At 66.6% G+C, this 54,138-nt stretch carries 60 protein-coding genes (1 of these 60 cut by a window edge); 32 read left to right on the top strand and 28 right to left on the bottom strand.

Going from position 1 to position 54,138, the window contains the following annotated elements; translation table 11 throughout:
* The 7 genes from ACK4FB_RS02055 to ACK4FB_RS02025 all read left to right on the top strand — a co-directional run.
* On the top strand, positions 1 to 99 hold the final stretch of the coding sequence (locus tag ACK4FB_RS02055; RefSeq protein ID WP_409747335.1) for an exodeoxyribonuclease VII small subunit. 168 nt of this gene lie to the left of the window's left edge; 99 of the gene's 267 nt are visible here — the last part of the coding sequence; the start codon falls outside the window, past its left edge; its stop codon occupies positions 97 to 99.
* Positions 99 to 452, top strand: a complete 354-nt coding sequence (locus ACK4FB_RS02050; RefSeq protein ID WP_409747333.1) for a tRNA-binding protein — start codon at positions 99 to 101, stop codon at positions 450 to 452. The genes ACK4FB_RS02055 and ACK4FB_RS02050 overlap by 1 nt, the downstream gene beginning before the upstream one ends.
* Before the next feature lie 44 nt (positions 453 to 496).
* Entirely contained in the window at positions 497 to 1,372 is an 876-nt protein-coding gene (locus ACK4FB_RS02045) for a polyprenyl synthetase family protein (RefSeq protein ID WP_409747645.1), read from the top strand.
* A gap of 101 nt (positions 1,373 to 1,473) precedes the next feature.
* Entirely contained in the window at positions 1,474 to 2,088 is a 615-nt protein-coding gene (locus ACK4FB_RS02040; protein WP_409747331.1) for a superoxide dismutase, read from the top strand.
* A gap of 133 nt (positions 2,089 to 2,221) precedes the next feature.
* On the top strand, positions 2,222 to 3,772 hold the full coding sequence (locus tag ACK4FB_RS02035; RefSeq protein WP_409747329.1) for an alpha-N-arabinofuranosidase: 1,551 nt from the start codon (positions 2,222 to 2,224) through the stop codon (positions 3,770 to 3,772).
* Positions 3,773 to 3,921: 149 nt separating this feature from the next.
* Positions 3,922 to 4,539, top strand: a complete 618-nt coding sequence (gene rpsD, locus ACK4FB_RS02030) for a 30S ribosomal protein S4 (protein ID WP_409688348.1) — start codon at positions 3,922 to 3,924, stop codon at positions 4,537 to 4,539.
* Between the two features lie 117 nt (positions 4,540 to 4,656).
* Positions 4,657 to 5,061 (top strand): hypothetical protein, encoded by a 405-nt coding sequence (locus ACK4FB_RS02025; RefSeq protein ID WP_409747327.1) that lies wholly within the window; start codon positions 4,657 to 4,659, stop codon positions 5,059 to 5,061.
* On the opposite strand, the gene ispH is transcribed toward ACK4FB_RS02025, so the two are convergent.
* Complete coding sequence (ispH, locus tag ACK4FB_RS02020; RefSeq protein ID WP_409747325.1) at positions 5,058 to 6,026, bottom strand: 4-hydroxy-3-methylbut-2-enyl diphosphate reductase; 969 nt, start codon at positions 6,024 to 6,026, stop codon at positions 5,058 to 5,060. The genes ACK4FB_RS02025 and ispH overlap by 4 nt on opposite strands.
* Positions 6,027 to 6,175: 149 nt before the next feature.
* Here ispH and ACK4FB_RS02015 point away from each other — a divergent pair, with 149 nt between their 5' ends.
* From ACK4FB_RS02015 to ACK4FB_RS02000, 4 genes are read left to right on the top strand one after another with little or no spacing between them, the layout of a single operon-like run.
* Complete coding sequence (locus ACK4FB_RS02015) at positions 6,176 to 6,826, top strand: Tat pathway signal sequence domain protein (protein ID WP_409747323.1); 651 nt, start codon at positions 6,176 to 6,178, stop codon at positions 6,824 to 6,826.
* Complete coding sequence (gene argS, locus ACK4FB_RS02010) at positions 6,823 to 8,586, top strand: arginine--tRNA ligase (protein WP_409747322.1); 1,764 nt, start codon at positions 6,823 to 6,825, stop codon at positions 8,584 to 8,586. The genes ACK4FB_RS02015 and argS overlap by 4 nt, the downstream gene beginning before the upstream one ends.
* A gap of 33 nt (positions 8,587 to 8,619) precedes the next feature.
* Positions 8,620 to 9,633 (top strand): adenosine deaminase, encoded by a 1,014-nt coding sequence (locus ACK4FB_RS02005; protein ID WP_409747320.1) that lies wholly within the window; start codon positions 8,620 to 8,622, stop codon positions 9,631 to 9,633.
* Positions 9,633 to 10,811: a vWA domain-containing protein gene (locus ACK4FB_RS02000; protein WP_409747318.1), complete on the top strand. Its 1,179-nt coding sequence runs from the start codon at positions 9,633 to 9,635 to the stop codon at positions 10,809 to 10,811. Before ACK4FB_RS02005 ends, ACK4FB_RS02000 begins: the two co-directional genes overlap by 1 nt.
* A gap of 66 nt (positions 10,812 to 10,877) precedes the next feature.
* On the opposite strand, the gene ACK4FB_RS01995 is transcribed toward ACK4FB_RS02000, so the two are convergent.
* The 5 genes from ACK4FB_RS01995 to ACK4FB_RS01975 form a co-directional block, all read right to left on the bottom strand.
* On the bottom strand, positions 10,878 to 11,051 hold the full coding sequence (locus tag ACK4FB_RS01995) for a CsbD family protein (protein ID WP_409747317.1): 174 nt from the start codon (positions 11,049 to 11,051) through the stop codon (positions 10,878 to 10,880).
* A gap of 92 nt (positions 11,052 to 11,143) precedes the next feature.
* Positions 11,144 to 11,587 (bottom strand): NUDIX domain-containing protein, encoded by a 444-nt coding sequence (locus ACK4FB_RS01990; protein ID WP_409747316.1) that lies wholly within the window; start codon positions 11,585 to 11,587, stop codon positions 11,144 to 11,146.
* A gap of 8 nt (positions 11,588 to 11,595) precedes the next feature.
* A complete protein-coding gene (locus tag ACK4FB_RS01985) occupies positions 11,596 to 12,636 on the bottom strand; it encodes a sensor histidine kinase (protein ID WP_409747315.1) in 1,041 nt (346 codons plus the stop codon).
* Positions 12,636 to 13,058: a response regulator gene (locus ACK4FB_RS01980; RefSeq protein ID WP_409747314.1), complete on the bottom strand. Its 423-nt coding sequence runs from the start codon at positions 13,056 to 13,058 to the stop codon at positions 12,636 to 12,638. The genes ACK4FB_RS01985 and ACK4FB_RS01980 overlap by 1 nt, the downstream gene beginning before the upstream one ends.
* Entirely contained in the window at positions 13,055 to 14,506 is a 1,452-nt protein-coding gene (locus tag ACK4FB_RS01975) for a sensor histidine kinase (RefSeq protein ID WP_409747313.1), read from the bottom strand. The genes ACK4FB_RS01980 and ACK4FB_RS01975 overlap by 4 nt, the downstream gene beginning before the upstream one ends.
* Before the next feature lie 186 nt (positions 14,507 to 14,692).
* Between ACK4FB_RS01975 and ACK4FB_RS01970 the strand changes: the two genes are divergently transcribed.
* Positions 14,693 to 15,397: a hypothetical protein gene (locus tag ACK4FB_RS01970; protein WP_409747312.1), complete on the top strand. Its 705-nt coding sequence runs from the start codon at positions 14,693 to 14,695 to the stop codon at positions 15,395 to 15,397.
* Here the strand turns inward: ACK4FB_RS01970 and ACK4FB_RS01965 are convergent.
* Together ACK4FB_RS01965 and ACK4FB_RS01960 are read right to left on the bottom strand one after the other, a co-directional pair.
* The gene (locus ACK4FB_RS01965) at positions 15,385 to 16,032 is read right to left on the bottom strand and encodes a DUF4126 domain-containing protein (RefSeq protein ID WP_409747311.1); all 648 of its coding nucleotides are present in this window, start codon (positions 16,030 to 16,032) and stop codon (positions 15,385 to 15,387) included. The genes ACK4FB_RS01970 and ACK4FB_RS01965 overlap by 13 nt on opposite strands.
* A gap of 53 nt (positions 16,033 to 16,085) precedes the next feature.
* The gene (locus tag ACK4FB_RS01960; protein ID WP_409747310.1) at positions 16,086 to 16,379 is read right to left on the bottom strand and encodes a GNAT family N-acetyltransferase; all 294 of its coding nucleotides are present in this window, start codon (positions 16,377 to 16,379) and stop codon (positions 16,086 to 16,088) included.
* A gap of 91 nt (positions 16,380 to 16,470) precedes the next feature.
* Between ACK4FB_RS01960 and ACK4FB_RS01955 the strand changes: the two genes are divergently transcribed.
* Positions 16,471 to 17,073, top strand: a complete 603-nt coding sequence (locus tag ACK4FB_RS01955) for a DUF3617 family protein (RefSeq protein ID WP_409747309.1) — start codon at positions 16,471 to 16,473, stop codon at positions 17,071 to 17,073.
* Positions 17,074 to 17,076: 3 nt separating this feature from the next.
* Here ACK4FB_RS01955 and ACK4FB_RS01950 read toward each other — a convergent pair whose 3' ends face one another.
* The 4 genes from ACK4FB_RS01950 to ACK4FB_RS01935 form a co-directional block, all read right to left on the bottom strand.
* Positions 17,077 to 17,472 (bottom strand): hypothetical protein, encoded by a 396-nt coding sequence (locus ACK4FB_RS01950; protein WP_409747307.1) that lies wholly within the window; start codon positions 17,470 to 17,472, stop codon positions 17,077 to 17,079.
* Between the two features lie 23 nt (positions 17,473 to 17,495).
* A complete protein-coding gene (locus ACK4FB_RS01945; protein WP_409747305.1) occupies positions 17,496 to 18,032 on the bottom strand; it encodes a DUF4870 family protein in 537 nt (178 codons plus the stop codon).
* A 69-nt stretch (positions 18,033 to 18,101) separates the two neighbouring features.
* Entirely contained in the window at positions 18,102 to 18,491 is a 390-nt protein-coding gene (folB, locus tag ACK4FB_RS01940; RefSeq protein ID WP_409747303.1) for a dihydroneopterin aldolase, read from the bottom strand.
* 11 nt (positions 18,492 to 18,502) lie between these two features.
* A complete protein-coding gene (locus ACK4FB_RS01935) occupies positions 18,503 to 19,261 on the bottom strand; it encodes an SDR family oxidoreductase (protein WP_409747301.1) in 759 nt (252 codons plus the stop codon).
* On the opposite strand from ACK4FB_RS01935, the gene ACK4FB_RS01930 reads away from it, so the two are divergent.
* Genes ACK4FB_RS01930 through pgsA form a run of 7 tightly spaced genes read left to right on the top strand, consistent with a single transcriptional unit; the run spans position 19,251 to position 24,379 of the window.
* Positions 19,251 to 19,409, top strand: a complete 159-nt coding sequence (locus ACK4FB_RS01930) for a hypothetical protein (protein WP_409747299.1) — start codon at positions 19,251 to 19,253, stop codon at positions 19,407 to 19,409. The two genes, ACK4FB_RS01935 and ACK4FB_RS01930, sit on opposite strands and share 11 nt — an antisense overlap.
* A gap of 7 nt (positions 19,410 to 19,416) precedes the next feature.
* Positions 19,417 to 19,890, top strand: coding sequence for an NUDIX domain-containing protein (locus tag ACK4FB_RS01925; protein ID WP_409747297.1), 474 nt, complete (start codon positions 19,417 to 19,419; stop codon positions 19,888 to 19,890).
* A 10-nt stretch (positions 19,891 to 19,900) separates the two neighbouring features.
* Positions 19,901 to 20,347, top strand: a complete 447-nt coding sequence (locus ACK4FB_RS01920; protein WP_409747295.1) for a DMT family transporter — start codon at positions 19,901 to 19,903, stop codon at positions 20,345 to 20,347.
* Between the two features lie 31 nt (positions 20,348 to 20,378).
* Positions 20,379 to 22,268: an excinuclease ABC subunit UvrC gene (gene uvrC / locus ACK4FB_RS01915; RefSeq protein ID WP_409747643.1), complete on the top strand. Its 1,890-nt coding sequence runs from the start codon at positions 20,379 to 20,381 to the stop codon at positions 22,266 to 22,268.
* Positions 22,269 to 22,278: 10 nt separating this feature from the next.
* A complete protein-coding gene (locus ACK4FB_RS01910; protein WP_409747293.1) occupies positions 22,279 to 22,911 on the top strand; it encodes a carbonic anhydrase in 633 nt (210 codons plus the stop codon).
* Positions 22,908 to 23,741 carry a glycosyltransferase family 2 protein gene (locus ACK4FB_RS01905; RefSeq protein WP_409747291.1) on the top strand — a complete coding sequence of 278 codons (834 nt, stop codon included), beginning with the start codon at positions 22,908 to 22,910 and terminating at the stop codon, positions 23,739 to 23,741. Before ACK4FB_RS01910 ends, ACK4FB_RS01905 begins: the two co-directional genes overlap by 4 nt.
* Before the next feature lie 2 nt (positions 23,742 to 23,743).
* The gene (gene pgsA / locus ACK4FB_RS01900; protein ID WP_409747289.1) at positions 23,744 to 24,379 is read left to right on the top strand and encodes a CDP-diacylglycerol--glycerol-3-phosphate 3-phosphatidyltransferase; all 636 of its coding nucleotides are present in this window, start codon (positions 23,744 to 23,746) and stop codon (positions 24,377 to 24,379) included.
* A gap of 4 nt (positions 24,380 to 24,383) precedes the next feature.
* Here the strand turns inward: pgsA and ACK4FB_RS01895 are convergent, their stop codons facing one another.
* Complete coding sequence (locus ACK4FB_RS01895) at positions 24,384 to 26,450, bottom strand: S46 family peptidase (RefSeq protein ID WP_409747287.1); 2,067 nt, start codon at positions 26,448 to 26,450, stop codon at positions 24,384 to 24,386.
* Between the two features lie 199 nt (positions 26,451 to 26,649).
* On the bottom strand, positions 26,650 to 28,725 hold the full coding sequence (locus ACK4FB_RS01890; RefSeq protein WP_409747285.1) for a S46 family peptidase: 2,076 nt from the start codon (positions 28,723 to 28,725) through the stop codon (positions 26,650 to 26,652).
* A 199-nt stretch (positions 28,726 to 28,924) separates the two neighbouring features.
* Here ACK4FB_RS01890 and ACK4FB_RS01885 point away from each other — a divergent pair, with 199 nt between their 5' ends.
* Genes ACK4FB_RS01885 through ACK4FB_RS01875 form a run of 3 tightly spaced genes read left to right on the top strand, consistent with a single transcriptional unit; the run spans position 28,925 to position 31,898 of the window.
* On the top strand, positions 28,925 to 30,097 hold the full coding sequence (locus ACK4FB_RS01885) for an ABC transporter permease (protein WP_409747283.1): 1,173 nt from the start codon (positions 28,925 to 28,927) through the stop codon (positions 30,095 to 30,097).
* A gap of 2 nt (positions 30,098 to 30,099) precedes the next feature.
* Positions 30,100 to 30,855 carry an ABC transporter ATP-binding protein gene (locus ACK4FB_RS01880; RefSeq protein WP_409747281.1) on the top strand — a complete coding sequence of 252 codons (756 nt, stop codon included), beginning with the start codon at positions 30,100 to 30,102 and terminating at the stop codon, positions 30,853 to 30,855.
* A 26-nt stretch (positions 30,856 to 30,881) separates the two neighbouring features.
* Complete coding sequence (locus ACK4FB_RS01875) at positions 30,882 to 31,898, top strand: HlyD family secretion protein (protein ID WP_409747641.1); 1,017 nt, start codon at positions 30,882 to 30,884, stop codon at positions 31,896 to 31,898.
* 6 nt (positions 31,899 to 31,904) lie between these two features.
* Here the strand turns inward: ACK4FB_RS01875 and ACK4FB_RS01870 are convergent, their stop codons facing one another.
* From ACK4FB_RS01870 to ACK4FB_RS01860, 3 genes are all read right to left on the bottom strand, one after another.
* A complete protein-coding gene (locus ACK4FB_RS01870; RefSeq protein WP_409747279.1) occupies positions 31,905 to 32,708 on the bottom strand; it encodes a crotonase/enoyl-CoA hydratase family protein in 804 nt (267 codons plus the stop codon).
* A gap of 66 nt (positions 32,709 to 32,774) precedes the next feature.
* Positions 32,775 to 33,077: a hypothetical protein gene (locus ACK4FB_RS01865; protein WP_409747277.1), complete on the bottom strand. Its 303-nt coding sequence runs from the start codon at positions 33,075 to 33,077 to the stop codon at positions 32,775 to 32,777.
* A 62-nt stretch (positions 33,078 to 33,139) separates the two neighbouring features.
* Positions 33,140 to 33,313 carry a hypothetical protein gene (locus ACK4FB_RS01860; RefSeq protein WP_409747275.1) on the bottom strand — a complete coding sequence of 58 codons (174 nt, stop codon included), beginning with the start codon at positions 33,311 to 33,313 and terminating at the stop codon, positions 33,140 to 33,142.
* An 88-nt stretch (positions 33,314 to 33,401) separates the two neighbouring features.
* Here ACK4FB_RS01860 and ACK4FB_RS01855 point away from each other — a divergent pair, with 88 nt between their 5' ends.
* Positions 33,402 to 33,626 (top strand): DUF1289 domain-containing protein, encoded by a 225-nt coding sequence (locus ACK4FB_RS01855; RefSeq protein ID WP_409747273.1) that lies wholly within the window; start codon positions 33,402 to 33,404, stop codon positions 33,624 to 33,626.
* 56 nt (positions 33,627 to 33,682) lie between these two features.
* Positions 33,683 to 34,207 (top strand): TIGR02281 family clan AA aspartic protease, encoded by a 525-nt coding sequence (locus ACK4FB_RS01850; RefSeq protein WP_409747271.1) that lies wholly within the window; start codon positions 33,683 to 33,685, stop codon positions 34,205 to 34,207.
* On the opposite strand, the gene ACK4FB_RS01845 is transcribed toward ACK4FB_RS01850, so the two are convergent.
* Both ACK4FB_RS01845 and dusA read right to left on the bottom strand, forming a co-directional pair.
* On the bottom strand, positions 34,204 to 35,028 hold the full coding sequence (locus ACK4FB_RS01845) for a sulfite exporter TauE/SafE family protein (protein ID WP_409747269.1): 825 nt from the start codon (positions 35,026 to 35,028) through the stop codon (positions 34,204 to 34,206). The genes ACK4FB_RS01850 and ACK4FB_RS01845 overlap by 4 nt on opposite strands.
* The gene (dusA, locus tag ACK4FB_RS01840) at positions 35,025 to 36,053 is read right to left on the bottom strand and encodes a tRNA dihydrouridine(20/20a) synthase DusA (RefSeq protein WP_409747267.1); all 1,029 of its coding nucleotides are present in this window, start codon (positions 36,051 to 36,053) and stop codon (positions 35,025 to 35,027) included. Before dusA ends, ACK4FB_RS01845 begins: the two co-directional genes overlap by 4 nt.
* A gap of 242 nt (positions 36,054 to 36,295) precedes the next feature.
* On the opposite strand from dusA, the gene ACK4FB_RS01835 reads away from it, so the two are divergent.
* The gene (locus ACK4FB_RS01835; protein WP_409747265.1) at positions 36,296 to 36,898 is read left to right on the top strand and encodes a DUF4168 domain-containing protein; all 603 of its coding nucleotides are present in this window, start codon (positions 36,296 to 36,298) and stop codon (positions 36,896 to 36,898) included.
* Positions 36,899 to 36,960: 62 nt separating this feature from the next.
* Here ACK4FB_RS01835 and ACK4FB_RS01830 read toward each other — a convergent pair whose 3' ends face one another.
* Complete coding sequence (locus tag ACK4FB_RS01830; RefSeq protein ID WP_409747263.1) at positions 36,961 to 38,820, bottom strand: monovalent cation:proton antiporter-2 (CPA2) family protein; 1,860 nt, start codon at positions 38,818 to 38,820, stop codon at positions 36,961 to 36,963.
* Between the two features lie 39 nt (positions 38,821 to 38,859).
* On the opposite strand from ACK4FB_RS01830, the gene ACK4FB_RS01825 reads away from it, so the two are divergent.
* A complete protein-coding gene (locus tag ACK4FB_RS01825; protein ID WP_409747261.1) occupies positions 38,860 to 40,794 on the top strand; it encodes a vWA domain-containing protein in 1,935 nt (644 codons plus the stop codon).
* Here the strand turns inward: ACK4FB_RS01825 and ACK4FB_RS01820 are convergent.
* Together ACK4FB_RS01820 and ACK4FB_RS01815 are read right to left on the bottom strand one after the other, a co-directional pair.
* Complete coding sequence (locus ACK4FB_RS01820; protein WP_409747259.1) at positions 40,791 to 41,216, bottom strand: DUF805 domain-containing protein; 426 nt, start codon at positions 41,214 to 41,216, stop codon at positions 40,791 to 40,793. The genes ACK4FB_RS01825 and ACK4FB_RS01820 overlap by 4 nt on opposite strands.
* On the bottom strand, positions 41,216 to 43,210 hold the full coding sequence (locus ACK4FB_RS01815; RefSeq protein ID WP_409747257.1) for an acetyl-CoA carboxylase biotin carboxylase subunit: 1,995 nt from the start codon (positions 43,208 to 43,210) through the stop codon (positions 41,216 to 41,218). Before ACK4FB_RS01815 ends, ACK4FB_RS01820 begins: the two co-directional genes overlap by 1 nt.
* A gap of 167 nt (positions 43,211 to 43,377) precedes the next feature.
* Between ACK4FB_RS01815 and ACK4FB_RS01810 the strand changes: the two genes are divergently transcribed.
* From ACK4FB_RS01810 to pgeF, 4 genes are all read left to right on the top strand, one after another.
* Positions 43,378 to 44,859, top strand: a complete 1,482-nt coding sequence (locus ACK4FB_RS01810) for a hypothetical protein (protein ID WP_409747255.1) — start codon at positions 43,378 to 43,380, stop codon at positions 44,857 to 44,859.
* Between the two features lie 91 nt (positions 44,860 to 44,950).
* Positions 44,951 to 45,823, top strand: coding sequence for a prolipoprotein diacylglyceryl transferase (lgt, locus tag ACK4FB_RS01805; RefSeq protein ID WP_409747253.1), 873 nt, complete (start codon positions 44,951 to 44,953; stop codon positions 45,821 to 45,823).
* A gap of 4 nt (positions 45,824 to 45,827) precedes the next feature.
* A complete protein-coding gene (locus ACK4FB_RS01800) occupies positions 45,828 to 46,901 on the top strand; it encodes a class I SAM-dependent methyltransferase (protein WP_409747252.1) in 1,074 nt (357 codons plus the stop codon).
* 1 nt (position 46,902) lies between these two features.
* Positions 46,903 to 47,673 (top strand): peptidoglycan editing factor PgeF, encoded by a 771-nt coding sequence (pgeF, locus tag ACK4FB_RS01795; RefSeq protein ID WP_409747250.1) that lies wholly within the window; start codon positions 46,903 to 46,905, stop codon positions 47,671 to 47,673.
* A 3-nt stretch (positions 47,674 to 47,676) separates the two neighbouring features.
* Here pgeF and ACK4FB_RS01790 read toward each other — a convergent pair whose 3' ends face one another.
* The gene (locus tag ACK4FB_RS01790) at positions 47,677 to 49,299 is read right to left on the bottom strand and encodes an AbgT family transporter (protein WP_409747247.1); all 1,623 of its coding nucleotides are present in this window, start codon (positions 49,297 to 49,299) and stop codon (positions 47,677 to 47,679) included.
* 185 nt (positions 49,300 to 49,484) lie between these two features.
* Between ACK4FB_RS01790 and ACK4FB_RS01785 the strand changes: the two genes are divergently transcribed.
* Positions 49,485 to 50,768 (top strand): mechanosensitive ion channel family protein, encoded by a 1,284-nt coding sequence (locus tag ACK4FB_RS01785; RefSeq protein ID WP_409747245.1) that lies wholly within the window; start codon positions 49,485 to 49,487, stop codon positions 50,766 to 50,768.
* Here the strand turns inward: ACK4FB_RS01785 and ACK4FB_RS01780 are convergent.
* The 5 genes from ACK4FB_RS01780 to ACK4FB_RS01760 all read right to left on the bottom strand — a co-directional run bounded on the left by ACK4FB_RS01780 (position 50,741) and on the right by ACK4FB_RS01760 (position 54,085).
* Entirely contained in the window at positions 50,741 to 50,989 is a 249-nt protein-coding gene (locus ACK4FB_RS01780; protein ID WP_409747242.1) for a DUF3297 family protein, read from the bottom strand. The two genes, ACK4FB_RS01785 and ACK4FB_RS01780, sit on opposite strands and share 28 nt — an antisense overlap.
* Before the next feature lie 69 nt (positions 50,990 to 51,058).
* Positions 51,059 to 51,910, bottom strand: coding sequence for a MotE family protein (locus ACK4FB_RS01775; RefSeq protein WP_409747239.1), 852 nt, complete (start codon positions 51,908 to 51,910; stop codon positions 51,059 to 51,061).
* A gap of 19 nt (positions 51,911 to 51,929) precedes the next feature.
* Positions 51,930 to 52,424 carry a DUF6468 domain-containing protein gene (locus tag ACK4FB_RS01770; RefSeq protein WP_409747236.1) on the bottom strand — a complete coding sequence of 165 codons (495 nt, stop codon included), beginning with the start codon at positions 52,422 to 52,424 and terminating at the stop codon, positions 51,930 to 51,932.
* The gene (fliM, locus tag ACK4FB_RS01765) at positions 52,421 to 53,464 is read right to left on the bottom strand and encodes a flagellar motor switch protein FliM (RefSeq protein WP_409747233.1); all 1,044 of its coding nucleotides are present in this window, start codon (positions 53,462 to 53,464) and stop codon (positions 52,421 to 52,423) included. The genes ACK4FB_RS01770 and fliM overlap by 4 nt, the downstream gene beginning before the upstream one ends.
* A 3-nt stretch (positions 53,465 to 53,467) precedes the next feature.
* A complete protein-coding gene (locus ACK4FB_RS01760; RefSeq protein ID WP_409747230.1) occupies positions 53,468 to 54,085 on the bottom strand; it encodes a flagellar basal body-associated FliL family protein in 618 nt (205 codons plus the stop codon).
* Between the last annotated feature and the right edge of the window lie 53 nt (positions 54,086 to 54,138).

Below are 54,138 nucleotides of genomic sequence, written 5' to 3'. Positions count from 1 at the left end.
TGCGAGGCGCGCCTGAAGGCCGCCCAGCTCCGGGTCGAGAAGATCGTGGTCGGCGCCGACGGCCAGGCCAGGGGCGTCGAACCCGCCGAGTTTTCGTGATGAGCGGCCCGGCGGCCGACCAGATCGCCTTCGACGACTTCATGAAGGTGGACGTGCGCGTCGGCCAGGTCATCAAGGCCGAACCCTTCCCCGAGGCGCGCAAGCCCGCCTATCGCCTGACCATTGATTTCGGCCCCGACATAGGGGTCAAACGCTCTTCGGCCCAGATCACCAAACACTATGCGCTGGACGAACTGCACGGCCGCAAGGTCGCCGCCGTGGTCAATTTCCCGCCCCGCCAGATCGGGCCGATGATGTCCGAGGTCCTGACCCTGGGCTTTCCCGACGCCGACGGCGAGGTGGTGCTGGTGGGCGTGGACCGCGAGGTTCCGGTGGGGGGGCGTCTGTTTTGAGCCGCTCCGATCCCTATCCCGCCGCCAATTCGCCGGAACAGGCCATGGCCGACCGCGTGGCTGAAGTGGCCGATCTGGTCACCGTGGCGCTGGACGAATTGTTGCCTCGTGCGGACGGTCCCGAGGCGCGCCTGACAGAGGCCATGCGCTACGCCGCCCTGGGCCCCGGCAAGCGGTTGCGGCCATTCTTCGCCCTGGAGGCGGCGCGGCTGTTCGACATCGAGGAGCGTCCGGTGTTGCGCGCCGCCTGCGCGCTGGAGTGCGTTCACGCCTATTCCCTGATCCACGATGACCTGCCGTGCATGGACGACGACGACATGCGCCGGGGACGCCCTACCCTGCACCGGGCCTATGACGAGGCCACCGCCGTACTGGCCGGCGATGCGCTGCAGACCGCGGCCTTCGACATCATCCTGGACGAGGACACCCACGACGATCCGGGCGTGCGCTGCGAACTGGCCCTGCGACTGTCCTTCGCATCGGGCGCAAGGGGCATGGCCGGCGGCCAGATGATCGACCTGATGGGTGTGCGGGACGACCTGGGCGGCGTGGCGCGCATGCAACGGCTCAAGACCGGAGCCCTGATCACGTACGCCTTCGAGATTCCCCTGATCATCGCCCATGCGCGGGAAGAGCACCGGGGCGCCCTGCTCGCTTTCGCCCACGACCTGGGCCTGGCCTATCAGATCGTGGACGACCTGCTGGATGCCGAGGGGGACGAGGATCTGCTGGGCAAGGCGGCCGGGGGCAAGGACGCGGCGAAGGGCAAGACCAATTTCGTGACCCTGCTGGGCGTCGACGCCGCGCGCGAGCGGGTCACCCACTTGGCCCAGCAGGCGCGGGACCATCTGGCCCCCTTCGGTCCGGACGCCGAGATGCTGAAGGCCAGCGTCGATCACGTCCTGCACCGTCGAAGCTGAGCCGTAATCCCAGAATTCCGGCCCGCATGGCTTGGGTCCGGCATCGCTGCACCTACATGAAGCGTTGAGACCGAACGATCGCCGACAAAAGGAGACACCCCATGGCCTTCACCCTCCCCGACCTGCCCTACGCCTATGACGCGCTGGAGCCGGCGATCGACAAGGAGACGATGACCTTCCACCACGACAAGCACCACAAGACCTATGTGGACAAGCTGAACGAGGCCGTGGACGCGGACTCCAGCCTGCAGGGCAAGTCGCTGGAAGAGCTGTTCGCCGGCATCTCCAAGGCTCCCAAGGCCGTGCGCAACAACGGCGGCGGTCACTGGAACCACAGCCTGTTCTGGGAACTGCTGGCCCCGCAGGGTGAAACCGGCGCGCCCTCGGCGGAGCTGAAGGCCCAGATCGACAAGGACCTGGGCGGCATGGACAAGTTCCAGGAAGCCTTCAACGCCGCCGGCGCCGGTCAGTTCGGCTCGGGCTGGGCCTGGCTGATCTGGCAGGACGGAAAGCTGAAGGTCACCTCGACCCCCAACCAGGACAACCCCCTGATGGACGTGGCCGACGAGCGCGGCGCGGTCGTCCTGGGCGCCGACGTCTGGGAGCACGCCTACTACCTGAAGTACCAAAACCGCCGTCCGGACTACCTCAAGGCTTTCTGGACTGTGGTGAACTGGAACAAGGTCAACGACCTGTTCGCGAAGGCCGCTGCGTAACCCGAACCGCATCTGCAGTCGAAGGGGCCGGGTTCACACCCGGCCCCTTTTTGATTCATCAACCGCGTTTGCGCATCTGGAATGTTAGCGTTACCGTTCTTCTGGAGAGTCCGAAGGACCGAGGGAGGACGAGATGAGACTGCTGCGCTTGCTGGCCGGAGTCGCTCTTGCAGGGTTTCTGACGGCCGGCGCCGCGACGGCCCAACCCCGAACGGTCACCGGAACGCTAGACCTGGACAGCCCCGGCGCGGCGATCCAGCCGGAGGTGTACGGCCACTTCATGGAGCAGCTGGGCAGCGGCATCACCGGCGGGATCTGGGTGGGTCCGGACTCCGACATTCCGAACACGCGCGGCTTCCGCAACGATGTGGTCGCCGCCTTGCGGGCGCTGGAGGTTCCGGTCGTGCGCTGGCCGGGCGGTTGCTACGCCGACATCTATGACTGGCGCGGCGGCATCGGGCCACGCGGCGAGCGGCCGGTCACCCTGAACCGCTGGTGGGGCGGCACCGAGGAGGACAACGCCTTCGGCACCCACGAGTTCTTCGACTTCGCCGAACTGATCGGGGCGAAGACCTATCTCAGCATCAATGTGGGCACCGGCACGCCCCAGCAGGCGGCGGACTGGATCGAATACGTCACCTCGGACAGCCAGTCTTCGCTGGCCCGCGAGCGGCGGGCCAATGGGCGGGAGCAACCCTGGCGTCTGGACTACATCGGCGTCGGCAATGAGCCGTGGGGCTGCGGCGGACGCATGCGCGCGGCCTACTACACGGATCTTCTGCGGCACTATGTGGGCTTCATCGCGCCCTTCGGGCAGGAATCCGTCATGATCGCGGCGGGCCCCAGCGGCGATGATTATGACTGGACCCGCACCCTGATGCGGGACGGCATGACCAATTTCGACCAGCTGTCGGTTCATAACTACACCCTGCCCACGGGCGACTGGTCGGCCAAGGGCGCCGCCACCGGCTTTCCGGTGGAGGAATGGGTCTCCACCTTCGACAACGCCTACCGCATCGAGAGCATCATCACGGGGCATTCGGCGGTCATGGACGAGTACGACCCCGACGGCACGATCGGCATCGCGGTGGACGAATGGGGCACGTGGTACGACCCCACCCCCGGTTCGCCTGATGGACATCTCCAGCAACAGAACAGCCTGCGCGACGCCCTGGTGGCCGCCGCCCATTTCAACATCTTCCATCGTCACGCCGGGCGGGTGCGCATGAGCAATATCGCCCAGATGGTGAATGTGCTGCAGGCCCTGATCCTGACCGACGGTCCGGAGATGGTGCTGACGCCCACCTATCACGCCTTCATGCTCTACAAGCCGTTCCAGAACGCCGAGGTGTTGCGGTTGACGCTGGACGACGGGGACAGGGGCGACCGGCCCATGGTGGACGCGACGGCCGCGCGGAGCGCGGACGGCCGTGTGCATCTGGCGCTGATTAATCTGGACCTCGCCGCCGGGGCGGCCATAGGACTGGAGATGGACGGCGCCGCCCGCATCGTGGAGGCTCGTATCCTGACCGCCCGGGTCATGGACGCCCACAACACCTTTGCTGACCCCGACAGGGTCGTGCCCCTGCCCTTCGACGGCGCACGCCTTTCGGACGGGCGGCTGGCGGTCGAACTGCCCGCCCATTCGCTGGTCGTGATCACTCTGGAGCCTTCCTCGCCTTGACGTTTGGGCCCGGCCCCGTCATAAGCGCCGCCTTCACGTCCCGCCCGCAAGGCCGGGGTGTGTTCCATGACGGACGATGCGTGGACCGCCGTTGAGATCGCATTCCCATTCGGGGGGATGCCGGGCCGCATCAATATAGAGAGTGACATATGTCCAAGCGCCACAGCGCCAAGTACAAGATCGACCGCGCCATGGGTGAAAACCTGTGGGGTCGCGCCAAGTCTCCGGTCAACAAGCGGTCCTACGGTCCCGGCCAGCATGGCCAGCGCCGCAAGAACAAGGTTTCTGACTTCGGCATCCAGCTGAAGGCCAAGCAGAAGCTGAAGGGCTACTACGGCAACATCACCGAAAAGCAGTTCGCCAAGACCTATGACGAGGCCGCCCGCCGCAAGGGCAACACCTCGGAAAACCTGATCGGCCTGCTGGAATCGCGCCTGGACGCCATCGTTTACCGCGCCAAGTTCGTGCCCACCGTCTGGGCCGCGCGCCAGTTCGTCAGCCACGGCCACGTGACCGTGAACGGCAAGAAGGTCGACATCGCCTCTTACCGCGTGAAGGCCGGCGATGTGGTCGAGGTCAAGGAAAAGTCCCGCTCCATGGCGCTGGTGCTGGAAGCCCAGCAGTCGTCCGAGCGCGACGTGCCCGACTATCTGGAACTGGGCGACCGCGGCTTCTCGGCCCGCTATGTGCGCGTTCCCGAGCTGGCCGACGTGCCCTACGCCGTGAAGATGGAGCCGAACCTGGTGGTCGAGTTCTACTCGTCCTAAGGCTCTGCCGGACGCGCTTGAGCGACCGGTTGTGAACAACAAGGCCCCGGAGCGATCCGGGGCCTTTCGCATTTGGCCCAATCAGGCGATCATGGGCCACGCCAAGGGGAGAGCGCCTTGCTCCGCACCATCGCCGCCACTGTGACCGTCTGCATGCTGGCAGGCGGCTGTGCGATGATTGACCGCGTCCTGCCGGGACGCGGCGATGCGGCGCCGGACCGGCCAATCATGGTGAGCACCGAAGGGATGCCGGGAGTGCTGGAGCCCATCCACGCCGCAGCCATCATCGCGGACCACGCCGTGTTCCGCGTCACCTCCGGCGGCTGCACCGATCGCGACGATATCCAGCCGATCATCACCCTGGTGGATGACGAAGCGGTGGTGACCCTGCGGCGGATGCATGACGACTATTGCCAGGCCTATGCGGAAGACGGCCTGGAGCTGATCTGGACGTTCGAGGAACTGGGTCTGGCTCCCGGCCAGCGCGTGCGGATCAATAATCCCTACCTGGACTCGCTTTAGGCGGTCAGGGCGCGGGGCAGTTTGAAGGTGACGGTTTCGCGGGCGCCGTCATCCTCACGCAGGGTCACGTCAAAACGCCCGGAAAGCGCCGAGATCAACCCCTGAATGAGCTCCTCCGGGGCCGAGGCGCCGGCGGTTACGCCGACCGTTTGCACATCCTCGAACCAGGCCCAGTCAATGCGGGAGGCGTCGTCCACAAGCCGGGCGTCCCGGGCGCCAGCGCGCAGGGCGACCTCCACCAGCCGCACCGAATTGGAGGAATTGGCCGAGCCCACCACCAGAACCAGATCCGATCCCTCCGCCAGACGCTTCACGGCTTCCTGACGGTTGGTCGTGGCGTAGCAGATGTCCTCCTTGTGAGGATCGGGCAGGCCCGCAAACCGGGTCTTGAGCGTCCGCACGATCTCGGCCGTGTCATCGAGGGAGAGGGTCGTCTGTGTCACATAGGCCAGGTCGGCGTCATTGGGCGGCACGAAGTCCCGGGCGTCCTCAACCGTCTCCACGAGACTGATAGCGCCATGGGGCAGCTGACCCATGGTGCCGACCACCTCCGGGTGACCCGCATGGCCGATAAGGATGATGTGACGACCCGCGGCGTGATGACGCTCCGCTTCCACGTGCACCTTGGAGACCAGAGGACATGTGGCGTCCAGGAAGAACATGTCCCGTGATCGCGCCGCCTGCGGCACCGCTTTCGGCACGCCATGGGCCGAGAACACGACCGGCCGGTCGTCAGGACACTCATCCAGTTCCTTGACGAAGACAGCGCCCAGGGCGCGCAGGCGCTCAACAACGTGACGATTGTGGACGATCTCGTGGCGCACATAGACCGGGGCCCCATACTTTTCGATCGCGCGCTCCACGATCTGGATGGCCCGATCAACCCCCGCGCAGAACCCGCGCGGAGTGGCCAGACGCACGCTCAGCGGACGACGATCGATGGACGAGGCAGTGACAGCGGTCATGGCGTGTAACTAGGCGTTCGCGTCGCCGGGCGCCAGCGCGACCGCGCGCTCGCGTTGCGGCGCCTCGCTTTAGCCGCTATCAGCGATGAATCCTTGCCGCCTGTTCTGATCGGCGGGCTCCCTGACTGGTCGCTTTCCGGAAATTCTCCATGCGTCGTTTTTCCTATGCCCTGATCGCCGCAGCCGCTGCGGTTGTGGCCTTCCCCGTCGACAGTTCGGCGCAGACCCGACCCGGGCAGGAATCGGGCCAGGGCGAAGCTCGACGGCAGGACGACGGATGGAACGTGCCGCGCCTGCGCCTGAACCAGCGAGCGAACGCGGGGCCCTGTCCGTTCGTGAAAATCTTGTACGACGCCGCACGCTATGTGGAGATGCCCTTCGAACAGCCGGGGACGAACAATGTCGGCTATACTGGCGAAATCCAGGGTGTGACGGCGAATTGCTCCTATCGCGACAATGACCCGATCACCGTCAACATGAACATCCTGTTCGAGCTGGGCCGCGGCCCCCAGGCGACGAACGACAACCGCACCTATCGCTACTGGATCGCGGTGACGGACCGGAACACCGCGGTCCTGAACAAGGAATATTTCGATCTACCGGTTAATTTCCGGGGCCAGCAGCGCGCCACTGTGGAAGAAGAAATTCGGGGCGTGGTGATTCCTCGCGCGGAAATCACCACCAGCGGCTCCAATTTTGAAATTCTCATCGGCTTCGAGGTCACGCCCGAGATGGCCGAGTTCAACCGCACCGGGAGCCGCTTCCGCATCAACGCCGGCACGGCATCCGCCCAGCAATGACCGACCTCAAGTCTGTTCTAGGCGAAGCGGTCGGGGCCGCCTTCGCCGCCGAAGGCGTGGACGCGGCGCTGGCGCGGGTCACGGCCTCGGATCGCCCCGATCTGGCCGATTTTCAATCCAACGGCGCGCTCGCCGCTGCAAAAGCGCTGAAGGCCAACCCGCGTGAACTGGCCGCCCGGGTCGCCGAACGGCTGACCGCAGACCCCCGGCTGGAGTCCGTCGAGGTGGCCGGGCCGGGCTTCATCAATCTGAAAGTGGCGGGCGCGACCCTGGCCGAGCGGGCCGAGGCGGTGGCGGGTGATGCGGACCGGGCGGGCGCGAGCGGCGTGGATGCGGCGCGCAAGGTCATCATCGACTACGCCGGCCCGAACGTGGCCAAGCCCATGCACGTGGGCCACCTGCGCTCGTCCATCATCGGCGAGAGCCTGAAGCGGCTGTTCCGCTTCCGGGGCGACGTGGTGTGGGGCGACGCCCATTTCGGCGACTGGGGCTTCCAGATGGGCCTGCTCATCGTGGCCTGCGCCGACGAGGGACTGGCGGACGCTTTCATGGTCGAGGGCGACGGCCCCTTCCCCGCCTACAGCCCGGTGTCGCTGGAGGATCTGGAACGCCTGTATCCGCTGGCCGCCGGCAAGGCCAAGGAAGACGAGGCGTTCCGCGACCGCGCGCGGAAAGCCACCGCCGAACTGCAATCCGGCCGGGCCGGCTACCGCGCCCTGTGGGCCCATTTCGTCGCCGTCAGCCGCTCGGCGCTGGAGCGTGAGTTCTCGGCCCTGGGCGTGGATTTCGACCTGTGGCAGGGCGAGTCCGACGCCGACGCCTTCGTGCCCGGCATGGTGGCGGACCTCGAAAAGCAGGGCCTGCTGATCGCGGATCAGGGCGCGCGCATCGTGCGTGTGGCGAAGGAAGGCGACAAGCGCGAGCTGCCGCCCTTGCTGGTCGTGTCGTCCGAAGGCTCGGCCATGTACGGCACCACCGATCTGGCGACCATCGTGGGGCGGCGCGAAGACCCCGGCTTCGACCTGATCCTCTATGTGGTGGACCAGCGTCAGGCCGACCATTTCGAGCAGGTGTTCCGGGCGGCCTGTCTGGCCGGATACGCAAACCAAGGCGCGCTGGAGCATCTGGGCTTCGGCACCATGAACGGGCCGGACGGCAAGCCGTTCAAGACCCGCGCGGGCGGCGTGCTGAAGCTGCACGACCTGATCACCATGGCTGTCGACAAGGCGCGCGAGCGCCTGAAGGAGGCCGAACTGGGCGCCGATCTGCCCGAAGCCGAGTTCGAGGACATCGCTCGCAAGGTGGCGGTGGCGGCGCTGAAATTCGCCGACCTGTCGAACAACCGCACCACCAGCTACGTCTTCGACCTCGACCGCTTCATGAGCTTCGAAGGCAAGACCGGGCCGTACCTGCTGTATCAGGCCGTGCGCATCAAATCCCTGCTGCGCAAGGCGGCCGATCAGGGCGCGACGGCGAGCGCCATCGCGGTGTCCGAGCCGGCCGAGCGTGATCTGGTTCTGACGCTGGACGCCTTCGATCAGGCCGCCGCCGACGCCTATGACAAGCGCAGCCCGCACCTGATCGCCGAGCACGCCTATCGCCTCGCCCAGTCGTTCTCGAAATTCTACGCCGCCTGCCCCGTGCTGGCCGCGCCGGACGAAACGACCCGCGCCTCGCGCCTGGCCCTGGCGGCCGCCGCCCTTCGTCAGCTCGAGATCGCGCTGGACCTGCTGGGCATTGCGACGCCGGAGCGGATGTAGGCACAATCCCCGCGACGTATCAGAGGATCGATCATGTCGCTGACGCCCTTCATCGCCGACCTGCCCAAGGCCGAACTGCACCTGCATATCGAGGGCAGTCTGGAGCCCGAACAGATGTTCGCGTTCGCCCGGCGCAACCGGGTCGCGCTGCCGTTCGCCTCGGTGGAGGAGATCAAGGCGGCCTATGATTTCTCGAACCTGCAGGACTTCCTCGACATCTATTACGCCGGGGCCGACGTCCTGCGCACCGAGGACGACTTCCGGGAGATGGCGCTGGCCTATTTCCGGCGCGCGGCGGCGGACAGCGTCCGGCACGCGGAAATCTTCTTCGATCCCCAGACCCACACCGACCGGGGCATCCCCTTTCAGGTGGTCGCCGACGGGCTGCTCGCGGGCATGGATCAGGCGGAGCGCGACCTGGGCGTCACCTCGAAACTGATCCTGTGCTTCCTGCGCCATCTGGACGAGAACGCGGCCTTCGCCACCCTGAAGGCCGCCGAGCCCTGGCTGGACCGGATCGAGGGCGTGGGGCTGGACTCGTCCGAAGTCGGCCATCCGCCGTCCAAGTTCGAGCGGGTGTTCACCGCCGCCGGGGCCATGGGGCTGAAGCGGGTGGCTCACGCGGGCGAGGAAGGCCCGCCGGAATACGTCTGGGAGGCGCTGGACCTGCTGAAGATCGACCGCATGGACCACGGCAACCGGTCGCTGGAGGATCCGGCCCTGATCCGTCGACTGGCGGCCGAAGGCATGACCCTGACCGTGTGCCCCCTGTCGAACCACAAGCTGTGCGTCATCGACGACCTGACCAAGCATCCCGTGCCCGAGATGCTGAGGCAAGGTCTGCACGTGACCCTGAACTCGGACGATCCGGCCTATTTCGGCGGGTATGTGAACAGGAACTATGAGGCCATGGCCGAGCATGCGGGCGTGACCCGCGAGCAGCTGATCCAGATCGCGAAGAACAGCTTCGAGGGCTCGTTCCTGGCCGACGAGGACAAGGCCCGCCACATCGCCGAGGTGGACGCCTACGCGGCGAAGGCGGCCTGATGCTGCTGCCCTTCTTCACCGCCCTGCGCGAGGCGCGCGTGCCCGTGTCCCTGAAGGAATGGCTGCACCTGATGCAGGCCATGGACGCGGGCGTGGCGGACGGCAAGGTGGAGGACTTCTACCATCTGTCGCGCGCGGTGCTGGTGAAGGACGAGAAGCACTACGACCGCTTCGATCAGGTGTTCGGCAAGGTGTTCAAGGGCGTGGAGACGGTCGGGGCCGGCGACGAGATCACCGCCGATATCCCGGCGGACTGGCTCAAGCTGCTGAACGAGAAATACCTGACCGACGAGGAGAAGGCCCAGATCGAGGCCTTGGGCGGCTTCGACGCGCTGATGGAGACGCTGAAGCAGCGGCTGGAGGAGCAGACTGAACGGCACGAAGGTGGCAACCGCTGGATCGGCACGGGCGGGACCAGCCCCTTCGGCCACGGGGGCTACAATCCCGAGGGCGTGCGCATCGGCGGCGAGGGACGTCAGGGCCGGGCGGTGAAGGTCTGGGAGAAACGCGAGTACAAAAACCTGGACGACACGGTCGAGCTGGGCACCCGCAACATCAAGGTGGCCCTGCGCCGCCTGCGGCGGTTCGCTCGAGAGGGTGCGCCGGACGAACTGGACATGGACGCCACCATCGACGGCACAGCACGTCAAGGCTGGCTGGACATCCACATGCGGCCCGAGCGTCGCAACACCATGAAGGTGCTGCTGTTCCTCGACGTGGGCGGCTCGATGGATGCCCACGTGAAGCTGTGCGAGGAGCTTTTCTCGGCGGCGAAGACCGAGTTCCGGAATTTGGAGTTCTTTTACTTCCACAACTGCCTCTACGAAGGCGTGTGGAAGGATAACCGGCGGCGGCAGTCGGAACAGACCGCCACATGGGACCTGCTGAACAAGTATCCCGGCGATTGGCGTGCTGTGTTCGTGGGGGACGCCACCATGAGCCCCTATGAGGTCACCGTCCCCGGCGGATCAGTTGAGCACTGGAATGAAGAGGCCGGCGCAGTCTGGCTGCAGCGGGCGCGTCAGCAATGGGAGAAGTCCGTCTGGCTGAACCCCGTGCCTGAGCGGTTCTGGGGTTATACTCCGTCTGTCAGCCTGATCCGCGAGGTTATGGGAGAGCGTATGTTCCCTCTGACCCTGGACGGCCTGGAGCGCGCCATGCGGACACTGGCGCGCTAAACCGCACACCAGCCAAGCGAAAGGGCGCGAACGAACATCCGCGCCCTCACTTTAAACAAGCCTGAATTAGTCCTTCAGGCTGTCCTTGATGCCGCCGACGGCGTTCTGAACCTTGCCTTCGGCCTGCTTGCCCTTGCCTTCGGCCTGCAGTTTCTGGTCGCCGGTCATTTTGCCGACGCCTTCCTTGATCTTTCCTTCAGCCTGCTTGGCGGAGCCTTCGACGCGATCATTGTCAGCCATGCTGTATTCCTTCGATTGACGTCTGCCGTTTCGGCGACGCTTCGAGTAGGAAACAGGCAAGACGGCCGGAATGTTCCGTCACGCTTTCGGGATCAGCGCTGACGCAACCACACCGCGACAGCCCATGCGTGGGCTTCGTGGCGCAACTCGGTCAACGCCCGATGAGGATCCAGCCAGTGAAGTTCGTGGTCCTCCTCGACCTTGGCGGCAGGGTCTTCGCGTTCCATATCCGCAGTCCAGAAACCCGCCAGATTGTTTACGGCCCGGCCGTCGGATTTCAGGAAATACTGCCCCGCCTCACACAGACGATCGCTCGCCCGCACGGTCAGGCCGGTCTCCTCCAGAAATTCGCGAACCAACGCCTGCTTTTCGGTTTCGTCGCCGTCGATGGCGCCGCCGGGGAGATCGTAATAACTCCCCTCCCCGCGATCAACGCGCACACAGGCGAGCAGACCGTCGCGAAACACGAGGCCGAAGGCGGTGGGGCGGTCTTCATAGCTGTGGCCGGGTTCCGGCTGGCCGAATTGCAGGTTCATGGCGCGCCCTAGAGGTCGAAGACCATACGCGCCCGCACCCCGGTGTGTTCCGGATCGATCTCAAGGCTGGACTTCAGGCCATGGGCCATGGCCGAAATAATCTTGCCTCCCAAGCCTGTGCCCTTCGGTTTCCCATCGCCCATGCCGGGGCCGTCATCCTCGACGGTGAGCATGGCGCGCGTGTCGCCTTGCCGCTCCAGAAGTACCCGGATGTCGCCCCCGCCGCCCGGCGAATAGGCGTATTTCACAGCGTTGGTGACAAGCTCGGTCACCACCACGCCCAGCGATACGGCCTGATCCGTATCCACACGCATGGGATCAGCCTTCAGGGTGATGCACGGCGCGCCCTCCTCCGGGCAAAGGGACTGGACCAGTTCGTCCACGAGCCCTTCCAGATACTCGTCCAGCGCCACGCTGGCCATGTCGGCCGACGTATAGAGACGCCGGTGGACCTGGGCCACGGCCTCAATGCGAACCTGGGCGTCCTGAAGGGCCAGACGGCCCGCATCGTTCTTCATCTGGCGCAGTTGCAGGGAGATAAAGCTGGACACCAGTTGCAGGCTGTTGCCCACTCGATGATTGACTTCGCGAAGCATGGCCTCGGCCCGATCACGGGCCAGCCGAACCTCTTCCTGGGCTTCTTCGTTGGCCCGGCTGAGACGACGGCGTTCCAGGGCGTCTTCCAACGCGGCCCGCAGCAAAGCGGTGAAGTCCTCGGACACGTCCTTGATCACGTAGTCGGCCGCGCCGGCCCGCAGGGCCGCCACGGCGATGCGCCCATCCTGGGCGCCGGTCACATAGACAACCGGTGGTGCGGCGGGCACGGCCAGGATGTCCGGCAAAACGTCCAGCCCGTCCCGCGTGGGCATGTAGTGATCCAGGGCGATGACGTCGAAGGCGGCCTCGCGCAACCGTTCAAGACCGGCGTCCCCATCCAGGGCGCAGGTCACCTCATAGCCGTGGCGGGCGAGTTCCTTCTCGACCAGCCGGGAAAGCCCCCGGTCGTCGTCGATATAGAGCAGCCGAACTCCGTTCCCGGCCGCGCTCATCAGATCTCGGGCGCCTGCATCACCGACAGAAACAGACCAAGCTGGCGGATGGCGCCCGCGAAGGCCTCATAGTCCACCGGCTTGGTGATGTAGACGTTGCAGCCTAGGTCGTAGCAACGCTGGATCTCGACCTTGTCGTCGGTGGTGGTCAGAACAACCACCGGCGCGCGCTTCAGGCGTTCGTCCGCCTTGATCCTGGCCAGGATATCCGTGCCCTGCATGTCAGGCAGATTAAGGTCCAGCAGCACCAGCATGGGGCCGTTGGCCTTCACCTCTTCGCTGAACAGATAGTCGAGGGCTGAAGATCCGTCGGCGAAATGCTTGATCTCGTTGGAGATATTGGCGCGCCGGATGTTTTTTTCAATCAGCTTGGCGTGGCCATGGTCGTCCTCGACCATGACGATGGTTACGGCTGCACTCATACTGTCTCTCCCGCCCCTGCGATCAGACGTTTCGGAAATTTCAGACGGAAAGTCGAGCCTTTTCCAAGCTCTGACTCAATATCGATCGTTCCACCCAGGCGGCGCGCGCTATTGCGTACGAAAGCCAGCCCCAGCCCTTCTCCAGTCCGGTCCTGGCGGCCGGATCGACGGAACAGTTCGAAGATGCGTTCGTGGTCCCGATCGGAGATGCCCCGACCATTGTCCACGATCTCGTACTCGACCCACCCGCCCAGCACATCGCGGCCGCGCACCTCGATGCGCCCCGGGCGGCCGGCTTCCAGATACTTGACCGCGTTGTCGATCAGATTGCCGAAGATCTGTTCCATGGACAGCCGATCGCTCTCCACCTCCGGCAGGTCCTGAACGATAATCTCTGCGTCGGCCTCCTCCGTCTGGTGGCGTACGCTGTCGGCGATCTGCTGGGCCATGGCTGTCATGTCCAGAGGTTCGGGAACGAGCGCTCGGCGCCCTTCCCGCGACAACTTCAGGATGGCGTTGATGAGACGGTCCATCTTGGCGGTGGACGCGCGGATAAAGCCGATGGCCTCAGGCACGTCCTCCGTTACGGCCTGGACCGCGTCCTGCTCGATAGGATCAGGATCTTCGGAGCGTATACGCTCCATGTGAGCGGACAGCGCCTTGCCCGCCTGCTCCAGTTCCGAGGTGTAGCCCATGACGTTGACGAGCGGCGCGCGCAGATCGTGACTGACGATATAGGCGAAGCGCTGAATCTCTTCGTTCGCACGGGTCAGGTCGGCGGTGCGGTCGGCCACAGTGGTTTCCAGTCCGCGATTCAGCTCGTCGAGACTGTCGCGGGCCGACTGCACCTCGCCCACATATCGGCGGATCAGCATCATGCTGATAACAGCCAGGGCGATGATGAGAAGGGCCGAGATGACGTTCACGCCGATCGCCGCCCAGGTGGCGTTGCGCGCCGCGCGGTTGCTCGCCTCTACCCGGGCCTCCTCGAAGCGGTCGATGGCTGAGACCTGCTCTCGCATCTCATCCATCAGGGCCTTGCCCTCGCCGCGGCGCAGAATCTGAACAGCCTCCCCGATCCGGCCCTGTCGGGCCAGAAGGATGGTCTCCTCCATGACCTCCAGCCTCTGACGCTTCAGCGCCCGCAAGGCGTCGACCCGCTCGGTCTCCTGAGCGGTGAACGCAAGCTCTGACAATCGTTCACCTGCTGCAGGAAGCTGCGCCTGCGCCGCGTCGTGAATAGCCAGAAAGTCGCCGCGACCCGTCAGGAGAAAGCCGCGCTGCCCGGTCTCGGCGTCCACCATCAGCAGCATGAACTCGCGCGCGGCCAACTGCATCTGCTGGCTGCGTTCGGACGCTTCGGTATGATCGGTGATGCGCTGCATCATGACGAAGGTGGCGATATTGATCACCAGCAACAGCAAAATGGCCAAGGTGAGAAGGCCCACGATGGTCCGGCTTATGGTCGGGGTCCTCAGGAACAGCCGAAGGCCCTGAATTGTCGAACGGAAATCTGGCGCCATGAGATGCAGCTTTAGCGTTCGTTCAGCCCCTGTCCAGTGCGTCACAGAACCATGGGGTGACGTAGCCTCCCACCTTGGTTAACGTGGCGAAGCTTTGGGGGAGCGTGTGCAATGGTATGGTGGTGGTGGATCCTTCCCGGCGCGGCGGCGCTGACCGGGGGGCTGTTGTTGCTTTCAGGATTGGGAGCCCTCTTTCGGGGCCGTTTCCTGGGCGCGTTCGGGGGCGTCTTTTTCGGCGGCGGGTTCCTCGCCGCTGGCGTCGCCGCAATCCTTCTTGGGCTGAATGTCCAGAGCTACGCTCGCCTGACGTACGAGCGGCCAGTCGCAACCATTACGCTAAGCCAGATTGAGCCTCAGTTCTTCGAAGCGACCCTGACGCAGCCGGAAACACCCGCCGCGGCGGTCTCCAGCGCCGTCTATCCGGTTCATGGCGATGAATGGCGTATTGAGGCCCATGTCCTGCGCTGGAAACCATGGGCCAACATTCTCGGTCTTGACGCCCAGTATCGTCTGGACCGTTTGTCAGGCCGCTATCAGGACACCCGGCAGGAGCTGACGGCCGTGCGTAGCGTGCACGACCTGCGCGGCGGGGATGTCGCGTCCGAGCGGCGCTGGACTCTTGATGTCTGGGAGGTGTCCCGGCGCTACCGGGATTATGTGGACGCCGTGGACACCCTGTATGGCTCAGCCGCCTACATGCCCATGGCCGACGGAGCCCGTTATGAGGTGTGGATCACGCAATCGGGGCTTATCGCCCGCCCCGTCAATGAACAGGCCCGCGAGGCTTCGGCCGGAGGCTGGATTCAGGCGGACTGAAGACCGGGTCGCCGCCGGAGTCGATGAGCGGTGCGACCGACGATGAGGGCCAGAACGACGAGGAACACCGGGACCAGCACCGGCGCCAGCAGGGCAAGAAGCGCGGTGAAGAAGGCCAGCACGTCCTCGAACAGCGACAATACGGGATTGCCCAGCCCTGCCGTCATGGCGGTCGACGCCAGCCTCAGCCCGCCTTGCGCAGCATTGAAGGCCAGGGCCGTGGGCGCGCCAATGATGATCCCCGCCACGGCGGCCAGCAGAGGATCCACGCCCACAAACAGCGACCCGGCGGCCAGCGCGGCCGCGAGGGGGCGCACCACCAGGCCGAGGCCGCTGAGCGCGTTATCCACGACCGGAATCTTGTCGCCGGTGAACTCGACCGCCGCCGCCACGCCCAGCGCCGCGAGCGCCGCGTCAGAATACAGCCACTGCATCTGTTCGCTCAATTCAACGCCGAACCATCCGAACCGTGCTGCAAGCCCAAGCATGAGCAATGGAAGAAATGTTCGCAGACCCGTCGATGCGGCGAGGCCCAGTCCCAGCAAGGACGGCACGATCCATATGGCGAAAGGCCGCCCCCACCCCTGGACCGCCATCGTCATACCGCCGAGTGTGTCCAGGACTTGCTCGATCATGCTCCGCCCTCCCCACCTTCAGCAGAGCGCCGGGAGCGGATCGGCGTCAAGGCTCAGAGATCGCTGATCACGTCAGCCGCTTCGGGATGGCGACGGAACCAGGCGACAGCGTAGGCGCAGCGCGGGATCAGCTTGAGGTCGTGGGTGCGGGCATGATCCGCCAGACGCTTCATGAAGTCACCCGCCGCTCCCGAGCCGCGCAACTGCGGCTCGGCCTCCACATGCAGGATGACCCGCCGGTCGCCCTCTCGGGCGTAGTCAGCCCAGACGCGTCGCAGTTCGCCCTCTTCGTCTGTGAAGCCCTGCTCGAAGCGGTTCTCGGCTGCGACGTCGCGGAAATCAGTCATGGGCGGCTCCTCATCAGGCTATAGTGAATCAATCGTGTCGGGGCGGCGACGTTCCCGCCCACATCTGACGATCGCGTGTGGAGGGCCAGTCATGGGCGCAAAAGTGAAACTCGGCCTGGTTCTGGGCGTAGCCGTTCTGGTCGTCTCGGCATGCGCGCGCGAGGAACCCGCCGTATCGGAGCCGGCAGGCGGCGAGCCGGCCGATGCGCCCGAAGCGGCCGAAGGCGCGCGCCATACACAGCCTGTCCTGCGTGACGGACTCTGGGTCATGGCCAGCGAGACGGACGGCATGCGCTCGGCCATGCGCATGTGCGTGGACGCCGACGTCCAGCAGCGCATGAGCATCCTGGGCAGTCAGATGTCCGGCGGCGCCTGCGAGGAATCCACCGTGACGCCGCGGCCCGGCGGCGGCTGGGCCGTGCGCTCGGTGTGCGACATGGGCTCTGGCGGACGGGTCGTCAGCGAAGGCGTGACCACGGGCGACCTGAACAACGCCTATCGCACCGAGACGACCTCGACCACCACCGGCGCTGCGGTGCCGCATATGAACCGCAGCGTGACCCAGGTGGTGGAGGGTGAACACCGGGGCGACTGCCCCGACGGCATGCAGCCGGGGGACCTGGAAGCCCCCGGCGGCATTCGCTTCAATATGCTGGAAATGGCCGAGATGGCGGGCCGCTCAGGCGCACCCTAGCCCTTACGGCGTGCGCCCCTGAACCACCCCGATCAGACCCAGCACGCTCTTCACGGTGAACCAGATGAACAGCACCAGCATGGCGATGCCGGCCGCGATCAGGAACGGAATGCCTATCAGGATCAGGGACAGCACCCCGGACACGATCATCACGATGGTCAGGACAATGAACCAGACGATCACAGACCAGAACAGGCGGATCTGATCGTCGAAATGGGCCCGGACCCAGCCGCTGGACGATCCGCGCATGGCGTAGGCCACCACCACTCCGACCACGGCCAGCAGGTTGGCGCTGGGGATGGCCAGCAAATACAGCAGCCAGACCACGCCAGCGGCGGCGCGGCCTTCCTCGGCGTCGGCTGAACCATAACGGGCGTTATTGGGCGGCAGATCGGTCATGGCGCGCTCCTTCGAACTGGGACCTAGAAGAACCAGGTCCGGGGATTGGATATAGGCTGGGCGTTCTTCAGGCGCCACAGACCCGCAGCGCCGCGCGCGATGGTCCAGACCGCCAGAAGGAACAGCACGAAGATGCCAAGGTTCACCACGATCAGGATCAGGCCCACCAGAGCTGCGATAGCCGCGGTCCACAGGGTGCGCTGCTGATAGACGTAGTGGCTGAGCAGGAAGGGCGAGGCGTTCACCGTGCGCCCCGTCACCGCCAGCAGGCCCACAATGGCCGAAAAGCCCAGGGTGGGCACCGCGAACAGGATCAGGGCGTAGATGGTCAGGGCCCAGGTCAGCCGGTCCCTCGGCTCCTCGTCCAGCGCCCGGCGGCGCTCGGCGCGGGACACGAACATCGGCGCAGGTTCGGACTCGGCCGCGACCACGGGTTCGGGCTCGGGCACAGGCTCGGGCGCGCGCTCCACCGCCCGTCCCTCCACGGACCGGGGCGAGCAGAAACCGATCTGATCGTCGAAATCGTCCTCGGGGGTCCTGGGGTCGCCCGGTTCGGCCATGGTGCTCCTCGATGCGCCCTTGCGCGCTTGTCCAGACAATGGCGGCGCCCGCCGCCCGTGACAACGGGCTTACCGCCGCCAGACCACTTCGCAACCCGGAGCCGCCGCCCCGGCCAGAGCGCCCGGCTTCTCCACCCGTACGTGTACGGCCCGCACCCGCGAATCCTCGAGACACGACAGGGCCAGCCGGTCGGCGAAGGTCTCCACCAGACCCACATGACCCGACGCCACGATGGCCCGCGCGGCCTCGGCCACCGTTTCATAGTTCACCGTGTCCGACAGATCGTCCACGTCTCCGGCCCCCAGCTCCAGAGACACATCGATCGTCAGGGTTTGCAGACGCCCCTGTTCGTGGTCGTGCACGCCGATGCCTGCCTGGACCTCGAGACCGCGCACGAACACGGTCAGCGCCTCGCGCCGTGGCTCGGGCGCCTGGAAGGGCAAAGGGCCGGGGGCCAAGGACAAAACGCCTACTCCACGATATCGGGGGTCAGCCAGGCCAGGTGCTGGCCGCCGTCCACGGCGATCATCTGGCCCGTGACCAGGGACGCGTCAACGAGATAGAGCACCGCCCGCGCCACCTCGGCCGGATCGCCGGGGCGCCGCAGCAGGGTGTTGGCCGCCTCGTCCGCGAATTCTTCGGGCGTCTGGTGGATGGACGGCAGGGTCGGGCCGGGACCGACGCCATTGACGCGAATGCGCGGCGCGAGGGCCTGGGCCAGGGTCCGCGTCGCCCACCACAGGCCCGCGCGCGAAAGGCTGTAGGAGAAGAAGCGTGGATCGGGCTTTCGCACCCGCTGATCCAGCAGATTGACGATGCACGAGCCGTCCGGGGCCCCGGCGGCGAATTCCTCCGCCAGCACGATGGGCGCGCGCAGATTGGTTTCGATGTGCCGGTCCCAGCTGTCGCGGCTCAACCCGCCCACCCGGTCGTCCTCGAAGACCGAGGCGTTGTTGACCAACACGGTCACGGGCCCGAGCGCCGCCGCGGCGTCCGGGATCAGTCGGCGGGCGGCGGCCTCGTCGGTCAGATCGGCCTGAAGCGCGACCGCGCGGCGGCCCAGCGCCTCGATCTCGCGCACCGTGTCGGCGGCGTCCGCTTCGGAATTGTTGTGGTGGATGGCGACGTCGAACCCGGCCCGCGCCAGCTCAAGGCCGATGGCCCGGCCGATGCGGCGTGCAGCGCCGGTGACCAGCGCCGCGCCGCGGGAGGCGCCCGTGTCAGTCAATCCGGCCGAACTCGAACCAGTTGAAGGCAGCGAGGACGATGGCGAGACCCAGAATGGCGGCGACGACGACCATGGAAAAGCTCCTGAAACGATGCGCACCGCATATCGTGCGCCGTCCGATGGTTCAAGCGGCGCAGATGGTTTATGAGCGGCGCATGACCACCTGGCGCCGTTATGTCGAACCCTTCACCCGGCCGGTGTTCTTCGCGGTGTCGCGGCTGACGCGCGGCATGACGCTGGGCGTGCGGGTGGTGGCGCGGGATCGGGCGGGGCGGATCATGCTGGTGCGGCACACCTATCTGGACGGCTGGTGGCTGCCCGGCGGCGGGGTGGACCGGGGCGAGACGGTTCAGGACGCGGCGGTGCGGGAACTGCGCGAGGAGACCGGCCTGATCGCCACGGCCCCCCCGCGCCTGCTGTCGGTGCATTCCAACCACCGGTTCTTTCCCAATGACCATGTTCTGGTGTTCGCCGTGGACGCCTTCAAGGCGGGCGAGCGGACATCGCACGGGGAAATCTCTGAAACCGCATGGTTCGCGCCGGACGCCCTGCCGGACGGTGTGACGGCCGCGACGCAGCGACGGCTGGATGAAATCTTCACAGGCGCCCCGCCCGATCCGTTATGGTAGAAGCCCGGCCATGAATCCCACCGTCATCGCCATTATCGCCGTCATCATCGGCGGCGCCCTGACCGCCCTGCAGGGGCCTACCAACGCCCGGCTGGCCGGCGCGGTGGCCTCGCCCGTCAACGCGGCCCTGATCTCGTTCGCCATCGGGACCGTGGCCCTTTTGGCGCTGGCGGCGGTGCTGCAGACCAAGCCGGACATGGCCGCGACCCGCGCCCTGCCCCCAGCAGCCTGGCTCGGCGGGCTTTACGGCGCAGTGTTCGTGGTCGCCTCGGCCTATGCGGTGCCGCGGCTGGGCGTGGCGACCACCATCGTGCTGATGGTGGCGGGCCAGATGATGCTGAGCCTTATCCTGGACCATTTCGGCTTTATGGGCGTGCCGAAGCAGCCCATCACCCTGACCCGTCTGGCGGGGGTGGCCATGCTGATCGGCGGGGTCCTGCTGGTCAGGAAGGGCTGAGCCGCTTCGCCGGGAGGCGCGGGGCGCCTATATTGGCCCTGTGACCGAATCCCCGCCCATCGAAACGCCCCCGGAAACCTCGCTGGCCGCCGCCGCGCTGATCCGTGACGAGGCCCGCCGCGCTCCGGACAAACCCGGCGTCTATCGCATGTATGGCGAGGACGGGACGTGTCTGTACGTGGGCAAGGCGCGGTCCCTCAAGAAGCGCGTCATGCAGTACGCGCAGGGGCGGTTCCACACCCAGCGCATCGCCCTGATGGTGTCCCTGACCCGATCCATGGAGATGGTGGTGACGGCCTCGGAGACCGAGGCCCTGCTGCTGGAATCCAACTTCATCAAGAAGCTGAAGCCGCGCTTCAATGTTGTGCTGCGGGACGACAAGTCGTTCGCCGAGCTGATGATCCGCCGCGACCACCGGGCGCCCCAGGTCCGCAAGCACCGGGGCGCGCACACCATCCCCGGCGACTATTTCGGGCCCTTCGCCTCCACCTGGGCGGTGAACCGGACCCTGAACACCCTGCAAAAGGCGTTCCTGCTGCGCTCGTGTTCAGACAGCGTGTACGAAAGCCGCACGCGCCCGTGCATGCTGCACCAGATCAAGCGGTGCTCGGCGCCCTGCACCGGGCTAATCAGCCTGGAGGACTATGGCGAGCTGGTCATCGCGGCGGAGCAGTTCCTGCGCGGCAAGTCTCGGGAGGTGATCAGTCGGCTGTCCGGCGAGATGCAGGCGGCCTCGGACGATCTGGATTTCGAGCGCGCGGCGCGGGTGCGGGACCGCATCCGGGCGCTGTCGGCCATCACCATGGAGCAGTCGATCAACGCCGAAACGGTGGAGGAGGCCGATGTCTTCGCCCTGTTCTCGGACGGGGGGCAGGCATGCATCCAGGCCTTTTTCTTCCGCGCAGGCCAGAACTGGGGCGGGAGGGCCTATTTCCCGCGCATCGACCGCAGCGACAGCGATCCGGAGATCCTCGGCGCGTTCCTGGGGCAGTTCTATGAGGACAAGCCGGTTCCGCGCCTGATCCTGACCAACGTCTCGCCGCACGAGATCGAGCTGCTGGCCGAGGCCTTCTCCATGAAGGCGGAGCGCCGGGTGGAGATCGCCATTCCGCGCCGGGGCGAGAAGGCCGATCTGGTCCGCCACGCCCTGACCAACGCCCGCGAGGCGCTGGGCCGCAAGCTGGCGGAGAACTCGGCCCAGACGAAGATCCTGGACGAGGTCTGCGAGGCGTTCGGACTGGAGGCGCGACCCGAGCGGATCGAGGTCTATGACAACGCCCACATCCAGGGCTCGAACGCTGTGGGCGGGATGATCGTGGCCGGTCCCGACGGCTTCCGGAAGAACCAGTACCGCAAGTTCAACATCCGCGACGAGGAGCTCAGCCCCGGCGACGACTACGGCATGATGCGCGAGGTGATGCGCCGCCGCTTCGGTCGTCTGGTCAAGGAAGAGGAAGCCGGCGAGCCGGTAGAGCGGCCCGATCTGCTGCTGATCGACGGCGGCGCGGGACAACTGGCCGAGGTCATGGCCGTGCTGGCCGATCTGGGGGTCGACGACATCCCCGTGGTCGGCGTGGCCAAGGGGCCGGACCGGGACGCGGGCATGGAGAAGTTCTTCATGCCCGGCAAGGCGCCCTTCATGCTGCCGCTAAAGTCCCCGGCCCTGTATTATCTGCAGCGCCTGCGCGACGAGGCCCACCGCTTCGCCAACGGGGCCCATGCCAAGCGCCGGTCCATGGACATCAAGCGCAATCCTCTGGACGAGATCGAGGGGGTGGGGCCGAGGCGCAAGAAGGCGCTGCTGCACGCCTTTGGCTCGGCCCGGGGAGTGTCGCGGGCCTCGGTAAGCGATCTGGAAAAGGTGGACGGCATCAGCCGCGCCCTCGCGGAGCGTATTCACGACAACTTCCGAAAGGCCTAGAAGGGACGTCATGACCGACGAATCCGACACCCTTCTTTCCGGCTATCGCCGCTTCCGCGCCAACACCTGGCCTGAAAAACGGGCCCGTTTCGAGGAACTGGCCTCCAAGGGCCAGACTCCGCAAACGCTGGTGGTGGCCTGTTCCGACAGCCGGGCCGACCCGGCCTCGATATTCGACACGGCGCCGGGCGAACTGTTTGTAGTGCGCAACGTGGCCAATATCGTTCCGCCTTATGGACCCGACGGCAAGCTGCACGGGGTTTCGGCCGCGCTGGAGTTCGGCGTGCGGGTGCTCAAGGTGAAGCGCATCGTGGTCATGGGTCATGCCCTGTGCGGCGGGGTCTGGGCCATGATCAACGGGGCGCCCGAGGGATGCGAGGACTTTGTCCGCCCTTGGGTGGCCCAGGCCGAGCCGGTGGTGAAGACCGCCATCAAGGGCGTGGAGGAAGAGCGCCGCCAGACCGTGGGCGAACACGCCGTGGTGCGGCTGTCCATCGACAATCTGCGCACCTTCCCGTGGATCGCCGAGCGTGAGGCGTCCGGAGATCTGGAACTGGTCGGTCTGCATTTCGGCATCGCCAACGGCGTGCTGTGGCGCATGCAGGCCAACGGGGTGTTCGACGCCCTGGAACCTGAAGCTTGAGCGAGCGCCTTCCGCTTTCAGCGTTCATCATCTGCCTGAACGAGGACGGGACCATTGAGGCGTGCATCCGGTCGCTGGACCAGTGCGCCGAGATCGTCATCGTTGACTCCGGCTCCACCGACGCCACGCCGGAAGTGGTGGCCCGGCTGGCGGCGGAGGGTTTCCCGATCCGTTTCATGCATCAGGACTGGCTGGGTTTCGCCCGCCAGAAGCAGTTCGCCCTGGAGCAGGCGACGCAACCCTGGCTACTCAGCATCGACGCCGACGAACGACTGGACCAGGACCTGCGCGCCGCCCTGCCCGGCCTTGTGGCCGCTCCGGACGACGTGGTCGGCTGGCGCGTGCGGCGGCGCCCCTGGCTGATCGGCTACGGCTATACGCCAAGGGGCGTGGGCGACGGCGCCAACCTGCGGCTGTTCCGCCGCGGGAAGGCGGTGTTCGACATCCGCAAGACCGTGCATGAGGGCCTGATACCCGATGGAGAGGTGCGCGTGGCCAGGCGCGGCGCCCTGCTGCACTATCGCCCGCTGACCGTGGGCGAGGTGGTGGTCAAGGAAGAGGGCTACGCCACCCTCAAGGCCGGCATGCGGGCAGCGGGAAAGAAGCGCTTCACGCCCTGGCGCATGCTGCTGAACCCGCCGATCTATTTCCTGCGCGTGATGTACGGACGAAAGCTGTATCGTGCGGGCTGGGCGGGGGTCATCTTCGCCATGCAAGCGGCCATCTACTCATTTCTGACCGAGGCCAAGACGTGGGAGGCCGAAGCGATGAAGCGTCATCCGTCGGCGGACCACGACCCGGACGCCGTCTCGCGCGTTCAGGAATCCTGACAATGCTCCAGAGAATCCCCATGACCTCGCCGCTGCGCAACATCCCCAATATCCTGACCGGCGCCCGGCTGGCGGCGGGGGTGGTCATGTTCCTGATTCTGGCGGGGGCGACGGCGACGCCGATCCTTTCCGCCTATCTGAGCCCGGACGACCAGTTCGCCCTTTACCGCGCAGCCTTCTTCATCTTCGTGATCGCCGCTTCCACCGACTGGGTGGACGGGTTCCTGGCGCGGCGCTGGAAGGTGGAAAGCCGCTGGGGCGCCATCCTGGACCCCATCGCCGACAAGATCCTGGTGACCGGCGCCATTCTCGGCTTGCTGACCTCGGGCTCCCTGACCCAGATCGCCATTCCCTGCGGCCTGATCTTGTTCCGCGAGTTCGCCGTCTCGGCCCTGCGCGAGACGCTCGCCGGCGAGGTCAAGCTGCCGGTCACGACCTTGGCCAAGTGGAAGACGACGCTGCAGCTGTTCTCGCTGGGCCTGCAGCTTCTGGCTCTCAACTGGGGAGTGTTCGGATGGGAGCTGCAACTGCTGCCCACATTCCAGACCTTCGCTGACGTCATGCTCTGGATCGCAGCCTTTGTCACCATCTGGACCGGCTGGCAGTATTTCAAGGAAGCCGGGCGGCAGATGAACTGAGGGTCTATTCGACCCCCAGCTCCGTCAGCAGACGGTCCATGCCATAGATGTTGCGCAAAGCCTCGGTCACGGCCTGGGTCGTGACGATGACGCTGCGGTTGACGTTGATGTCATAGCCGTAAGCGTTGCGCTGGGTCAGGACGGTGGAGTCGAAATTGGCCCCGATGATCTCGCCCCGGGCATTGATGGCTGGCGAGCCTGACGAACCGCCAATGGTGTCGGTGGAGACCGACATGTTCATCACCGCATCCATGTCGATGCGCTCACGGGCGGCGGCGATGCGCGGCGTGATGACGAAGGGATCGGCGCCGGTGGCCCGGTCGAACAGGCCGGCGAAGGTGGTCAGGGGCTCCACGGTCCGACCCTCGTAGGTCCAACCCTCCACCTTGCCGAAGCTGAGGCGAAGCGTGCCGGTGGCGTCGGGATAGACGTCGTCGCCGTAGACCGCGAAGCGTGCGGCGGCCAATGCCTCGCTGGCCCGGACGGTCGGGGCCTCGACCTCGGCCTCCCACTGTTCGCGCACGGGGCGGTTGATGGGCTGCATGGCCAGGGCGAAGCGGATCATGGGATCGTCGCTGGCCTCGATGGCCGCGAGCCCGCCTTCCCACAGGGCGCGGCGCACGGCGGGGTCGCCCAGAGTCGAATCGGACGACAGCCGCTCGGCCATGCCTTCGGGGGATTCGTCACCCAGCAGGGCGCGCACCCGGGGATCGTCCACGGTCAGGATCTCGCGGGTCTTGGACAGCCACCAGCTGAGCTGGACCTCGTCCAGAGCCGGATAGACCGGCAGGTCCGCGAACAGGCGCTGCTGCACCAGCGGCAGGCGGCTGTCGGCGAACTCGGGCAGGCGTTCCCCCGACGGCTTGCCGCGCTCCTGCGCGGCGCGGACCAGGGTCTGGGCGAAGCCGAACAGGCGCGAACCGCCCCCGGCGCGCCCTTCAAGCAGGCTGTAGGCTGGATAGAGACGTGCCTGCACCGGCTGGATCTCCGCCAGCGTCGACCACGGGTCGCCCGCCTGGGCCGCCAGGGCTGGATCGGCGACGACGCGGGCGCGGAACTCCTCTTCCGCCGCCTGACGACGGCCCATGAATTCGCCGTCAATCAGGGCCCGCATGCGGCCCATGCCGCGCTTGTAGGTGTTCTCCACCCCGGACAGGGCGGAGGAGGCGATGAAGCGGTTCTCGTCGCTTTCCTCCGAGAACCGGATCAGACGGCCGCGCAGTTCGGACCCGATCAACTGATCCAGCGGCAGAACCACGTCGCGAACGGTGGCCAGTTGGTCCTGGGTCAACAGGCGCTGGGTCGCCCCCGGCGTGCCCGAGACGAAAACCGCCTCGCCCGGCGTCGGCGCATCGGCGTTCCAGGTGAAGTGGGTTTCGGTCGCCACCGGCCGGTCGCTCTCGTAGAGGCGCAGGAAGGCCGCATCCAGCGCGAAGCGTGGGAAGCTGAAATTGTCCAGGTCGCCGCCGAAGGACGAGGCGCGCTCTTCCGGCGCGAAGGCCAGGCGCACGTCCGGGTATTTGCGGAAGGTGTAGAGCTTGAACTGTCCGCCGCGATACAGGCTGACCACCTGACAGCGCAGGTCGCCCTGGCCCTCGCAAGCCTCGGTCTCGATGGCGGCGGATTCGGCGTCGCGGGCGCGGGTGAAGGCCGAGCCGTCCAGACCGGCGCCCGCCGCCTGCATCCGTTCCGTCACGTCGGAGATGTCGATCAGCACCTCGGCCTGCATGCCGGGGCAGCGGCGCTCTTCCTCGCGGGTCGCCGGGGTGAAGCCGGTTTCGGCGTACTGCACCTCGGGCGTGGAGATGTTCTGGACGCAGGACGAGACACAGTGGTTGTTGGTCATCACCAGCCCCTCGCCCGAGACGATGCCCGCCGAACAGCCCGTCGTCAGCCGCACCGAGGACAGACGGGCATGGTCCAGCCACGCCTGGTCGATGTCGGTCCCCAGCGCCGCATTGGCGCGCTGGATCGGGAAGTTGTCATAGGTCCACATGCCCTCCTCGGCTGAGGCCGAAGACGCGGCGGCCAAAGCGAGGACGGCGGCGGAAGCGGTCAGGAACAGACGCATGAGTGATCTCCGACATGGGTCTCCTCCCCGTCGACAGGATGGGGAGGTGGGGCGGCGCACATAAGCGCCGGGACGGAGGGGGCGGCGCGAGCCGTCAGTGATTGGCGTCTCATGAAGATAAAACCGAGACGCCCCCTCCACCACCCGGCTGCGCCGGGCAGTCCCTCCCCATGCCAATGCATGGGGAGGAGGTATGGGCTTACTCCACGCCCAGTTCCTCCAGAAGGTGCGGCAGACGGTAGACCGTGCGCAGCGCCTCTGTCACGGCGGCGGTGGAGACCGACACGGTGCGGTTCAGCTCTCCATCATAGCCGAAGGCGCCGCCCAGCGAGTGGATGTTGCCGTCGAAAGCCGTGCCGATCACCTCGCCGGCGGCGTTGATGACGGGAGAACCCGAGTTCCCGCCGATGATGTCGTTGGTTGAGACGAAATCATAGACGGTCTGCTTGTTGACCCTGCCCTCGGCCTCGGCCCAGCGCGGCGCCAGATTGTAGGGCTCGGCGCCGGTGGCGCGCTCGTACAGCCCGCCGATGTAGGTCATGGGCGGAACGTCGACGCCGCGATAGCTCCAGCCCTGAACCGCGCCGTAGCTTAGGCGCAGGCTGAAGGTGGCGTCAGGGTACTGGCTGTCGCCGTAAACGGCGAAGCGGGCCTGGGCGATACGCTCGGCGGCCTGGCCGGTGGGGGCGGACACGCGCTGCTCCCACTGAGCGCGAGGCTCGCGGCCCAGCCCTTCGGTGCGCAGAACGAACTGGATCAACGGGTCGCTGGACGCCTGGACGGCCTCAAGCCCGCCGTCCAGCAGGGCGGTGTGGGCCGCCAGATCGGTCAGGGTCGTGCCGGTAGCCAGCCGCTCGGTCGGAACTTCCGGGATTTTGTCCCCCAGCAGGAGGCGGACCGAAGGGTTGTCCGTGGTCAGATACTCGCGGGTCTTGGACAGCCAGAATGACAGCAGCACCCGATCCAGTTCGGGGGACACAGGCGTCTCGTCCGCCAGGCGGCGGCGCAGATTGGTCAGGGCCGTCTCGGATGCATACTCGGGCAGCCGCTGACCAGCCGGACGGGCCCGTTCCTGGGCCGAACGCACGATGGCGCGGGCGTAGCTGTACAGGGTCGAGCCGCCGCCCGCCGCCGATTCCAGTTGGCGATAGGGCAGATACAGCTCTTCCACATTGGACTGCACGGCCTCCAACTCGGTCCACGGGTCGCCGATGCGCTGGGCCAGGGCCGGATCCGCGGCGACGGCAGCCCGCAGCTGGGCCTCCTGCTCGCGCTTGGTCGCCATGAAGCTGGCGTCGTTCAGAGCCAGTTGCTGGCCATAGAAGGCCTTGAAGCTGTTCTCCACGCCAAACAGGGTGTCGAGTGCCACGCGGCGTTCCTCGTCGCCTCGCTCGCCAAAGGCGATCAGGCGGCCGCGCAGCTCCGAGCGCTGCAACTGGCTGATGGGGATCTGCTGGTCGCGCAGGTTCTCCAGCTGGGCCAAGGTCAGCAGACGCGAGGTGGAGCCGGGATTGCCAGCGACGAACACCGGCTCGCCCTCGGTGGGCGGAGCCGGGTTCCAGGTCAGGTGGTTCGGGGTCTGGACGACCTGGCCGTTCTCGTAAAGGCGCAGGAAGGCCGCATCCAGGGCGTAGCGCGGATAGTTGAAATTGTCCGGATCGCCGCCGAAGAAGGCCGCCTGGAATTCCGGTGCGAAGGCCAGGCGAACGTCGGTGTAGTTGCGGTATTCATAGAGGGCGAAACGTCCGCCGCGATAGAAGCTGATGACCTGACAGGTGCGGGTGTCGTCGTCGCCGCAGGCCTCTTCCTGAAGGGCGCGGGTGACTTCGCTGCGCGCCTGAACGAAGGCGGCGCCTTCCAGGCCGGCGCCCGCGGACAGGACCTGATCGGTCACGTCGGTGATATTGGTCAGGATCTGCGCCTGTACGCCGGGGCACTGGCGCTCCTCGGCGCGGGTCGTGGGCATCCAGCCGTTCTGTACGTAGTCGTTCTGCGCGTCCGACAGATCCTGAACGCAGGAAACCACACAGTGATGGTTGGTCAGCACCAGCCCCTGACCCGACACCACCGAGGCCGAACAGCCGCTGGACAGGCGCACCGCGGCGCTGCGCACGCTGTCCAGCCAGGCCTGGTCGATGTTCGTGCCGTATGTCTGGTTCACCGTGGCGACGGGAAAGTTGTCGAAGGTCCACATGCCTTCGTCGGCCTTGGCGGCCGACGAGGAGAAGGCGGCCAGCGCAAGGGCGGCGGCCGAAACGGTGAGGCGATGCGACATTGGCGAAAGCTCCCTGATGCGCCAGACAACCGCGGCGCTTGTCCGCGAAGTGACTAGCAAGGGCCGATCCGCCGCGCCAGCGTCCAGCCCCTCCCTTGGCAGATGATAGAGAAACGGCTCGCCTTTCCGAGCCTTACCCCGATTTAACTTGGCCCGACGAACGCTGGCCTTCAGACAGGGGGACGACGAAGGGGGTTCGATGTCACTCGCGCTTGCAACACTGCTCTACGAATGGCGGCGCTACATGGCGGCTGTCATGGCGCTGGCCCTGTCCGGCCTGCTGGTGCTGGCCATGACCGGCGTGTTCATCGGAATCGGCAAGGGCTTCACCGCCGCCATTGAGCGCTCCAGCGCGGATGTCATCATCATGCAGCCTGGGGCGACCCAGCTGTTTGGAGGCTCCATGGCCGTGCCGCGGCGTTTCATTCCACTGGCCTACAACCACCCCGAGGTGGTCGAGGTTCGCGCCCTGGAGGTCAACGGCGGCAACCTTCAGAACGTGCGCAACGTGGATCCGACCATGAGTCAGGCCGAGCGCGCGCGGCAAGGGGCGCCCCGGTCGCGCCAGGTGATGGTCAATGTGATCGACACCCAGCCTGGCTCGGTCACCATCCCCATCGACTATTCCGACGAACTGGTCGCCGCCCTGCGCCAGCCCTTCACCATCGCCGTCGACGAGACCGCGCTGGGCACGCTCGGCCTTCAGCTGGGAGATCGCGCGATCTATGCGGGTCAGACGGTGACGGTCGTCGGCGTACTGCGCGGCTATCCCAACATGATGCAGCCCACCATCGTGATGTCGCGGGACTCGCTGCGCATGCTCGGCCAGTCGTGGGGCAACACCATGGGCGGCCCGCTGATGATCAAGCTGCGAAATCCGTCGAACGCCACGGTCGTGGCCGCGCAACTGAACGAGATGGGCGACGGCCGCTGGCGCGCCTGGACACGACAGGAACTGGCCGAAGCCAACGCGGCGGCCATGTTCGAGGAAGGCATCCTGGTGATCATCATCGGCGGATGCGTGGTTCTGGGGACCATCATCGGCGTGGCCATCACCTGGCAAACCCTGCGCGGCGCCATCATGGCCAACATCAAGGAGTTCGCCTCCCTGCGCGCTCTGGGCGTCAGCATGGGGTCACTGCGCCGGATCGTTCTGGAGCTCAGCTTCTGGGTTGGACTGGTGGGTGTCGCGGCCGCGATCTTCCTTACCTGGCTGCTGTCGCTTCTGGCGCGCATGGGGGCCGTGATCATCGCCCTGCCCTTCGCGCTTCTGGTCGGCGTCGGCATAGGTCTGGTCATCATCGCGATGGGGTCGGGCCTGCTGTCGCTGGGCGTCCTGAAGAAGAGCCAGCCTGCGGATCTGCTGAGATGATGATGAGCCTGACCACCACACACGGCAAACACGGCGACTACGCCATTGAGGCCAAGGGCCTGGTCAAGCGGTTCAAGTCGGGCCGGACCTTCGTCGAGGTGCTCAAGGGCGTGGATTTCGACGCCCGGCACGGCGACCTGACCATGGTCATGGGGCCCTCCGGGTCGGGCAAGTCCACCCTGATCGCCGCATTGTCGGGCCTCCTGAAGCCCGAGGAAGGCCGGGTGGACACCCTGGACGTGGACGACTTGTGGAAGAAATCCTCAGGCCGGATCGACAAGTTCCGCCTGGACCACTGCGGCTTCATCTTCCAGGGCTTTAACCTGTTCCCGGCTCTGACCGCCCTGCAGCAGGTCATGATCGTCCTGAAGTATCAAGGCCTGTCCAGGGATCAGGCCCGGCGCCAGGCGACCGCCGCCCTTGAGGAGGTCGGCCTGGGCCCTCGTCTTCATCAAAAACCTTCGGCCCTGTCCGGCGGCGAGAAACAGCGCGTGGCCATCGCCCGCGCCTTGGCCAAGAATCCCAAGATCCTGTTCGCGGACGAACCCACTTCGGCGCTGGACGGCGAGAACGGCCAGGTGGTCATCCGCCTGCTACGCCGGGCCGCCACCGAGCATGGCGCCGCGGTGATCTGCGTTACCCATGATCCCAGGCTCGAAGCCTGGGCCGACCGCGTCATCCACATTGAGGACGGCCGCATTCTGGACGATCAGCGCCGGACGCCCGACGCGAACCCTGTCCTCGCTGCGGCCCACTAGGACCAGAAGAAGAGCAAGCCATGTCCATGCCCGGTTTCCTGAAGAAGAAGCGTATCTGGATCGCGCTCGGGGTGATCATCCTCCTGGTCGTCGGTTTCCTGTTCATGCAGGGACAGGCCAGGGAGCGCGAAGCCGCGCTTCAGGAAGCGGTCGCCCAGACACCCGAAAGCCCCTACGCCGCCGTCGCCAACGGGCGCGCCGACGTCGAGGGCGGCGTCATCCAGGTCGCCGCGCGTCGCGGCGGCGTGGTGCGGGAGGTCTATGTCAATGAAGGCGACGAGGTGGCCGCCGGTCAGATTCTGGCCAGGCAGGAGGACGATGAGCCTCGCCTGGCCGTGCAGCGCGCCGCCGCCGAGGTTGCCCAGGCCCGCTCGCAGTTGGCCGCCATCGAGGTGGACCTGAGCACCGCCCGGCGCGAGTTCGAACGAATGAACCGCCTGGCCGACAGCAACTTCATCGCCGCCCAGCGGCTGGACCAGGCCCGCGACGCCATCTCCATGGCCGAGGCCCGCCTGGCCAGCCAGCGGGCCGCAGTCCAGACCTCGCAGGCCCGGCTGAACGAGGCCCAGTATAATCTGGAGTTGACCGCTATCCGCGCGCCCATGGCCGGCCGCATCGCCCGCCGCTACGCCCAGCCCGGCGCCGGCGCCTCGACCTTGAACGTATCGAACATGTTCGATCTGGAGCCCCTGACCGAGCGCATTGTGCGCGCCGAGATCGTGGAGGCGGACATCCCCAACATCACCGTCGGCCAGGAAGTCGAGATCAACCCCGAGGGCAATCCGAACCAGGTCTATGTGGGCCGGGTTCTACGCCGCGCGGGTCTGTTCGGAGCGCGTCGGCTTCAGTCCGACGACCCTTCCCAACGCGCCGACGAGCGGGTGGTGGAGGTCGTTGTCTCCGTCAACGACGCGCCTTTCCTGATCGGCCAGCGGGTTCTGGTGAAGTTCATGAAGCCGGGCGAAACCGCCGGAGCCCAACGGGAAGTCAGCACCGGGGTCGGCCCTGACCGCGCCATGCGGACGCCCCAGCGCCGAAGCTGAGCCTGATCAGCGGCCGGTGAAATCCGCCGGCCGCTTGTCCAGCACCGCCGCGACGCCTTCCACGTGATCATCTGTCAGGTGGGCCAGGGCCTGCATGGCCGCCGACATCTCAAGCATCTGGTCGAAATTCATGTCGCGCCCCTGCCGCAGAAGGGTCTTGGCCATGCGCAGGGCCTGGGGGGCGTGAGCGGCCACCTGCTCCGCCGTCGCCATGGCCTCGTCCATCAGGACGTCATGGGCGACGACGCGATTCACCAGACCCCATCGCTCGGCGGTCTCTGCATCAATTGACCGGGCCGTGAACAGCATCTCTGCCGCGCGGGCATAGCCTACGTTGCGCGGCAGCAGCCACGATCCGCCATCGCCGGGGATAATACCCAGCTTCAGGAACGGCACGCCGAAGCTGGCGCGGTCTGAAGCGATACGGATGTCGGCCAGACCCGCGATGTCGCAGCCAAGACCCATGGCCGGACCGTTCACCGCGGCGATCAGCGGAACCTCCATTGCGTAAAGCGACCGCACCACGCGGTGGACCACCCGGCGATACCGTTCGCGGATGTCGGCGCCTGACCCTTCGAACAGATCCCGGCGGTCCTTCATGGCCCTGAGGTCGCCGCCCGCAGAAAACGCCCTCCCCGCTCCCGTGATCAGGGCGCAGCGTACAGATGGATCGGCGTTGATTTCGTCACAAAGCGCCGCGAAAGCGTCGCCGTCCTCCATATCCGGAAGCGCGTTCAGGCGCTCGGGCCGGCTCAGGGTGATGACCATGACGGCGCCCCGCCGCTTCGTGGAAATCAGTGCGCTGGTCATGTCTCGTCCATAAGCAAAACCCCGGCCCATGAGGACCGAGGTTCTGAAGTTGCCGCTTCGGGCAGATTACTGAGGCGGTGCAAACCCGTCCGGCTGGCCCACGGTCACGGCGCCTTGCATGCTTTCCAGCCGGTGACGGTCGGCCTCGGCGCGAGCCTCCATTTCGGCACGCGTGTAACAGACTCGGCGTGCGATACCGGACCCCGTTACGGGCCGCCGCTCGCAGACACGTTCGTTACGACGATCGGCTTCCGTCTGTTCAACCGTGGCCTCGACTTCCGGCGCCTCGGAAGCGGCATCGCGCGGCGGATCCGCCTGAACTTGAAGGGCCAGGGCCATGGTTGCGGCTGAAAGCAGGTTGAGCATCATGACATCATCCAATCGTTCGCTACGAATAGGCTATGTTGATCACTGTGCACCGCAAAAAACGCCTATTGCAAGCGTAAGGGCGCCATCCGCCTGGTCGGTTTCAGCGTATTGGAGAGCTTCTCCAAAGGCCGGCGACGAAGCCGGTTGGAGGGAACGGTCCGGGAATTGAAGGCCGTGCCGCCCAGAAGGGCGAACTCCATGACGGCGTTCTGGAGGTTGAAGTGCTTATCGTTCATTGTTGGCGTCTCCTTTCGTGAACGATGAAAGAAGACGCGGCGCGCCGGTTGGGGATTTCACCCTCTTGGTCGTGTCGCGTCAGGAACAATGTCGGAATTCAACGCCCCGAAATCAAGTGGCGCGCCCCGGCCCGTCGCAACGCCCTGCATTCAGGTCTGCACCGTGGACGGGCGCTCGGGCCTATGCCTGGGGTGCCTGCGTACGCTCGGCGAGATCGGCGGCTGGTCGAAACTGACGGATGAGGAACGGGCCGGCATCATGGCGGAGTTGCCGGCGCGCAAGGATCGTCTGGACCCCTCCCTCAGATTCTGAATTCGTTCACCACGCCGTTTCACCGGACGCCAAGAGCTTTGGGTCATGGTGGCCACATGGCGCGTTTCGATTTCCAGTCCGGCGTGATGTTCACAGTCGCCCTCGGGGCAGCAGGCGCCTTCGGATACGGCGTCAGCCATCTGGGCGACGCTGGCCGCGCGCAGGCTGCGCCGGCGCTGATGGTTGCGTCCGCCCCTGCCACCGCAGCGGCAGGACGCGTGGCCCAGATAGCCCGTGCCGACGACGGTCACTACTGGGCCGAAGCCGACATCAATGGCCGGGCCGTCAGAGTTCTGGTGGACACCGGCGCCACCGTGGTCGCCCTGACCCGCGATGACGCCCTGCGCCTCGGCTTCATGCTGGAATCGGATGACTTCGACCACACGGTGATCACCGCAAACGGCGAGGGCCGCGCGGCCCGGATCGAGTTGGCGCATGTGGCGGTCGCCGGCGCGCGGGTCGAGCGCGTCCAGGCGCTGGTGGTGGAGCGGGGCCTGCCCGCGTCCCTGCTGGGGATGAGCTATCTGGGCCGGCTGTCCCGTATCGAGGCCACGCCTCACGGCTTGACCCTGCGTCCCTAGAACGCCTTCACCACTACTGAGATCGCGGTGGCCAGCAGATAGACCGCAAACGCCTTCTTCAGGATGCGTCGATCAAGACGATGCGCCAGCCGAGCGCCCACAGGCGCCATCAGAGCGGTCAGCAGTCCCATGATGGCAGCGGCCGGAATGTTGACGTAGCCAAGCGACAGCGGCGGCCGTCCCTCGGCGCCCCAACCGAACACTGCAAACCCCAGCGCCGCCGCGGCGCCGATGGCGAGGCCGAAGCCCGATGCGGTGGCTACCGCCTGATGAATGGGTCGCCCGCACAGCACCATGGTCATGCCGCCCAGGCTGCCGCCGCCCACGCCCATCATGGCGGACAGCCCGCCGATCAACGTTCCTGCTCCACGCCTGCCCCAACCGGTGGGCAGGTCGCGCATCAGGGTGATCCGCTCGGGCAGCAGGCCCATCTGGGCCGCCACCAGCAGCAGGCAGGCGCCATAGACGATGGCCAGACCCTCCATGGAGGTCACGCCCGCGATCGCCGCGCCGGCCAGACCGCCGAACGCCACCCAGGGGGTCCAGGTGCGCAGCACCGTCTCGTCCACCGCGCCGTGCGCCCGGTGCGTCGCCAACGACTTCCAGGACGTGGCGACGATGGTCAGCAGGGAGGTGCCGATCGCCACATGCAGGTTGCTCTCGCCGCCCACGCCCAGCACCGAGAAGGCGTAGAACAGGGCGGGCACCAGCACCGTGCCGCCCCCCACGCCGAACAGACCGCCGATCACCCCCGCCACAGCCCCGGTTCCAGCCAGGGCGACCGCCATCAGCAAGAGCTCAGCCAGAGGCAGGCCGTTCACGCGGCCTGTTCCGCGCGGGCGTCACGCTTGGCCTCGGCCTCGCGCACCGCCTCGACCGCCTGATCCAGCACCTCGAGCCCGGCGCCGGGGCGGATCGACTCCACCGTCAGGATGCGGCGAAAGGCCCGCGCGCCCGGCCGCCCGTGCATCAGGCCCAGCATGTGCCGCGCCATGGCGGGCAGATGCACGCCCGCCTCGAGTCGCGCGGCCATATAGGGCCGGTATCGCGCGATGGCGTCGAACGGGTCCACGTCCGGCGTATCCGCCCCGAACAGCCGCCGGTCGACTTGCCCCAGAAGCGCCGGCTCGTGATAAGCCGCGCGGCCCAGCATGACCCCGTCCAGCGTGACGCCGTGATCGTCCGGCGCCAGGTGGGCCTCGGCCGCGTCCAGATCGGGGACGCCGCCGTTGATGACGATCGTCAGGTGCGGCCGCTCCCGTTTCAGGCGCCGGACCAGGGCGTAGTCCAGCGGCGGCACGTCCCGGTTCTCCTTGGGCGACAATCCCTTCAGCCAGGCCTTGCGGGCATGGACGATGAAGGTGGTCACTCCCACGGCCGCGCTGGCGTCCACGGTGGCGAACAGGCTTTCGACCGGATCCTGATCATCCACGCCGATGCGGCATTTCACGGTAGCCGGAACGGTCACTGCCTCGCGGATCGCGGCCATGCAATCGGCCACCAGCGCCGGCTCGCGCATCAGGCAGGCGCCGAACCGCCCGGACTGCACCCGGTCGGACGGGCAACCGACATTCAGGTTGACCTCGTCATAGCCATAGGTCTGGCCGATGCGCGCGGCTTCGGCCAGTTGCTTTGGGTCCGAGCCTCCCAATTGCAGCGCCACCGGATGCTCGATCGCATCGAACCCCAGCAGCCGGTCACGATCTCCGTGGATCACCGCGGGCGCAGTGACCATCTCCGTGTAGAGCAGGGTCTGTGCCGTCAACGCACGGTGCAGCGCCCGGCAATGCCGATCGGTCCAGTCCATCATGGGCGCGACGGAAAAACGGTGGGGCGAAGGCGTCACTTTGTTGAGGCGATCCTTGGGCGCAGGTGTGCAGATGGAGGCTACATAGCGGGAAAGATGGCCGTTTTCACGCTGCCGCTGCCTGATTAGCGCCTTAGTTGCAACCGGCGAAAGGGGAGGGTTATGCTGGGGGTCTCCCACCTTCCCATTGATTCATCTCCACATTCGCGCGGGAAGTCGTGAACCTTTGTTCGCGTGTGACGGTTCTCACTGAACTGAGTGGACAATTCGAAGGACAATCCATGCGTCTCAAACTTATCGCCGCCGTTTCCACCGCCGCCCTTTTCGCCGGATCCGCCCTGGCCCAGGACATGCAGGCTGGCGCCCCGGCGCAGGCTTCGGCCGCAGCGCCTGCGACCGGTGAACCCTCGGACGCCGAACTCGCCGCCTTCGCCGGCGCCATGCAGCGCATGCAAACGGTGGCCCAGCAGGTTCAGGGCGGCCAGCCGACCCCGGAGCAGCAGGCCGAAATGGCCGCGGCCGTAGAAGCCTCGGGTCTGGAAATCGACCGCTTCAACACAATTTCCCAGGCCGTCTCCACGGACCCGGTCATCCAGGCCCGCGTCGGCGTCGCCGCCAGCACGCCGTCTGCCGCGGGCTCGGTGGGCGCGAGCGTGACAGACGCCGAGGCCAGTCAGTTCGCACAGGCCATGGGCGGCATCGCCCCCATCGCCCAGTCTCTGAACGGCCAGGCCCCGAGTGAAGAGCAGCAGGCCCAGATGGCCGCCGCCATCGAAGGTTCGGGTCTGACTCTGGAGCGCTTCAACGAAATTTCGGGCGCCATCGGCCAGGATCAGCATTTACAGGCGCGCGTGGGCCTGGCGGCGGCCCGCAACGGCCAGTGATCGCAGTTACGGCCTGATCGGACAGACGGCGTCTCCGAGGAGGCGCCGTTTTTCGTTGCACGTCAGGCCCGGGCGTCCTCGTCCTCCAGCACGTCGGCGGTCTCCTCGCTGAGCGGCCTGGCCTCGCGCTTGGGCGGGACATAGGGCGCCGGCTGGGGGGTCACCGCATTGCCGCGCATCAGGGACCGGCCCGCCGTCAGCCCGCCGGTGATCTGGGCTTCGAAGCGCTGCTCGTCGCGGCGGCGCACATCCTCCAGGGTTTCCTTCACGTCGCGGTCGTCCAGGCCCATGTCGGTCAGCACCTGGCCGCCGAATTTCAGGGCAGACTCAAAGGTTTCGCGCAGTTCGTAGTCCACGCCCGCATTAACCAGGCGCAGCGAATGGCCCCGGTCGAAGGCGCGGACGTAAAGACGCGTCAGGGGGAACTCCGCCTTCACCAGTTCGACGATGTGATCGGCGACCTCGGGTTTGTCCACACAGACCAGAATCGCCTCGGCCGTCCCTGCCCCCGAGGCGTGCAGCACGTCCAGCCGCCCCCCGTCGCCGTAATAGACCTTGAAGCCGAAATTGCCCGCCGCCTGGATCATCTCCACATCGTTCTCGATGATCGACACGTCCACGTCGCGCGCCAGAAGCGGCTGGCTGACCACTTGGGCGAACCGGCCGAAACCGATGATCAGCACCCGCCCGTGCAGATCGTCGGCCCGATCCACGCCATCCGCGTCGTCGGGCGACAGGCTGTTCTCTTCGTGCAGGAAGAACCGCGTCACGATCAGGGTGACCACCGGAGTCAGGGCCATGGACAGGATCACCACCGCCGTCATGACTGCGCTTATGCGCCCGTCGAACACCCCGGCCGTCAGGGCCGCTGCGTACAGCACGAAGGCGAACTCGCCTCCTTGGGCGAACAGGGCCGCGCGCTCCAGCGCTTCGCGGTGTCTGGCCTTGAAGACGCGCGCAACGGCGTAGATGGCTACGCCCTTCACAGCCATGAAGGCGACCACCGCCCCGGCGATCAGAACCCAGTCCGACGCCACCACGGCCAGATCCAGCGCCATGCCGACGCTGATGAAGAACAGGCCCAGCAGGATGCCGCGGAACGGCTCGATGTCCGCCTCCAGTTGATGGCGGAAGGTGGAGTCCGATAGCAGCACCCCGGCCAGGAAGGCGCCCATGGCCATGGACAGCCCCCCCACCTGCATGAACAGGGCGGCGCCCAGCACCACCAGCAGGGCCGCGGCCGTCATCACCTCGCGCGCGCCGCTGTTGGCCAGGATGCGGAACAGCGGGTTCAACAGATAGCGCCCGGCCACCACCAGGGCCGCGATGGCCAGAAGGCCGATCAGAACCGCCTGCCAGACCGGGCGCGTCGCTTCGCCGGAATCCGTTCCCATGGCGGCGCCCATGAAGACCACAAGCGCCAGCAAGGGCACGATGGCAAGATCCTCCAGCAGCAGGATCGAGACCGCCCTCTGCCCCTGCGGCTCCATCCGCTCGCCGCGCTCGTCCAGCATCTGCATGATGACAGCCGTGGACGACAGCACGAAGCCGCAGGCGCCGATCAGGGCCACGGCGGGCGGGAAGCCGAACGCTATGCCGACCCCGGTCAGCAGCAGGGCGCAAGCGGCCACCTGGGCCGCACCGAGGCCGAAAATCTCCCGCCTCAGGTTCCACAACCGTGAAGGCCGCATCTCCAGGCCGATGATGAACAACAGCATCACCACGCCCAACTCGGCCACGTGCAGGATAGTCATGGGATCGTCGAAGAGGCCCAGGCCGAACGGCCCGATCAGAAGCCCGGCCGCCAGATATCCCAGCACCGAACCCAGACCCAGCTTGCGAAAGAGCGGCGCCGCCACCACCGCCGCGCCCAGCAGGACCACCGCGTGGCCCAGCTCCATTCCCGTGGCTGCGTCCGCCATGTTCTTGCCCCGTCCTGCTTTGCGTCAGTTCATATAGGCATGACGCGGGTCGGCGGCGAAGCGAGTCGTTGGGGTCTCCGTCAGATTCCATCTGGATATTCGGCCACAGTTTCGACCAATCTTGGCTGGCCTCATGCACGTCACAGGGGTGATCGGGAGCTGTCGATGTCGGGTTCAAGGAAGTTGAAGGTCGGGGTCTGCATGGCCGCCTGCCTGGGTCTCGTCACCCCTGCAGGGGCGCAATCGCCAGCCGGCGGCCCTGCCTACGCGCCCGGTGACGGCGCGCCGACCCGCGCGGCCTGCGCGGCGCTGGGCTTCGAAATCTACAAGGAGCCGGTGAACGTCTATTCCCGGTTTCCAGCGCCGCCCACCCGGCCGATGAGCTCCAGCCTTCATTATGGAGCGCCGCCACCGCCCGCATCACCGCCGCCTCCTCCGCCCCCTCCTCCTCCGCCGCCTCCCTCGCCCGTAGGCGCACCTTCGCCTCAGATCAGCCCTGCCGCGCCTCAGCCAGTCGTCGTCACAGGCTCCCGAATCGCGCCGGGCCCGGTGACTGCCGGCGCGCCGGAATCCTATCCCCAAGCCACACCCAATGCGGTGCGCCGGACCTTGGACGAACCCGTTTCGACCTTCTCCATCGACGTGGACACGGCCAGCTATTCCAACGTGCGCCGCTTCATCAATGACGGCATGTCCCCACCAGCCGATGCCGTGCGCGTCGAGGAGATGATCAACTATTTTGACTACGGCTACGCCCAGCCTGACAGCGTCGACGAGCCCTTCGCGGTCACCACGGTCGTGGTCGACTCGCCGTGGGTCGAGGGCCGTCAGATCGTCCATGTGGGCCTTCAGGGCTATGAGCTGCCCGAGGAACAGCGCCGCCCGCTGAACCTGACCTTCCTCGTCGACGTGTCCGGCTCCATGAACAGCCCCGACAAGCTGGAGCTGGCCCAACGGTCCATGAACCTGATCATCGACCGGCTGAGGCCCCAGGACACGGTGGCTGTTACCTATTACGCCGAAGGCGCGGGCACGACGCTGCAGTCCACCCCCGGCACGGAGAAGCTGCGCATCCGCTGCGCGGTGGAAAGCCTGTATGCCTCCGGCGGCACAGCCGGCGCCACCGGCATGACCAACGCCTACGATCAGGCGCGGGTGAACTACGCCGACGACCGGGTGAACCGCATCCTCATGTTCACCGACGGCGACTTCAACGTGGGCGTCACCGACAACCGCTCCATCGAGGAGTATGTGTCGCTGCAACGGGACAGCGGCATCTATCTGTCGGTCTACGGCTTCGGACGCGGCAACTATCAGGACACGCGCATGCAGACCATTTCCCAGGCGGGCAATGGCACGGCAGCCTATGTGGACAGCCTGAACGAGGCGCGGCGGCTGTTCGGCCCCGCCTTCGACCGGGGCGCCTTCCCCATCGCCGACGATGTGAAGATCCAGGTGGAGTTCAACCCCGCCCACGTCGCGGAATGGCGCCTGATCGGCTACGAAACCCGCCTGCTGAACGAGGCCGACTTCAACAATGACGCGGTGGATGCGGGCGAAGTGGGCTCCGGCGCCTCGGTGACAGCGCTGTACGAGATTACGCCGGTGGGCGGCCCGACCCAATTGTCGGAGCGGCGGTATGACACCCGTCAGGCCCCGCCCGCCTCGTCGGACGAACTGGCCTTCGTGCAGGTGCGTTACAAGCTGCCGGGCGAGGACGAGTCCGTGCTGATGCAGACGCCGGTTTCGGGACTGGCATCATCTTCCGCGCCGGAAGGCACTCGCTGGGCCCTGGCGGTCGCCGCCTTCGGCCAGCGCTTGCGACGCGATCCGTGGCTCGGCGCCGGTTACGGCTGGGACCAGGTGCTCGAACTGGCCCAGGGGGCGAGAGGCGAAGACCCTTACGGCGAGCGCGCCGCGTTCGTTCAGATGATCCGCGCTGCATCTGAACTGCCGCCGCGCGACACGCCCTAGGGCGTGGGCGTCGGAGGCGCGTTCAGGGGCGGGCCATGGCGGTTCGTCCCTTCCTCGCCCTTCATCCAGCCCAGTTCGACCGCAGCCCACAGCACCACCACAAGCCCCGCCACACCCATCAGGCTGTCCGGATAGGGCCAGGTGAAGTTGAAGCCGATCAGCACGCCCGCCGCCCACCAGCCGCTACGCCCCCGGTCATGCAGCCGCTTGGCCAGCACACAGACCGCTGCATAGACCCAGGCCGGATAGAAGACCCAGCCCACAGGCACGTGCCACCACTGACCCACCGCCAGCCACTGGAATAGCGCCAGGGCGACGACGACCAGCGCGATTACGCCCACCACAAACGGCCGCCGGTCGATCCGCCCCTTCGGCGACAGGAACAAGGTTCCCAGATCCACACCCGAAGCGAAACGGCGCACTATTCGAACTCCACCAGCACGTCATCGGCCGCCACGCTGTCACCGGCGGCGGCGCTGACGGTCTTGACCGTGCCGTCGTGCTCGGCGCGCAGGATGTTCTGCATCTTCATGGCCTCGATCACGGCCACGGCCTCGCCGGACTGCACCGCCTGCCCCGGCTTCACATTGATGGAGACCACCAGCCCCGGCATCGGCGACTGGATCAGCTTGGAGGTGTCGGCCGCCTCCTTCTCGGGCAGGCGGGCGTACAGGTCGGCGATGTGGGGCGCCAGCACCCGCACCCGCGCCCTGGAGGCCCGCCAGCGGATGTCAAAACCGTCCGGCGCGCGCTTCACCTCGGCGGTGAAGGAGCGTCCTTCCTCAAGGCCGTTGGCGAGCACGGCCCGGAACTGGGCCAGGCCGGGGCGCCAGTCGATGTCGGTCAGGGTCAGGGTGTGATCCCCGTCCAGATCGATGACCAGGCTCTCGTCGTCGTCATAGCCCACCATGATGCCCTGGCGTTCGCCGCCGATCATGACGGCCCATTCGAACCGGTCAGAAGGATCGCCGGACTGTTCGGCGAGGATCTCGTTCATGGCCGCCGCCGCCGCGATCATCACGTCGCGCCCGAAGCCCGCCACCGGCAGGCCGTCGAAGCCGTCCGGGAACTCGTCCTTGATGTAGCTGGTGGACAGCACGCCCGAGCGGAATCGCTCCTGCTCCATCACCGCCGCCAGGAAGGGGACGTTGTGGCCCACGCCTTTCAGATGGGTGTCCTCAAGCGCCCGGGCCATGCCGTCGATGGCGCCCTCGCGGGTCGGGGCCCAGGCGCACAGCTTGGCGATCATGGGGTCGTAGAACATGCTGATCTCGTCGCCCTCGCGGACGCCGGAATCGTTGCGCACCACATAGCCGTCCTGCTCGCCCTCGGCCGGCTGGTCGTAGCGCACCAGCCGGCCGATCGACGGCAGGAAGCCGCGATAGGGATCCTCGGCGTAGATGCGGCTCTCGATGGCCCAGCCGTCGATCTTCAGGTCCTCTTGGGTCAGGTTCAGCTTTTCGCCCCAGGCCGAGCGGATCATCTGCTCGACCAGATCAACCCCGGTGATCAACTCCGTCACCGGATGCTCCACCTGAAGCCGGGTGTTCATCTCCAGGAAGAAGAAACTCCTGTCCTGCCCGGCCACGAACTCCACCGTGCCGGCGGAATCGTAGTTCACAGCCTTGGCTAGGGCGACGGCTTGGGCGCCCATGGCGGCGCGGGTGGCGTCATCCAGCAGGGGCGACGGCGCTTCCTCGATGACCTTCTGGTTGCGGCGCTGGATCGAGCATTCCCGCTCGAACAGGTGGATGACATTGCCGTGCTTGTCGCCCAGCACCTGGATCTCGATGTGGCGCGGATCGATGATGAATTTCTCCAAGAACACCCGGTCGTCGCCGAAGGCGTTCTTCGCCTCGGCCTTCACGGCGGCGAATCCTTCGGCCATGTCGGCGTCGGAGTGAGCCACCCGGATGCCCTTGCCCCCGCCCCCGGCCGAGGCCTTGATCATGATGGGATAGCCGATCTCGCGCGCGATCTTCACCGCCTCATCCGGCGTCTCGATCAGCCCCATGTGGCCCGGCACCGTGGACACGCCGGCCTCGACCGCCAGCTTCTTGGAGCTGATCTTGTCGCCCATGGCGTCGATGGCCTCGGGGTTCGGGCCGATGAAGGCGATGCCCTCGTCGCGCAGCCGACGGGCGAAGCCCGCGTTCTCGCTCAGGAAGCCGAAGCCCGGATGCACCGCCTCCGCGCCCGTTTGACGCACCGCCTCAACGATCCTGTCCGCCAGCAGATAGGACTGGTTCGCCGGCGCCGGGCCGATCAGCACCGCCTCGTCCGCCATCTCCACCGCCAGCGACCCGGCGTCCGCCTCGGAATAGACCTGCACCGTGGCGATGCCCATACGGCGGCAGGTCTTGATGATGCGGACGGCGATCTCGCCCCGATTGGCGATGAGGATCTTGGAGAACATGAGCCTTGCTGATTTCCCTGACGCGGTCTGTCGCCGCCTTCCGCTCGTCGCTTACGGCCCGCATCCGCCTGTGTAAACGCCCGCGCGGCTCCGCGCGGGGTTGGCGAAGCTGGGCTGATAGGGTTTAACACGCGCCATCTGTGCTTAACCCATTCGGAGACTCTGCCGTGAAAACACTCCTCGCCACTGCAGCATCCGCCCTCGCTTTGGCCGTCACCGCCGGCGCTGCGAACGCCCAGGACTGGCGCGCCGCCGCTGAACAGGATCTGACCGCCGCCCATCAGGCGCTCGGTGAAAATCACCCCGCCGCGGTCATCGACGCGCCCTCCAGCGGCCAGTTCCGCACCTGGCTGAACGACGGTCTGGCGCAGATGCAGGGTGAACTTGGCCGGGTCAACTCGCCCAATGCCTACGCCTATCTGCTGCGCGGTTACGGCCACGGCTTCCGCGACGCCAACATCCGCATCGAGCCCACATGGGCCGCCCGCGACCCCTGGCAGGCGGTCGCCTGGCCGAACTTCACCACCGCATGGCGCGACGGCGGCTATGTGGTCAGCTGGGTCAAGCCCGGCGCGCGCAACGTGCCCCAGGTGGGTTGGGTGCTGGAGTCCTGTGACGGCCAATCGGCCGAAGAGATCGCCGAACGCCGCCTCGACATCTGGGAAGGCGACCTGACGCTTGAGGCGGATCGCGCGGCCACGGCGCCCTACCTGTTCTGGGACCGGGGCAACCCGATGGCCGGCGGCATTCCGGGCGAGTGCCGGTTCCGCGACGGACGCCGCAACCGCAACGTCCGCTTGGCCACCGACTTCGCCACGCCCGAGGAGCTGGAGGCCGCCTATCGCGCCTCGGTCTATGTGGCCGCCACGCCGCTGGCGGTCGAGATGAATGACGGCCTGGCGTGGATCCACATCCACACCCTGGCCGATGACGCCGACTGGACCGGTTTCCTGGCCCAGGTCGAGGCCCAGCAGGAGGCCATACGCGGCGCTTCGGGCGTGGTCATCGACCTGCGCGGCGCGCGTGGCAACACGGCGGATTCCGCCAGCTACACCCTGCGTACGGCCGCCCGCATCTGGTCGCCCGAGATGATCGGCGCGGCGCAGCCGACCCAGGTCAATCTGGCCTATCGCGCCACCCAGACGAACCGCCAGTGGTTCGCCGACGCGCTGGGCCGGATGCAGGCCGACCCCGTCTTCGCCCAGATCAATCCCGCCACCATCCAGGAAACCCAGGCGGTGGTCGAAGCCTTCGATCAGGCCATCCAGTCCGGACAACAGAGCTTCACGCGCCCGATGCCGTCCCGTCCCGAAATCGAGGCCGGCGTCAATCCAGTCCGGGGCAATGTGGTGATCCTGGTGGATGGCGGATGCGCGGCCGGGTGCCTGGACGCGATTGACGTGCTGCACCGGCTGCCCAACGTCCGCATCGCCGGCCAGCCCACCAGCGCCGACAGCCTGGTGATCGAGCCCACGGTGACCCCGCTGCCCTCCACCTACGGGCGGGTCAGCTACGGCCACAAGGTCTGGACCGACCGCGAGCGCGGCTCCAACCAGCCCTATACGCCGGAGCCGGGCCTGACCTATGCGGGCGACCCCACCGACGAAAGCGCCGTGCGCGCCTGGGTCGCGGGTCTGTTCGGCGGCTGACACGCCGGCAACCGGCCCGTCGCCTCAGATCGGGGGCGACGGGTCCGGTCGCGCTTGCTAAACGAGACCGGCAACCGCCAGGGAGTCGCGCGTGGTCTTTCCCGAATTCGATCCGGTCCTGATCCAGCTGGGGCCTCTGCCCCTGCGTTGGTACGCTCTGGCCTATATAGCGGGCATCGTTCTGGGCTGGCGTTACGCCGCGATGCTGGCCAAGCGGACAAGCCTGTGGGCGCCGCGGACTCCCCCGGCCTCGGGACCGCAGATCGACGATCTGGTGCTTTGGGTGACCCTCGGAATCATCGGCGGGGGACGCCTGGGGTATGTGCTCTTCTACCGCCCCGATCTGCTGGGCCAGATCTTCACCGGATCGGGTGTCGGGGAGCGGCTTGAGATTCTTCAGGTCTGGACCGGCGGGATGTCGTTCCATGGAGGCCTGATCGGCGTCGCGCTGGCGCTGTTCTTCTTCGCGCGTAGCCAGAAGATCAATCCATTGTCGCTGGGCGACCTGATCGCGCCGGTGGCGCCCATCGGCCTGTTCTTCGGCCGCATCGCCAATTTCATCAACGGAGAGCTGTGGGGCCGACCGACGGACGGTCCGCTGGGGGTCGTTTTCTGCAACGATCGCATCCTGCAGCTTTACGGCTATTGCCCGGCGGGTCTCGAGCCTCGGCACGCCAGCCAACTTTATGAAGCCGCGCTTGAGGGCCTCGTCCTGTTCGCCATCCTCGTCGTGGCGGTCTGGAAATGGCGCCTGCTGGCCAAGCCCGGCTATGTCACGGGCATCTTCCTGCTGGGCTACGGCCTGTCGCGTGCGGTGCTGGAGACGGTGCGCGAGCCCGACACCCACATGCCGGACGCCCTGCAGGGCATGGTGACCATGGGTATGCTGTTATCCATTCCCATGATGCTGATCGGCGCCTTGCTGATCTGGCGGGCCTGGAGCCGACCGCCCGCGCAAGGGTGATCCCATGCCCCTGATCGACCGCCTGCGGCGCGAGATCGCCCTTACCGGACCGATGACGGTGGCGGACTATGTGGCCCGCTGCCTGCATGACCCGGAGGACGGCTACTACGCCACCCGGCCGAACCTGGGAGCGCGGGGCGACTTCATCACCGCCCCTCTGGTCAGTCAGATGTTCGGCGAGCTGATCGGCCTGTGGGCGGTGGATATCTGGACCCGTCTGGGCGCGCCGGACCGGTTCCGGCTGGTGGAGGTCGGGCCCGGCGATGGAACCCTCATGGACGACGCCCTGCGCGCCGCCCGCCTGGCCCCCGCCTTTCTGGAAGCCTGCGATCTGGTCCTGATCGAGCCCAGCGCGCCCTTGCGCGAGGCTCAGGCCCGCCGCCTGTCCGACCACGACCGTCCGCCGCGCTGGGTGAAGTCCCTGCACGCCGTCGAGACCGACGCCCCGGTCATCCTGATCGCCAACGAGGTGCTGGACTGCCTGCCCGCGCGCCAGTTCATGCGCACTGACACCGGCTGGGCCGAGCGGCGCGTGGGACTGGACGACTCGGGCGACCTGACCTTCGGCCTGACCGCGCCCAGCGCCGGCTTCCTCAAGCCCGCCTTCAACATCGAGACGGGTCAGATTTTCGAGATTTCCGAGCAGCAGGCCGCCTTCGGCCGCGACTTGGGCGCCCTGATCCGCGAGGCGTCCGGCGCCGCGCTTCTGATCGACTACGGCCGCGACCGGCCCGGGCCAGGCGGCACCCTTCAGGCCCTTAAACGGCACGAGAAGGTCGATCCCCTGTCCACGCCCGGCGAGGCTGATCTGACCCAGTGGGCCGATTTCCCGGTGGTTCTGGAGGCCGCCGTGCGGTCCGGCGCCGACGTCACGGGCTGTCGCGGCCAGGGCGATTTCCTGCGCGCCCTGGGCGTCGAGGCCCGCGCGCAGCGCCTCATGCAGTCCCGCCCCGACGCCGCCCCGGTGATCGAGCGCCAGTTGCACCGCCTGACCGCACCGGACCAGATGGGCGACCTGTTCAAGGCCGCCTGCGTGTTCGCGCCGAAGAGCCTGTCCATTCCGGGCTTCGAGACCTGACATGGCTGAGCACCTGACCCATCCCCTGCTGAACCTGCCCGGCGTCCGCCACGCCTTCTTCACCCGGAACGGCGGAGCCTCCTCCGGGATCTACGACAGCCTGAACGTGGGGCTCGGCTCCAGCGATGACCCGCAGACCGTGCACGAGAATCGTCGCCGCTGCGCCTCTGTGCTCGGCGCGGGAGAAGATCATCTGTTCACCGCCTTCCAGATCCACTCGACCCTCATTCGCGTGGCCGAGGCGCCGTGGGGCGAGCAGCGGCCCGAGGGCGACGGGGTTGTGACCGATCGCTCCGGCCTGGTCTGCGGGGCCCTCACGGCCGACTGCGCACCCATCCTTCTGGCCGACCCTCACGCCCGAGTCGTGGGTGCGGTGCATGCGGGCTGGAAAGGCGCCCTGAACGGCGTGGTCCACAGCAGTCTGGCGGCCATGCAGGCCCTCGGGGCCATCCCCGAGCGCACGGTCGCCGTGGTCGGCCCCTGCATCGGGCCAAACAGCTATGAGGTTGGCGCGGACTTTCAGGAACGGTTCGAGCACCACGACCCCGGAGCGGGCCGGTTCTTCCGGCCGGGCGCGGCGGCGGACAAACGCCTGTTCGACCTGCCCGGCTTCGTGCTGTGGCGGCTGGCCGAGGCGGGCGTGGTGCAGGCGGCGTGGACGGGCCACGACACCTGCACCGACGAGGCGCGCTTCTTCTCCAACCGCCGGGCCTTCAGGCGCGGCGAGCCGGACTTCGGCCGCCTGCTGTCCGCCATCAGCCTGAGCGACTGAACATCACCCCGGCGTGTAGTAGGTCGGCGAGCCCGGTCCCACCGGCAGGCCGAAGCCGAACACCCACAGGAAGAACAGGATGGTCCAGGCGATGGTGAAGAAGATCGAATAGGGCAGCATCATCGCGATCATGGTGCCGATACCCACATCCTTGTTGTAGCGGGTGGCCCAGGCAAGGATCAGCCCGAAATAGCTCATCATCGGGGTGATGATGTTGGTGGTGGAATCCCCGATCCGGTAGGCCGTCTGGATCACCTCGGGCGAATAGCCGATCAGCATCAGCATGGGCACGAAGATCGGCGCGGTCATGGCCCACTGGGCCGAGGCGGACCCGATCATCAGGTTCACGAAGCAGCAAATCAGGATGAAGCCCAGAAACACTGCGGGTCCGGTCAGCCCGCTGTTCTGCAGGAAGGTGGCGCCGTTGACGGCTGTGATCGCCCCCAGATTCGACCAGCCGAAGAACGCTACGAATTGCGCGGCGAAGAAGACGATCACCACATAGAGGCCCAGGGTGGAAATGGCCGAGGCCATGCCGTCGATCACATCCCGGTCGTTGCGCATGGTCCCGACCGTGCGGCCATAGGCGAAACCGACCACAAGGAAAAAGAGGAATATCCAGGTGACGAAGCCCGTGAAGAATGGAGATCGTATGCGATCGCCACTCACCGGATCCCGCAACAGGCCCCAGTCCGGAACCAGGGTCAGGGCCATGAGGCCAAGCACACCCAGGGCCGCAAGCCCCGCGACCATGAGGCCCTTCTTCTCCCTGGCCTGCAACGGCTCCATGGAGCCGCCCTTCAGCACCTCGGGATCGGCCTTTGATTTGTCATAGGCGCCGAGCTTCGGCTCGACGATGTAGATGCTGACCAGGCCGCCGATGATCGTCACCATGAACACGCTGATGACCATGAAGAAGTAGCTGGCGGTCGCCGGCACGATATAGGCCGGGTCGATCAGGCGCGCGGCTTCCTCGGTTATGCCGGCCAGCAGAGGGTCCACTGTCCCGATCAGAAGATTGGCGGAATAACCGCCCGATACGCCGGCGAAAGCCGCCGCCATCCCCGCCAGCGGATGTCGGCCCAGCGAGTAATAGACCGCGCCCGCCAGGGGCACGAGCACCACATATCCCATTTCCGACGCGGTGTTGGACAGCACGCCCGCGAAGACGATGGCGAAAGTAACGACCTTGGGGGAGGCGCCCAGCACGATGCCCCGGACCGCGGCCGACAGCATGCCGGATCGTTCGGCGACGCCCACACCCAGCATGGCCACCAGCACGACGCCCAGGGGAGCGAAGCTGGTGAAATTGCCCACGAGGCCAGTGAAGATACGGCGCAGGCCGTCCGCACTCATCAGGCTGACCGCCCGGATCATGCCGTCGTCTGATCGACCTGCGGATCCCAGGGGCCTGGGATCTTCAACCGCTACGCCCATGGCCCCGAACAGGCCCGAAAGCAGCACCATGGCCACGGCCAGGAGGAAGAACAGGGTGACCGGATGGGGCAGGCAGTTGCCCAGCCACTCAACCGCATCAAGGAATCGCGTGAAGGCGTTGCGCTTGCCCGGCGGCGGGCCGGCGGGAGGCTTTGAACCATTGGGCGTGGCCGGCGTGGCGTCGGTCATCAGGCGTCCATGTTCTATTGGGTCGGGAGGGGGGACCGGCCACAGGCCTTCGTGACGCCCCCCTGTCGATGAGCACTTTCAGCCGACCCGGGATGGAAAGTCCAGCCATGCGGTGGTCTTGCGTGCGCCCGCCCTGTTATGACCCGACCTGAACCCCGCCCCCTTCACGAGTGTAACGGACCTTCATGCACGCCTTTGACGCCCTGCGCGCACAGATCGCGGATTACCCGATGCTGGAGACCGCGCTGGGCGTGCTTATTCTCCTGACGACGGCCTTTCTGGCGGACTGGGTTACCCGGCATATCCTCCTCAGGATCGGGCGCAGGGTCCTGAAAACGGTCAGGCTTCACAACGAGGCTACGGCGCCGATCGCCCAGCGCCTGGCGCGCATCGCCCCCGCCCTGGTGATCCACAACGGCATTCAACTGGTGCCCCATCTGCCGCCCGGGGCGATGACGGTGGTCCAGAACGTCGCTTCGGCCTTTGTCATTCTGACGATCGTCCTGACCGTTTCGAGCGTTCTCGACCTGGTGAACGCGCGCTATGCGCGGCGTCCCAGCGCCGCCAATCGCCCGATCAAGGGCTATATCCAGATGATCAAGATCGCCCTCTTCGCGATCGCGGCCATCTTGATCATCGCCACCCTGATCGAGCGTTCGCCGTTGCTGCTGTTGTCAGGGTTGGGAGCCATGGCGGCGGTGCTGATGCTGGTGTTCCAGGGGACCATCCTGTCGCTGGTGGCGTCGATTCAGCTGACCTCAAACGACATGCTGCGCGTCGGAGACTGGATCGAGGCGCCCCATCTCAACGCCGACGGCGATGTGATCGATATCGCCCTGCACACGGTCAAGGTCCAGAACTGGGACCGGACCATCACCGCCATCCCGACCTCCAAGCTGATCACCGACAGCTACAAGAACTGGCGGGGCATGAGCGAGAGCGGCGGGCGACGCATCAAGCGCAGCCTGATGATCGATCAGAACAGCATTCGTTTTCTGGAGCCCGGCGAGCGTGAAAACCTGTGCCGCTTCGCTCTCATCGACGACTACATCCGACGCAAGCAGGACGAGATCGACGCCTGGAACAAGAAATTGGCCGAGGCCGGCCGCGAGCCCGTCAACACGCGCCGCATGACCAACATCGGCGCCTTCCGAGCCTATGTGCAGTCCTATCTGCTGGACCACCCGCGTATCCATTCCACCGGCCTGACCCTGCTGGTCCGCCAGCTTGACCCGACGGCGCACGGCCTGCCGCTGGAAATCTACTGCTTCACCACAACCACGGCGTGGGTGGAATACGAAAGCATCCAGGCGGATATCTTCGACCACATGATCGCCATCCTGCCGGAGTTCGGCCTGCGCCTGTATCAGCAGCCAAGCGGGCTGGACGTGGCGGAGTTGTCCAGTCGTCTTCTGCCTTCAGAAAAGGCCGCAACGAAGGCTCAGGCTTCGGCGTCGTCCTTGAAATAAGGCTCCACCGGCCCCTGAAGCTTTACGGTCAACTGGTTGCCCTTGCGGTCAACGCGATTGCCGACGGCCAGACGCACCCAGCCCTCGGAGACGCAATACTCCTCGACGTTGGTCTTCTCTTCGCCCTTGAAGCGGATGCCGACCCCGCGCGCCAGCACAGCCTCGTCATGGTGCGGGCTGGCGGGATTGACGGACAGACGGTCAGGGGGCGTTTCGGACATAAGGGCTCATCGCTTCGCTGGAGATCGAGGCGCGGTGATAGCTGCTGTTCGCGGCCACGCCAACCAGCCTTACTGAACGGTCTGACGGGCGGGCTCCGCGCGGCCGCCCTGCCCGCCATCGGGTTCGTAGGGCTGGGGACCGGGCGGGGGCGCCGGCGGGGTCTGGATCTGGGCGCGCGCCTGGGCCTGAGCCGGACGGCGCGCCGGGGGAGCCTGGGGCGGCGCCTCTGCTGTCCGGACGGGCGCAGGAACGGGAGCGGGCGCGGGCGCGTTCCGCGCCACGGCTTCGGCGCGGGCGGCCAGTTGCTGCGCTTCATAGCGATCAGCCAGCTTCTCGGTCAGCTCACGCGCCGCCGCAGGGGGCATCTGGGCCATGATGGCGGCCAGGGCGCGGGGGCGCATGGCCTGGGCCACCGGAAGACGCACAGAGTCCGCCAGGCTGGTGAAGACCGCCGCCGCCTCGCGCGGCCTCATGGCCTGATAGACTTCCACCAGCCTGTTGATCTCGGCCTGTTCCCGCTCGTCCGCCTGACCCAGCATCCCTTCCAGCTCGGCCTTGATGGCGTTCAGCGCGGCCATCCGCTCATCCAGCTTCTGTTCGGCTGCAGCCATCAGCGGCAGCATGGTGGCGAAGTCCGCGTCGCGAGCGTCCAGCTCTCCGCGACGATCCGACAGGCGCTGGATGATCCGCAGTTCCGCCGGGGAGATGCCGGCTTGCTCGGCCAACTGGTCTTCCGACAGAGCGCATACGGCAGGCGCCGAGGCGGTCGTGAGCAGGGCCGCATCCCCGGCGGGGACGACGCCTTCCTGGGCCCAAGCCTGGGCTCCCTGGAACAGCTCAGGCGCCAGACCTGCCGCACGAACGGCGATGATGCCGCCCACAGCGATGGCGATCAGGGGCAGGATGCGGGGCATCTTCATCACACAGAGCTTTCAGCAATCAGGCGGCGAACAGGTCTTCGTCCAGCTTACGCCGGGCCCGGTTCAGGCTTTGTTGAGCAGTTTGGTTAGCGGCCAGGGCCTGCAGGATCATGGAGGCGCGCTCGGCCGCCTGTTCCGGCGCCGGCGCGGCGACCGCCTGCGGCGCAGGCTTCGGCTCGGAATGAGGGGGACGGACCACCGCCGACGGCTCGCTGACGGCAGGCGCAATCCGCGCCGGGGCTCGCGAAATCAGCCCCTCCAGCTCCGCCTTCAACTGACGGCCCTTGACGATGCGGTCGTGCAGGAGATCTGTGTCCTGCCCGGCAGACCTCAACGCCATCAAGGCGTTTTCGGCCTTGCCGGCGGCGGCGTTCAACTCGCTCACCGCTTTTGCGAACTCGGCCTGCCCGTTGCGCAGGGCGGCCAGCTTGCGCTCCAGCCGGATGCCGAAGGCCACAGCCCCTATCAGCAACAACATCAGGACGCCGTCCAGGATCAGTCCGGTCGTGCTCATCGTTTTCCTCCGGTCAGTCGGCTGGCGGTTTCCACGCTGATGGGCCGCTCCACACGCACGGCGATATGCTGGCCCTTGCGGCCCATGCGGCCGGTGGTGACCGGGATCGAGCCGCACCGGACGCTGACTTCGCTGTCGGGACCGGCGTTCAGCATCAGGGTGTCACCGACCTTCAGGTCCAGCACCTTCTGCAGCGGCATCTGTTGCTCCTCGAGCACGGCGCGCACCTCGGTTTCGGTGGTCCAGAGTTCGGTGGCCAGGTGACTTTCCCAGATGTTGTCGCGCCCGAACTTCTCACCCATGAACTGCTGCAGCAGCATCTTGCGGATGGGCTCCAGCGTCGAATAGGGCAGCAAGAGTTCGACCCTCCCGCCGCGATCCTCCATATCGATGCGCAGCTTGACCAGAATGGCGGCGTTGGCCGATCGGGCGATGGCGGCGAAACGAGGATTGGTTTCCAGCCTGTCCAGATTGAAATGCACCGGGGTCAACGGCTCGAACGCCGCCTGGGCGTCGGCCAGGATCACCTCGATCATGCGCTGGACCAGCATGCGCTCGATGGTGGTGTAGGGCCGCCCCTCAATGCGCAACGCCGCCGTACCCCGGCGACCGCCCAGCAGCACATCCACGATCGAATAGATCAGGTTGGAGTCGACCGTCAGCAGGCCGTAGTTGTCCAGCTCCTCGGCCCGGAACACCGCCAGGATGGCCGGCAGCGGGATGGAGTTCAGATAGTCGCCGAACCGTATGGAACTGATGTTGTCGAGGCTGACCTCGACGTTGTCGGAGGTGAAATTCCGGAGGCTGGTCGTCATCAACCGCACAAGGCGGTCAAACACGATCTCCAGCATCGGCAGGCGCTCGTAGCTGACCAGGGCCGAGTTGATGATGGCGCGGATGCCTGACCGGTCGGAACCGTCATCGTCTCCGAGATCAAAGCCCAGCAGGCTGTCGATCTCCTCCTGGTTCAGCACCCGCTCCGACAGGCCCGCTTCGCCGCCGGCCGTCGCTTCGTTGTCGAGAGTGTCGGCGTCGCTCATGATTTACTGCACCAGCATTTCTTCGATGAGCACGGCGTCCACGTGGCCCGGAGCCGCAATCAGATTGACGCGGCGAAGCAGTTCCTGGCGAAGCTGATGGCTTCCGGCGGACCCCGCCAACTCCTCGGGGCGCAGTTCACGCAGATAACCCTGGAACATATCCTGAAGGCGCGGAGCCTCGGCCTGTAGCGTCTGGGCCAGATGAGCGTCTTCCATTTCCAGGGTCAGCTTCAGCTTCAGGAAGGTGGGGCGGCCGCCGGGCGACTGAATATTCACCACCATATCCGGCAGGGTATAAAAGGTGACCCCGTCAGGGCCGGCTGCAATCACCCCTGCTCCGCCCTCGGTCGGAGCGCCATGGCCGCCTCCGCCTTTCTTGGCGGGGGGAGGCGGAGGAGACGCATGAGCCTCTTCTCCCGAGGCCTCGGCCGAGCCGGGCTGCATCAGGAAGAAGGCTGCAGCGCCGCCGCCCAGCACAAGCACGCCGACAGCCGCGCCGATGATCAACAGCATGGGCGGCTTCTTTTTGCCGGGCGCGCCGTCAGCCTCGACGCCGTCGGCGGGCGCCTCGGTCGTCGCAGGCAAACCCGCATCTTTCTTTTTCTTGCCGAGTTTCAGCATGTTTCCAGACGCCCCGCGGTCGCGAATCCCGACCTGTCGATTCCAGCCTCCAG

The sequence above is a fragment of the Brevundimonas sp. genome, assembly GCF_046299535.1.
In the GTDB taxonomy this organism is placed as follows: domain Bacteria; phylum Pseudomonadota; class Alphaproteobacteria; order Caulobacterales; family Caulobacteraceae; genus Brevundimonas.
The sequence above is the reverse complement of the archived record's forward strand: the minus strand, read 5'-3'. Positions and strand labels throughout refer to the sequence as shown.

Coding starts and splice junctions, on each gene's coding strand:
- ACK4FB_RS02050 (WP_409747333.1), top strand. CDS start 99: ATGAGCGGCCCGGCGGCCGACCAGATCGCCTTCGACGACTTCATGAAG.
- ACK4FB_RS02045 (WP_409747645.1), top strand. CDS start 497: ATGGCCGACCGCGTGGCTGAAGTGGCCGATCTGGTCACCGTGGCGCTG.
- ACK4FB_RS02040 (WP_409747331.1), top strand. CDS start 1,474: ATGGCCTTCACCCTCCCCGACCTGCCCTACGCCTATGACGCGCTGGAG.
- ACK4FB_RS02035 (WP_409747329.1), top strand. CDS start 2,222: ATGAGACTGCTGCGCTTGCTGGCCGGAGTCGCTCTTGCAGGGTTTCTG.
- rpsD (WP_409688348.1), top strand. CDS start 3,922: ATGTCCAAGCGCCACAGCGCCAAGTACAAGATCGACCGCGCCATGGGT.
- ispH (WP_409747325.1), bottom strand. CDS start 6,026: ATGACCGCTGTCACTGCCTCGTCCATCGATCGTCGTCCGCTGAGCGTG.
- ACK4FB_RS02015 (WP_409747323.1), top strand. CDS start 6,176: ATGCGTCGTTTTTCCTATGCCCTGATCGCCGCAGCCGCTGCGGTTGTG.
- argS (WP_409747322.1), top strand. CDS start 6,823: ATGACCGACCTCAAGTCTGTTCTAGGCGAAGCGGTCGGGGCCGCCTTC.
- ACK4FB_RS02005 (WP_409747320.1), top strand. CDS start 8,620: ATGTCGCTGACGCCCTTCATCGCCGACCTGCCCAAGGCCGAACTGCAC.
- ACK4FB_RS02000 (WP_409747318.1), top strand. CDS start 9,633: ATGCTGCTGCCCTTCTTCACCGCCCTGCGCGAGGCGCGCGTGCCCGTG.
- ACK4FB_RS01995 (WP_409747317.1), bottom strand. CDS start 11,051: ATGGCTGACAATGATCGCGTCGAAGGCTCCGCCAAGCAGGCTGAAGGA.
- ACK4FB_RS01990 (WP_409747316.1), bottom strand. CDS start 11,587: ATGAACCTGCAATTCGGCCAGCCGGAACCCGGCCACAGCTATGAAGAC.
- ACK4FB_RS01985 (WP_409747315.1), bottom strand. CDS start 12,636: ATGAGCGCGGCCGGGAACGGAGTTCGGCTGCTCTATATCGACGACGAC.
- ACK4FB_RS01980 (WP_409747314.1), bottom strand. CDS start 13,058: ATGAGTGCAGCCGTAACCATCGTCATGGTCGAGGACGACCATGGCCAC.
- ACK4FB_RS01970 (WP_409747312.1), top strand. CDS start 14,693: ATGGTATGGTGGTGGTGGATCCTTCCCGGCGCGGCGGCGCTGACCGGG.
- ACK4FB_RS01965 (WP_409747311.1), bottom strand. CDS start 16,032: ATGATCGAGCAAGTCCTGGACACACTCGGCGGTATGACGATGGCGGTC.
- ACK4FB_RS01960 (WP_409747310.1), bottom strand. CDS start 16,379: ATGACTGATTTCCGCGACGTCGCAGCCGAGAACCGCTTCGAGCAGGGC.
- ACK4FB_RS01955 (WP_409747309.1), top strand. CDS start 16,471: ATGGGCGCAAAAGTGAAACTCGGCCTGGTTCTGGGCGTAGCCGTTCTG.
- ACK4FB_RS01950 (WP_409747307.1), bottom strand. CDS start 17,472: ATGACCGATCTGCCGCCCAATAACGCCCGTTATGGTTCAGCCGACGCC.
- ACK4FB_RS01945 (WP_409747305.1), bottom strand. CDS start 18,032: ATGGCCGAACCGGGCGACCCCAGGACCCCCGAGGACGATTTCGACGAT.
- ACK4FB_RS01925 (WP_409747297.1), top strand. CDS start 19,417: ATGACCACCTGGCGCCGTTATGTCGAACCCTTCACCCGGCCGGTGTTC.
- ACK4FB_RS01920 (WP_409747295.1), top strand. CDS start 19,901: ATGAATCCCACCGTCATCGCCATTATCGCCGTCATCATCGGCGGCGCC.
- ACK4FB_RS01910 (WP_409747293.1), top strand. CDS start 22,279: ATGACCGACGAATCCGACACCCTTCTTTCCGGCTATCGCCGCTTCCGC.
- pgsA (WP_409747289.1), top strand. CDS start 23,744: ATGCTCCAGAGAATCCCCATGACCTCGCCGCTGCGCAACATCCCCAAT.
- ACK4FB_RS01895 (WP_409747287.1), bottom strand. CDS start 26,450: ATGCGTCTGTTCCTGACCGCTTCCGCCGCCGTCCTCGCTTTGGCCGCC.
- ACK4FB_RS01890 (WP_409747285.1), bottom strand. CDS start 28,725: ATGTCGCATCGCCTCACCGTTTCGGCCGCCGCCCTTGCGCTGGCCGCC.
- ACK4FB_RS01885 (WP_409747283.1), top strand. CDS start 28,925: ATGTCACTCGCGCTTGCAACACTGCTCTACGAATGGCGGCGCTACATG.
- ACK4FB_RS01880 (WP_409747281.1), top strand. CDS start 30,100: ATGAGCCTGACCACCACACACGGCAAACACGGCGACTACGCCATTGAG.
- ACK4FB_RS01875 (WP_409747641.1), top strand. CDS start 30,882: ATGCCCGGTTTCCTGAAGAAGAAGCGTATCTGGATCGCGCTCGGGGTG.
- ACK4FB_RS01870 (WP_409747279.1), bottom strand. CDS start 32,708: ATGACCAGCGCACTGATTTCCACGAAGCGGCGGGGCGCCGTCATGGTC.
- ACK4FB_RS01865 (WP_409747277.1), bottom strand. CDS start 33,077: ATGATGCTCAACCTGCTTTCAGCCGCAACCATGGCCCTGGCCCTTCAA.
- ACK4FB_RS01860 (WP_409747275.1), bottom strand. CDS start 33,313: ATGAACGATAAGCACTTCAACCTCCAGAACGCCGTCATGGAGTTCGCC.
- ACK4FB_RS01855 (WP_409747273.1), top strand. CDS start 33,402: ATGTCGGAATTCAACGCCCCGAAATCAAGTGGCGCGCCCCGGCCCGTC.
- ACK4FB_RS01850 (WP_409747271.1), top strand. CDS start 33,683: ATGGCGCGTTTCGATTTCCAGTCCGGCGTGATGTTCACAGTCGCCCTC.
- ACK4FB_RS01835 (WP_409747265.1), top strand. CDS start 36,296: ATGCGTCTCAAACTTATCGCCGCCGTTTCCACCGCCGCCCTTTTCGCC.
- ACK4FB_RS01830 (WP_409747263.1), bottom strand. CDS start 38,820: ATGGCGGACGCAGCCACGGGAATGGAGCTGGGCCACGCGGTGGTCCTG.
- ACK4FB_RS01825 (WP_409747261.1), top strand. CDS start 38,860: ATGACGCGGGTCGGCGGCGAAGCGAGTCGTTGGGGTCTCCGTCAGATT.
- ACK4FB_RS01815 (WP_409747257.1), bottom strand. CDS start 43,210: ATGTTCTCCAAGATCCTCATCGCCAATCGGGGCGAGATCGCCGTCCGC.
- ACK4FB_RS01800 (WP_409747252.1), top strand. CDS start 45,828: ATGCCCCTGATCGACCGCCTGCGGCGCGAGATCGCCCTTACCGGACCG.
- pgeF (WP_409747250.1), top strand. CDS start 46,903: ATGGCTGAGCACCTGACCCATCCCCTGCTGAACCTGCCCGGCGTCCGC.
- ACK4FB_RS01790 (WP_409747247.1), bottom strand. CDS start 49,299: ATGACCGACGCCACGCCGGCCACGCCCAATGGTTCAAAGCCTCCCGCC.
- ACK4FB_RS01785 (WP_409747245.1), top strand. CDS start 49,485: ATGCACGCCTTTGACGCCCTGCGCGCACAGATCGCGGATTACCCGATG.
- ACK4FB_RS01780 (WP_409747242.1), bottom strand. CDS start 50,989: ATGTCCGAAACGCCCCCTGACCGTCTGTCCGTCAATCCCGCCAGCCCG.
- ACK4FB_RS01775 (WP_409747239.1), bottom strand. CDS start 51,910: ATGAAGATGCCCCGCATCCTGCCCCTGATCGCCATCGCTGTGGGCGGC.
- ACK4FB_RS01770 (WP_409747236.1), bottom strand. CDS start 52,424: ATGAGCACGACCGGACTGATCCTGGACGGCGTCCTGATGTTGTTGCTG.
- fliM (WP_409747233.1), bottom strand. CDS start 53,464: ATGAGCGACGCCGACACTCTCGACAACGAAGCGACGGCCGGCGGCGAA.
- ACK4FB_RS01760 (WP_409747230.1), bottom strand. CDS start 54,085: ATGCTGAAACTCGGCAAGAAAAAGAAAGATGCGGGTTTGCCTGCGACG.